At 72.1% G+C, this 56634-nt stretch carries 54 protein-coding genes and 1 pseudogene (1 of these 55 only partly in view); 24 read left to right on the forward strand and 31 right to left on the reverse strand.

The genetic code is table 11. The annotated features are described in order from the left end of the window. Positions 1 to 118: 118 nt before the first annotated feature. From dxs to ABZV06_RS22995, 3 genes are all read right to left on the reverse strand, one after another. Complete coding sequence (gene dxs / locus ABZV06_RS22985; RefSeq protein ID WP_355624061.1) at positions 119 to 2068, reverse strand: 1-deoxy-D-xylulose-5-phosphate synthase; 1950 nt, start codon at positions 2066 to 2068, stop codon at positions 119 to 121. 106 nt (positions 2069 to 2174) lie between these two features. Then, a complete protein-coding gene (locus ABZV06_RS22990) occupies positions 2175 to 3413 on the reverse strand; it encodes a class I SAM-dependent RNA methyltransferase (protein ID WP_355624141.1) in 1239 nt (412 codons plus the stop codon). A 52-nt stretch (positions 3414 to 3465) separates the two neighbouring features. Beyond that, positions 3466 to 5535 (reverse strand): APC family permease, encoded by a 2070-nt coding sequence (locus tag ABZV06_RS22995; protein ID WP_355624144.1) that lies wholly within the window; start codon positions 5533 to 5535, stop codon positions 3466 to 3468. A gap of 161 nt (positions 5536 to 5696) precedes the next feature. On the opposite strand from ABZV06_RS22995, the gene ABZV06_RS23000 reads away from it, so the two are divergent. Beyond that, a complete protein-coding gene (locus ABZV06_RS23000; protein WP_355234555.1) occupies positions 5697 to 6362 on the forward strand; it encodes a TrkA family potassium uptake protein in 666 nt (221 codons plus the stop codon). A gap of 3 nt (positions 6363 to 6365) precedes the next feature. Next, a complete protein-coding gene (locus ABZV06_RS23005) occupies positions 6366 to 7055 on the forward strand; it encodes a TrkA family potassium uptake protein (RefSeq protein WP_355234558.1) in 690 nt (229 codons plus the stop codon). Between the two features lie 27 nt (positions 7056 to 7082). Here ABZV06_RS23005 and ABZV06_RS23010 read toward each other — a convergent pair whose 3' ends face one another. From ABZV06_RS23010 to dut, 4 genes are all read right to left on the reverse strand, one after another. Continuing rightward, complete coding sequence (locus ABZV06_RS23010; RefSeq protein ID WP_355234561.1) at positions 7083 to 7766, reverse strand: DUF3159 domain-containing protein; 684 nt, start codon at positions 7764 to 7766, stop codon at positions 7083 to 7085. A 25-nt stretch (positions 7767 to 7791) separates the two neighbouring features. Beyond that, positions 7792 to 8172, reverse strand: coding sequence for an OB-fold nucleic acid binding domain-containing protein (locus ABZV06_RS23015; protein ID WP_355234564.1), 381 nt, complete (start codon positions 8170 to 8172; stop codon positions 7792 to 7794). 126 nt (positions 8173 to 8298) lie between these two features. Further along, on the reverse strand, positions 8299 to 8955 hold the full coding sequence (locus tag ABZV06_RS23020) for a DUF3710 domain-containing protein (protein ID WP_355234567.1): 657 nt from the start codon (positions 8953 to 8955) through the stop codon (positions 8299 to 8301). Positions 8956 to 8980: 25 nt separating this feature from the next. After that, positions 8981 to 9517 (reverse strand): dUTP diphosphatase, encoded by a 537-nt coding sequence (dut, locus tag ABZV06_RS23025; protein WP_355234570.1) that lies wholly within the window; start codon positions 9515 to 9517, stop codon positions 8981 to 8983. Between the two features lie 91 nt (positions 9518 to 9608). Here dut and ABZV06_RS23030 point away from each other — a divergent pair, with 91 nt between their 5' ends. Then, positions 9609 to 10136: a DUF3093 domain-containing protein gene (locus ABZV06_RS23030; RefSeq protein WP_355234573.1), complete on the forward strand. Its 528-nt coding sequence runs from the start codon at positions 9609 to 9611 to the stop codon at positions 10134 to 10136. Between the two features lie 19 nt (positions 10137 to 10155). Here ABZV06_RS23030 and ABZV06_RS23035 read toward each other — a convergent pair whose 3' ends face one another. Both ABZV06_RS23035 and ABZV06_RS23040 read right to left on the reverse strand, forming a co-directional pair. Then, the gene (locus ABZV06_RS23035; protein WP_355234576.1) at positions 10156 to 10953 is read right to left on the reverse strand and encodes a hypothetical protein; all 798 of its coding nucleotides are present in this window, start codon (positions 10951 to 10953) and stop codon (positions 10156 to 10158) included. 121 nt (positions 10954 to 11074) lie between these two features. After that, a complete protein-coding gene (locus tag ABZV06_RS23040; RefSeq protein WP_007075406.1) occupies positions 11075 to 11371 on the reverse strand; it encodes a DUF4193 domain-containing protein in 297 nt (98 codons plus the stop codon). A gap of 435 nt (positions 11372 to 11806) precedes the next feature. On the opposite strand from ABZV06_RS23040, the gene ABZV06_RS23045 reads away from it, so the two are divergent. After that, complete coding sequence (locus ABZV06_RS23045) at positions 11807 to 12325, forward strand: LytR C-terminal domain-containing protein (RefSeq protein ID WP_355234815.1); 519 nt, start codon at positions 11807 to 11809, stop codon at positions 12323 to 12325. Positions 12326 to 12356: 31 nt separating this feature from the next. On the opposite strand, the gene ABZV06_RS23050 is transcribed toward ABZV06_RS23045, so the two are convergent. After that, a complete protein-coding gene (locus ABZV06_RS23050) occupies positions 12357 to 13178 on the reverse strand; it encodes an inositol monophosphatase family protein (RefSeq protein WP_355624064.1) in 822 nt (273 codons plus the stop codon). A 290-nt stretch (positions 13179 to 13468) separates the two neighbouring features. On the opposite strand from ABZV06_RS23050, the gene ABZV06_RS23055 reads away from it, so the two are divergent. Both ABZV06_RS23055 and ABZV06_RS23060 read left to right on the forward strand, forming a co-directional pair. After that, the gene (locus ABZV06_RS23055; RefSeq protein WP_355234579.1) at positions 13469 to 15091 is read left to right on the forward strand and encodes an RNA polymerase sigma factor; all 1623 of its coding nucleotides are present in this window, start codon (positions 13469 to 13471) and stop codon (positions 15089 to 15091) included. Between the two features lie 245 nt (positions 15092 to 15336). After that, positions 15337 to 15570: a hypothetical protein gene (locus tag ABZV06_RS23060; RefSeq protein ID WP_355234582.1), complete on the forward strand. Its 234-nt coding sequence runs from the start codon at positions 15337 to 15339 to the stop codon at positions 15568 to 15570. Between the two features lie 231 nt (positions 15571 to 15801). On the opposite strand, the gene ABZV06_RS23065 is transcribed toward ABZV06_RS23060, so the two are convergent. From ABZV06_RS23065 to ABZV06_RS23075, 3 genes are all read right to left on the reverse strand, one after another. After that, complete coding sequence (locus ABZV06_RS23065; protein ID WP_355624067.1) at positions 15802 to 17535, reverse strand: DEAD/DEAH box helicase; 1734 nt, start codon at positions 17533 to 17535, stop codon at positions 15802 to 15804. A gap of 180 nt (positions 17536 to 17715) precedes the next feature. Beyond that, on the reverse strand, positions 17716 to 18357 hold the full coding sequence (locus ABZV06_RS23070; protein WP_355624070.1) for a trimeric intracellular cation channel family protein: 642 nt from the start codon (positions 18355 to 18357) through the stop codon (positions 17716 to 17718). Positions 18358 to 18397: 40 nt separating this feature from the next. Further along, positions 18398 to 18616, reverse strand: coding sequence for a DUF3039 domain-containing protein (locus ABZV06_RS23075; RefSeq protein WP_007456912.1), 219 nt, complete (start codon positions 18614 to 18616; stop codon positions 18398 to 18400). Between the two features lie 88 nt (positions 18617 to 18704). Between ABZV06_RS23075 and ABZV06_RS23080 the strand changes: the two genes are divergently transcribed. Together ABZV06_RS23080 and ABZV06_RS23085 are read left to right on the forward strand one after the other, a co-directional pair. After that, the gene (locus ABZV06_RS23080; RefSeq protein WP_355624073.1) at positions 18705 to 19640 is read left to right on the forward strand and encodes a pseudouridine-5'-phosphate glycosidase; all 936 of its coding nucleotides are present in this window, start codon (positions 18705 to 18707) and stop codon (positions 19638 to 19640) included. Then, a complete protein-coding gene (locus tag ABZV06_RS23085; protein WP_355234594.1) occupies positions 19637 to 20539 on the forward strand; it encodes a PfkB family carbohydrate kinase in 903 nt (300 codons plus the stop codon). Before ABZV06_RS23080 ends, ABZV06_RS23085 begins: the two co-directional genes overlap by 4 nt. A gap of 30 nt (positions 20540 to 20569) precedes the next feature. Here ABZV06_RS23085 and ABZV06_RS23090 read toward each other — a convergent pair whose 3' ends face one another. Continuing rightward, positions 20570 to 20929 carry a DUF3099 domain-containing protein gene (locus ABZV06_RS23090; RefSeq protein ID WP_355234597.1) on the reverse strand — a complete coding sequence of 120 codons (360 nt, stop codon included), beginning with the start codon at positions 20927 to 20929 and terminating at the stop codon, positions 20570 to 20572. Positions 20930 to 21033: 104 nt separating this feature from the next. Here ABZV06_RS23090 and ABZV06_RS23095 point away from each other — a divergent pair, with 104 nt between their 5' ends. After that, entirely contained in the window at positions 21034 to 21321 is a 288-nt protein-coding gene (locus tag ABZV06_RS23095) for a hypothetical protein (RefSeq protein WP_124771959.1), read from the forward strand. Continuing rightward, the gene (locus ABZV06_RS23100; protein ID WP_355053271.1) at positions 21318 to 21647 is read left to right on the forward strand and encodes a hypothetical protein; all 330 of its coding nucleotides are present in this window, start codon (positions 21318 to 21320) and stop codon (positions 21645 to 21647) included. Before ABZV06_RS23095 ends, ABZV06_RS23100 begins: the two co-directional genes overlap by 4 nt. A gap of 3 nt (positions 21648 to 21650) precedes the next feature. Here ABZV06_RS23100 and ABZV06_RS23105 read toward each other — a convergent pair whose 3' ends face one another. Continuing rightward, complete coding sequence (locus ABZV06_RS23105; RefSeq protein ID WP_355624147.1) at positions 21651 to 22235, reverse strand: HhH-GPD-type base excision DNA repair protein; 585 nt, start codon at positions 22233 to 22235, stop codon at positions 21651 to 21653. A gap of 96 nt (positions 22236 to 22331) precedes the next feature. Between ABZV06_RS23105 and ABZV06_RS23110 the strand changes: the two genes are divergently transcribed. The 4 genes from ABZV06_RS23110 to ABZV06_RS23125 all read left to right on the forward strand — a co-directional run bounded on the left by ABZV06_RS23110 (position 22332) and on the right by ABZV06_RS23125 (position 26198). After that, a complete protein-coding gene (locus ABZV06_RS23110; RefSeq protein WP_355624076.1) occupies positions 22332 to 23816 on the forward strand; it encodes a methyltransferase in 1485 nt (494 codons plus the stop codon). A 110-nt stretch (positions 23817 to 23926) separates the two neighbouring features. Further along, positions 23927 to 24349, forward strand: a complete 423-nt coding sequence (dtd, locus tag ABZV06_RS23115; RefSeq protein WP_355234604.1) for a D-aminoacyl-tRNA deacylase — start codon at positions 23927 to 23929, stop codon at positions 24347 to 24349. Positions 24350 to 24708: 359 nt separating this feature from the next. Next, positions 24709 to 25701, forward strand: coding sequence for an RNA polymerase sigma factor SigB (gene sigB / locus ABZV06_RS23120; protein WP_355234823.1), 993 nt, complete (start codon positions 24709 to 24711; stop codon positions 25699 to 25701). Between the two features lie 89 nt (positions 25702 to 25790). Further along, entirely contained in the window at positions 25791 to 26198 is a 408-nt protein-coding gene (locus ABZV06_RS23125; protein ID WP_355234607.1) for a VOC family protein, read from the forward strand. A gap of 12 nt (positions 26199 to 26210) precedes the next feature. On the opposite strand, the gene ABZV06_RS23130 is transcribed toward ABZV06_RS23125, so the two are convergent. Genes ABZV06_RS23130 through ABZV06_RS23140 form a run of 3 tightly spaced genes read right to left on the reverse strand, consistent with a single transcriptional unit; the run spans position 26211 to position 30873 of the window. After that, the gene (locus ABZV06_RS23130; protein WP_355624079.1) at positions 26211 to 28766 is read right to left on the reverse strand and encodes a GNAT family N-acetyltransferase; all 2556 of its coding nucleotides are present in this window, start codon (positions 28764 to 28766) and stop codon (positions 26211 to 26213) included. Positions 28767 to 28782: 16 nt separating this feature from the next. Further along, positions 28783 to 29964: an acetoin utilization protein AcuC gene (locus tag ABZV06_RS23135; RefSeq protein ID WP_355234613.1), complete on the reverse strand. Its 1182-nt coding sequence runs from the start codon at positions 29962 to 29964 to the stop codon at positions 28783 to 28785. A 54-nt stretch (positions 29965 to 30018) separates the two neighbouring features. Further along, positions 30019 to 30873 carry a sulfurtransferase gene (locus ABZV06_RS23140; RefSeq protein ID WP_355624082.1) on the reverse strand — a complete coding sequence of 285 codons (855 nt, stop codon included), beginning with the start codon at positions 30871 to 30873 and terminating at the stop codon, positions 30019 to 30021. Between the two features lie 100 nt (positions 30874 to 30973). Between ABZV06_RS23140 and ABZV06_RS23145 the strand changes: the two genes are divergently transcribed. Further along, positions 30974 to 31663: a metal-dependent transcriptional regulator gene (locus ABZV06_RS23145; RefSeq protein WP_355234619.1), complete on the forward strand. Its 690-nt coding sequence runs from the start codon at positions 30974 to 30976 to the stop codon at positions 31661 to 31663. A gap of 13 nt (positions 31664 to 31676) precedes the next feature. On the opposite strand, the gene ABZV06_RS23150 is transcribed toward ABZV06_RS23145, so the two are convergent. Next, positions 31677 to 32225, reverse strand: a complete 549-nt coding sequence (locus ABZV06_RS23150) for a hypothetical protein (protein ID WP_355234622.1) — start codon at positions 32223 to 32225, stop codon at positions 31677 to 31679. Positions 32226 to 32313: 88 nt separating this feature from the next. Beyond that, the gene (locus ABZV06_RS23155; RefSeq protein ID WP_355624085.1) at positions 32314 to 32568 is read right to left on the reverse strand and encodes a DUF5522 domain-containing protein; all 255 of its coding nucleotides are present in this window, start codon (positions 32566 to 32568) and stop codon (positions 32314 to 32316) included. Positions 32569 to 32689: 121 nt separating this feature from the next. Between ABZV06_RS23155 and ABZV06_RS23160 the strand changes: the two genes are divergently transcribed. Genes ABZV06_RS23160 through ABZV06_RS23170 form a run of 3 tightly spaced genes read left to right on the forward strand, consistent with a single transcriptional unit; the run spans position 32690 to position 35815 of the window. Beyond that, on the forward strand, positions 32690 to 33958 hold the full coding sequence (locus ABZV06_RS23160) for an MFS transporter (RefSeq protein WP_355624088.1): 1269 nt from the start codon (positions 32690 to 32692) through the stop codon (positions 33956 to 33958). A gap of 11 nt (positions 33959 to 33969) precedes the next feature. After that, a complete protein-coding gene (locus ABZV06_RS23165; RefSeq protein WP_355624091.1) occupies positions 33970 to 34809 on the forward strand; it encodes an alpha/beta hydrolase in 840 nt (279 codons plus the stop codon). 46 nt (positions 34810 to 34855) lie between these two features. Continuing rightward, positions 34856 to 35815 carry a MerR family transcriptional regulator gene (locus ABZV06_RS23170; RefSeq protein ID WP_355624094.1) on the forward strand — a complete coding sequence of 320 codons (960 nt, stop codon included), beginning with the start codon at positions 34856 to 34858 and terminating at the stop codon, positions 35813 to 35815. On the opposite strand, the gene ABZV06_RS23175 is transcribed toward ABZV06_RS23170, so the two are convergent. The 4 genes from ABZV06_RS23175 to ABZV06_RS23190 all read right to left on the reverse strand — a co-directional run bounded on the left by ABZV06_RS23175 (position 35791) and on the right by ABZV06_RS23190 (position 40176). Next, a complete protein-coding gene (locus ABZV06_RS23175; protein WP_355624150.1) occupies positions 35791 to 36726 on the reverse strand; it encodes a DUF2332 domain-containing protein in 936 nt (311 codons plus the stop codon). The two genes, ABZV06_RS23170 and ABZV06_RS23175, sit on opposite strands and share 25 nt — an antisense overlap. Before the next feature lie 1291 nt (positions 36727 to 38017). Then, the gene (gene pyrE, locus ABZV06_RS23180) at positions 38018 to 38542 is read right to left on the reverse strand and encodes an orotate phosphoribosyltransferase (protein WP_355624096.1); all 525 of its coding nucleotides are present in this window, start codon (positions 38540 to 38542) and stop codon (positions 38018 to 38020) included. An 80-nt stretch (positions 38543 to 38622) separates the two neighbouring features. Next, on the reverse strand, positions 38623 to 39588 hold the full coding sequence (locus ABZV06_RS23185; protein ID WP_355624098.1) for a CU044_5270 family protein: 966 nt from the start codon (positions 39586 to 39588) through the stop codon (positions 38623 to 38625). A gap of 18 nt (positions 39589 to 39606) precedes the next feature. Continuing rightward, positions 39607 to 40176, reverse strand: coding sequence for a sigma-70 family RNA polymerase sigma factor (locus ABZV06_RS23190; RefSeq protein ID WP_355624101.1), 570 nt, complete (start codon positions 40174 to 40176; stop codon positions 39607 to 39609). 53 nt (positions 40177 to 40229) lie between these two features. On the opposite strand from ABZV06_RS23190, the gene ABZV06_RS23195 reads away from it, so the two are divergent. Together ABZV06_RS23195 and ABZV06_RS23200 are read left to right on the forward strand one after the other, a co-directional pair. Then, positions 40230 to 40361 carry a hypothetical protein gene (locus tag ABZV06_RS23195; RefSeq protein WP_355624104.1) on the forward strand — a complete coding sequence of 44 codons (132 nt, stop codon included), beginning with the start codon at positions 40230 to 40232 and terminating at the stop codon, positions 40359 to 40361. A gap of 211 nt (positions 40362 to 40572) precedes the next feature. After that, entirely contained in the window at positions 40573 to 40929 is a 357-nt protein-coding gene (locus ABZV06_RS23200) for a nitroreductase family deazaflavin-dependent oxidoreductase (RefSeq protein WP_355624106.1), read from the forward strand. Positions 40930 to 41029: 100 nt separating this feature from the next. Here the strand turns inward: ABZV06_RS23200 and ABZV06_RS23205 are convergent, their stop codons facing one another. Both ABZV06_RS23205 and nrdR read right to left on the reverse strand, forming a co-directional pair. Further along, complete coding sequence (locus tag ABZV06_RS23205; protein ID WP_355624109.1) at positions 41030 to 43936, reverse strand: vitamin B12-dependent ribonucleotide reductase; 2907 nt, start codon at positions 43934 to 43936, stop codon at positions 41030 to 41032. A 34-nt stretch (positions 43937 to 43970) separates the two neighbouring features. Beyond that, positions 43971 to 44471 carry a transcriptional regulator NrdR gene (nrdR, locus tag ABZV06_RS23210; protein WP_355234649.1) on the reverse strand — a complete coding sequence of 167 codons (501 nt, stop codon included), beginning with the start codon at positions 44469 to 44471 and terminating at the stop codon, positions 43971 to 43973. A 519-nt stretch (positions 44472 to 44990) separates the two neighbouring features. On the opposite strand from nrdR, the gene lexA reads away from it, so the two are divergent. Continuing rightward, the gene (gene lexA, locus ABZV06_RS23215) at positions 44991 to 45776 is read left to right on the forward strand and encodes a transcriptional repressor LexA (RefSeq protein ID WP_355234652.1); all 786 of its coding nucleotides are present in this window, start codon (positions 44991 to 44993) and stop codon (positions 45774 to 45776) included. Positions 45777 to 45894: 118 nt separating this feature from the next. Here lexA and ABZV06_RS23220 read toward each other — a convergent pair whose 3' ends face one another. Then, positions 45895 to 47709, reverse strand: a complete 1815-nt coding sequence (locus ABZV06_RS23220; RefSeq protein ID WP_355624111.1) for a hypothetical protein — start codon at positions 47707 to 47709, stop codon at positions 45895 to 45897. 50 nt (positions 47710 to 47759) lie between these two features. After that, positions 47760 to 49214, reverse strand: coding sequence for a GTPase HflX (hflX, locus tag ABZV06_RS23225; protein ID WP_355624114.1), 1455 nt, complete (start codon positions 49212 to 49214; stop codon positions 47760 to 47762). 183 nt (positions 49215 to 49397) lie between these two features. Between hflX and ABZV06_RS23230 the strand changes: the two genes are divergently transcribed. Beyond that, complete coding sequence (locus ABZV06_RS23230) at positions 49398 to 50864, forward strand: NAD-dependent malic enzyme (protein ID WP_355624117.1); 1467 nt, start codon at positions 49398 to 49400, stop codon at positions 50862 to 50864. Between the two features lie 341 nt (positions 50865 to 51205). Here ABZV06_RS23230 and dapF read toward each other — a convergent pair whose 3' ends face one another. From dapF to ABZV06_RS23245, 3 genes and pseudogenes are all read right to left on the reverse strand, one after another. After that, positions 51206 to 52063, reverse strand: coding sequence for a diaminopimelate epimerase (gene dapF / locus ABZV06_RS23235; protein ID WP_355624120.1), 858 nt, complete (start codon positions 52061 to 52063; stop codon positions 51206 to 51208). A gap of 7 nt (positions 52064 to 52070) precedes the next feature. After that, positions 52071 to 52973 (reverse strand): annotated as a pseudogene (miaA, locus tag ABZV06_RS23240) (tRNA (adenosine(37)-N6)-dimethylallyltransferase MiaA); the annotation flags it as partial. Further along, a complete protein-coding gene (locus ABZV06_RS23245; protein WP_355234666.1) occupies positions 52973 to 53719 on the reverse strand; it encodes a hypothetical protein in 747 nt (248 codons plus the stop codon). The gene ABZV06_RS23245 and the pseudogene miaA, both read right to left, overlap by 1 nt. Positions 53720 to 53920: 201 nt before the next feature. Between ABZV06_RS23245 and ABZV06_RS23250 the strand changes: the two genes are divergently transcribed. Next, positions 53921 to 55129: a DUF349 domain-containing protein gene (locus ABZV06_RS23250; RefSeq protein WP_355234669.1), complete on the forward strand. Its 1209-nt coding sequence runs from the start codon at positions 53921 to 53923 to the stop codon at positions 55127 to 55129. Between the two features lie 476 nt (positions 55130 to 55605). Further along, positions 55606 to 56634 carry the 5' portion of a cellulase family glycosylhydrolase gene (locus tag ABZV06_RS23255; protein WP_355624123.1) on the forward strand. 579 nt of this gene lie beyond the right edge of the window, so 1029 of the gene's 1608 nt are visible here — the first part of the coding sequence; it begins with the start codon at positions 55606 to 55608; its stop codon lies beyond the right edge, outside the window.

Genomic DNA, 56634 nt, shown 5'->3' on the forward strand with positions numbered 1-56634 from the left:
CGGGCGGCGGTGTGGGGCGCGGCGGGTGGCGGGGAGGGGCGCGGTGTGGGGGGCCGGGTCGGCGCTGGACGGCGGGCTGCCCTCGGGGGGCTGCCCGCCGTCGTGACGTTCCGGGGGGCTAGTTCTGGGCTGCCGTCTTGCTGGCGGGGGTCAGGTGGTCCGGGGTGGCGTCCAGGCGGGAGATCCAGCCGGTGACGTCGCGGGCCACGTCCTGCGCGGTGAGGCCGAGGTCGGCGAGGATCTGCGCGCGGGTGCCGTGCGGGTGCCAGTCGGGCGGTACGCCCAGGTCCTTGAGTGGCACGCGGACGTCGGCGTCGCGCATCGCCTGGCCGAGAGCGTCACCGACACCCCCGACGCGGACCCCGTCCTCGATGCTGACCACGAGCCGGTGGCGGGCGGCCATGTCGACCAGCTCGGCCGGCACGGGGCGCACCCAGCGGGGGTCGACGACGGTGACGCCGTAGCCGTGCTCGGCGACCCGGGCGGCGACCTCCATGCCCATCTGGCCGAAGGCACCGACGGCGACGAGCAGCACGTCGGTACGTGCCGACTCGGCCAGTACGTCGACGGTGCCGACCCGGCGCAGCGCGGGCAGGTCGGTGGCGACCGAGCCGGTCGGGAAGCGCAGGACGGTCGGGCCGTCGTCGGTGGCCACCGCCTCCCGCAGCTCCTCCCGGAGCGTGGCGGCGTCACGGGGTGCCGCGATCCGCAGGCCGGGCACCACCCCGAAGACCGACATGTCCCAGATGCCGTAGTGGCTGGGGCCGTCGGGGCCGGTGATGCCCGCCCGGTCCAGCACGAAGGTCACCGGCAGCTTGTGCATCGCCACGTCCAGCAGGACCTGGTCGAAGGCGCGGTTGAGGAAGGTCGCGTAGACGGCGACGACCGGGTGCAGGCCACCGAGTGCCAGGCCGGCCGCCGAGGTGGCGGCGTGCTGCTCGGCGATGCCCACGTCGTACACCCGCTCGGGGTACTTGCGGGCCAACTTGGCGATGCCGGTCGGCTCGGCCATGGCGGCGGTGATGCCCACCACGTCGGGGCGTTCGTCGGCAACGGCCAGCAGTTCGTCCGAGAAGACGTGGGTCCACTTCACCGACGGGGCGGCCAGCAGCGTGCCGGTCTCCACGTCGAAGGCGCTGCTCGGGCCGTGCAGGCAGTCCGCCTCGTCCTCCTCGGCCGGGCGGTAGCCGTACCCCTTGCGGGTGACGGCGTGCACGATCACCGGGCCGCCGAAGTTCTTCGCCGCGCGCAGGGCCGACTCGACGGCCGCCACGTCGTGCCCGTCGACCGGGCCGACGTACTTGATGCCCAGGTCCTCGAACATGGCCTGCGGGGCGACGGCGTCCTTGATGCCCTTCTTGACCGCGTGCAGCACCTCGTACATCGGCTTGCCGACGAGCGGGGTGGAGCCGAGGGCGTCCTTGACGGTGTCGAGGACCTTCTCGTAGCCCGGGTTGAGCCGCAGCGAGGAGAGGTGGTCGGCCAGGCCGCCGATGGTCGGCGAGTAGGAGCGGCCGTTGTCGTTGACCACGATCACCAGCGAGTTGCCGGCGGTGGCGATGTTGTTCAGCGCCTCCCAGCACATGCCGCCGGTGAGCGCGCCGTCGCCGACCACGGCCACGACGCTGCGCTGCTCACCACGCAGGGCGTACGCCTTGGCGAGGCCGTCGGCGTAGGAGAGGGCGGTGGAGGCGTGCGAGTTCTCGATGAGGTCGTGCTCGCTCTCGGCCTGGCTGGGGTAGCCGGAGAGGCCGCCGCGCTGCCGGAGCTTGTCGAAGCCGGCCTGACGCCCGGTGAGGATCTTGTGCACGTACGCCTGGTGGCCGGTGTCGAACAGGAGCCGGTCCCGGGGGGAGTCGAAGACGCGGTGCATGGCCAGCGTCAGCTCGACCACACCGAGGTTGGGCCCGACGTGCCCGCCGGTGCGGGAGACCTTGGCGATCAGGAAGTCCCGGATCTCGGCGGCGAGCACTTCCAGCTCCTCGCCCGACATCCGCTTGACGTCCTGTGGACCGCGTACCGTCCCCAGCAGCCGACCGTGGTTGGCCGTGTCCTCTTCAACGCTCATGACCGGAGAGTCTATCGGCCGCCCGGTACTCCGCAGCCTGGCCCGAGCCGCTCGCGTCGAGCCGGCCGGCTGAGCGCCTGGTCAGGGGCGAATCCGCCGCCGGTCGCTACGCGGCGGCCGGCGGAAGCAGCAGTCCGACGCACTCGACGTGCTGCGTCATCGGGAACAGGTCGAAACCGCGCAGCGCAGCCAGGCGCCAGCCCAGCTCGGCGAAGGTGCGCACGTCCCGGGCGAACGCCGCCGGGTCACACGCCACGTACGCGACCGCCCGCGGGCCGGCGGCGGCCAGCGCGCGCACCACCGGGGCGCCGGCGCCGGAGCGCGGTGGATCGAGCACCACCACGTCGACCGGGCCGGTGATCCGTCGACGGGCCAGCGCGATCTCCACCCGGGCCGACAACACCTCGACGCGGGGCAGGTCGACCAGGTTCTCCCGGGCGGCGGCGACGCCCTGCGCGGAGGACTCCACCAGCGTCACCCGACCGGTTGCGCCGACGCGGGTGGCCAGCCCGGCGGCGAACAGTCCGGCACCGCCGTAGAGGTCCCAGGCGACCTCGCCCGGTCGGGGGTCGAGCAGCTCCAACACGGCCGTGTTCAGTGTGTCGGCCGCGGCCGGGTGCACCTGCCAGAAGGCGGACGCGGGCAGCGCCCAGTCCCGCCCGACGGCCACCTCACGCACCTCGGTCGGCCCGCTCACCGGGGTGGCGACCCCGTCGCGGACCTCGGCGACGCTCACGTCCGCGCCGCTGCTGGCGACGGTCTCCACCGCCTCGGCCGCCGGCCAGCGCGCGCCGCTCGGGCTGAGCACCGCAAGCTGCTGGATGGCCGGGTGCGCGATCCGGCACCTGTCGATCGGCACGACCTCGTGCGAACGGTGCTTGAGCAGGCCGGCACGGTCGGCGGCGTCGACCGCGTAGCGGACCCGCGTACGCCAGCCGAGCAGCCCACCCGGCAGCGCCTCGACCCGGACGCCGAGCCGGTCCAGTTCGGCGTCGGTGAGGCCGCCGAGGCGGGTCAGCTGCTCGCGCACCACGGTGGTCTTCCAGGCCAGCTGCGCGTCCGGGGCGACGTGTTGCAGGTCGCAGCCACCGCAGGCGCCCGGCTTCGCGTACGGACAGGGTGGCTCCACCCGGTCCGGCGAGGGGTCCAGCACGGTCACGGCGTCGGCGCGGACGAACCCCCGGTGCACCTCGGTGACCTCGGCGATCACCCGTTCTCCGGGCAGCGCGTGGCGGACGAACACCACCTGCCCGTCCACCCGGGCGACGCAGTGCCCGCCGGGTGCCACCGCGTCGACGGTCAGCTCGACCCGCTCCGCCTCGCCGAGGCCACGTTCGGCGGCCAACGCCAACGCCGATGCCGAGGCCGTCGACGCAGCAGCCGCAGCAGCCGCACGCTCAGTCACGGCCGTTCCCCCCCGTCTCGCTGTCCACCGGGCCGGCCTCGCCGGGCGCTGGCGCGGCCGCCGCCGCCGGCACGGTGCCCCGGGGCCCGCGCGCCGGTGTGTTGGAGAGCGTGGCGTCCAGCCGGTCCAGGTTCTTGCTCGCGGTCGAGGCGAGCTGCCACGGCACGCTGACCACCATCACCCCCGGCTCGAAGAGCAGCCGGCCCTTGAGGCGCAGCGCGCTCTGGTTGTGCAGCAGGTTCTCCCACCAGCGCCCCACCACGTACTCGGGGATGAAGACGGTGACCACGTCGCGCGGCGACGTACGGCGGGTGGAGGCGACGAAGTCCAGGATCGGCCGGGTGATCTCCCGGTACGGCGAGTCGACAACCGTGAGCGGGATCGCCATCTCCCGCCGCTCCCAGTCGGCCTGTAGGTCGCGGGTGTCCTTCTCGTCCACGTTGACGGTCACCGCGGTCAGCGTGTCCGGGCGGGTTGCCCGGGCGTACGCGACGGCCCGCAGCGTCGGCTGGTGCAGCTTGCTGACCAGCACGATCGCGTGGTTGCGCGCGGGCAGCACGGCCCGGCTCTCGGCCGGCGGGGTCAGCTCGGCGGCGACCTGGTCGTAGTGCCGGCGGATGGCCAGCATCAGCACGTAGATCACCGCCATCGCGGCGATGGCGATCCACGCGCCGAGCAGGAACTTGGTGATCAGGACGATCACCAGCACCGTGCCGGTCAGCGCCATGCCGAACGTGTTGATGGCCCGGGAGCGGTGCATCCGCTTGCGGGCCTCCGGATCGCGCTCGGTGCGCAGCCGCCGGTTCCAGTGCCGGATCATGCCAGCCTGGGAGACGGTGAACGAGACGAACACCCCGACGATGTAGAGCTGGATGAGCCGGGTCACCTCGGCCTGGAACCCGACGATCAACACGATCGCGAAGAGGGCGAGGAAGGTGATGCCGTTGGAGAAGGCCAGCCGGTCGCCCCGGGTGTGGAACTGGCGGGGCAGGTAGCGGTCCTGGGCGAGGATCGAGCCCAGCACCGGGAAGCCGTTGAACGCGGTGTTCGCCGCCAGGAAGAGGATGAGCGCGGTCATCCCGGCCACCACGTAGAGCAGGAACGAGCCGGCGCCGAAGACCGTCTCGCCGAGCTGGGTGGTGACCGTCTTCTGCACGTACCCGTCGGGGCCGGAGACGATCTGCAGGGCCGGGTCCTCGACGAACTGCAGGTGCGTCAGCCGGGCCAGCCAGATGATCCCGACGAGCAGGCTCACCGCGATCGCGCCCAGCAGCAGCAGCGTGGTGGCGGCGTTGCGGCTCTTCGGCGCCTTGAACGCGGGTACACCGTTGGAGATCGCCTCCACGCCGGTGAGCGCGGCGGCGCCTGAGCTGAACGTGCGCAGCAGCAGGAAGACCAGCGCGAAGCCGGTCACGCTGTGCTCGGCCTGGATGACCAGGTCGGCGCTGGGCGCACGGAGGTCGTCACCCAGGACGAAGACGCGGAACAGACCGGTGAGCAGCATTCCGCCCATGACGATCACGAAGCCGTAGGTGGGGATGGCGAACGCGGTGCCCGACTCGCGCAGCCCGCGCAGGTTGACCGCCGTCAGCAGGACCACTGCGACGACCGCGATCATGACCTTGTGGGTGGCCACGAACGGGACCACCGAGCCGAGGTTGGCCACGCCGGAGGAGACCGACACGGCCACCGTGAGCACGTAGTCGACCAGCAGGGCGCTGGCCACCCCGACGCCGAACTTCGGGCCGAGGTTGACCGTGGCCACCTCGTAGTCGCCGCCGCCGGAGGGGTAGGCGTGCACGTTCTGCCGGTAGCTGGCGACCACCGTGAGCATCACCACGACGACCGCGAAGGCGATCCACGGGGAGAACAGGAACGCCGACGCCCCGGCGATGGACAGGGTCAGCAGGATCTCGTCAGGCGCGTACGCGACGCTGGACAGCGCGTCGGAGGCGAAAACGGGCAGCGCGATGCGCTTCGGCAGGAGGGTGTGCTGCAGGCGGTCGGACCGGAACGGTCGACCGAGGAGCAGGCGCTTCAGCAGCGAGGTGGGACTGGCCACGAACGCCAAGAGTACGACCACCACGGTGAGAACGCGGGGGTGGGCGATCACGGCCTCTCGCGGCGGCGGGGTACGGTCGGTCCCCGCTCGCGATCGGGACGTGGCAGGCTCGCACTCGAAGCCACCGGCAGCGGGATGGTACGCACCTTGGGAGGGACAGCGTGCACGTCGTGATCATGGGTTGTGGGCGGGTCGGATCGACCCTCGCCCACAGCCTGGAGTCCCGGGGGCACTCGGTGGCGGTGATCGACCAGGACGCCGACGCCTTCCGCCGGCTCGGCCCCGACTTCGCCGGGATCACGGTGACCGGGGCGGGCTTCGACGGCGAGGTGCTGCGCCAGGCCGGCATCGAGCGGGCGGACGCCTTCGCGGCCGTCTCCAGCGGCGACAACTCCAACATCATCTCGGCGCGACTGGCCCGGGAGACCTTCGGCGTGTCCCGGGTGGCCGCCCGGATCTACGACCAGCGCCGGGCGCAGGTCTACGAGCGTCTCGGCATCCCCACCGTGGCGACGGTGCGGTGGACGGCCGACCGCATGCTGCGGCACCTCGTGCCCGAGGGCAACGTGGAGATCTTCCGCGACCCGACCAGCACCGTGTCGATCGTCGAGGTCCCCGTGCACAAGGAGTGGATCGGCCGTCCGGTGCGTGTGCTGGAGGAGGCGTCGGGTGCGCGGGTGGCCTATCTGATCCGCTTCGGCATCGGCACGCTGCCCACCGCGTCCACCCTCGTGCAGGAGGGTGACCAGGTGTTCATGCTGGTCAGCGACGACATCGTGGCGACGGTCACGGCGGTGGCGGCGACGCCGCCGGAAGGAGGGCACTGAGCCATGCGGATCGCCATCGCGGGCGCCGGCAACGTGGGTCGCTCGATCGCCCAGGAGCTGATCGAGAACGGCCACCAGGTGATGCTGATCGAGCGTCAACCGAAGATGCTCCGACCGGACCGGGTGCCCGCCGCCGAGTGGGTGCTGGCCGACGCGTGCGAGGTCGCCAGCCTGGAGGAGGCCAACGTCGCCGGCTGCGACGTGGTGGTCGCGGCCACCGGCGACGACAAGACCAACCTGGTGCTGTCGCTGCTGGCCAAGACCGAGTTCGCGGTGCCCCGCGTGGTCGCCCGGGTCAACCGGGCGGAGAACGAGTGGCTCTTCACCGAGCAGTGGGGCGTCGACGTCGCGGTGAGCAAGCCCCGGGTGATGGCCGCCCTGGTCGAGGAGGCGGTCACCGTCGGCGACCTGGTCCGGCTGATGACCTTCCGGCAGGGCGAGGCCAACCTCGTCGAGATCACCCTCCCGCCGACCGCCCCGTACGTCGGTCAGCCACTGCACGCCGTGCCGCTGCCCCGCGACTCCGCCCTGGTGGCGATCCTGCGCGGCAAGCGTGTCCTGGTGCCCAGCCCGGACGACCCGATCGAGGCCGGCGACGAGTTGATCTTCGTGTGCACCGCCGAGGTGGAGGACCAGGTCCGGGCTGTCATCCTCGGCCCGGACAGCGTCGAGCGGACCCGCGGCTCGCGCTGAGAGGGCCGGTGCGCCCGGCGCGGACTCTCAGGCGCCGGGCAGCGGGGTGGGTTGCGGCTCCCGGGTGACCCGGCGCACCGTCCAGACGGTGATGAGCAGCAGCAGCGCGTATGGCGGATAGCCCAGGGCCAGCCGGGCCACGCCCAGCGCCGTGTCCTGGTGGGCCAGGTAGAGCCCGGCCTGTACGCCCACCTTGGCGAGCCACACCACGCCCCAGAGCACGGTCAGCCGGGTGAAGACGCGTACCAGCTTCGGGTCGGCCCGCCACTCGGAGCGACCCTTGGCGACCAGCACCGACCAGATCCACCCGACGAGGGGCTGCCGGACGACCGCCGAGATCAGCAGCGCGATGCCGTAGCCGATGCCGTAGAGGATGCCGGGCAGGTAGAAGTCCCGCTCGTCACCGGTGCGCCACGCGATGGCGGCGCCGATGCCGACGCCGAACAGCCCGTTGACCGCGTGCCGGACCGGCCGGCGCTGGGCCAGCCGCAACCCGGCGATCACCAGCGCGACGGCCACCGAGGCGATCACGGCGGGCCGCAGGTCACCGATGATGTTGGCGAGTACGAAGACGACCACCGGGATGCTGGACTCCACCAACCCGCGCCAACCGCCGAGCTGGTCGGCCATCTGCTCGGCGATCGTCGGCAGCGCCTCGTCGTCCTCCGGGCCCGTCTCCGGCTGTGCCGCCCGGTGCTGTCCCGTCGTCATGGCCGGCCTTCCGTCTGCGGCGCCGTCACTTCGGCGAGTCCAGCTCGTAGTACGGGTTGTAGATGACCTTGCGGTCGTCGCGCACCGCCACCCGGCCACGCGCGGTCAGGTGCCGCCCCGGCTCGATACCGGAGATGTGCCGCCGACCCAGCCAGACCAGGGTGACGACATCGCTGCCGTCGTAGAGGTCGGCCTCCAGCGTGGGCAGGTTGGTGCGGGGCGTGTAGACGACGGTGCGCAGCCGACCGGCGACCGAGACCAGCTGGCCCCGGGAGCACTGCTGGGCCAGGACTCCGCCGCACTCGGCGCTCTCCTGGCGCAGCTCCTGCGCGTCGATCTCGGCCTCGCTGGCGGTGAACCGTTGCAGGATGCGCCGCAGCGACACCTTGCTCTCGTCGGTCGTCATGACCTCCGCGTCACCCTCTCCACGCTCGCCGGCTCGCGCCGGGACCGGCCCAGCTCCGGCGACGCCGGAACCGTCCCGCCAGCGTACGCCGACAGGGCCGGTTCCGGCGCTCCGGTGCGCGGTCGGTCAGACCTGGCGGGTCTCGGAGTCGGCGGACGCGTCCCCGGCCTGGTCGGCGATCTCCCGGGGCAGGCGCAGCGGCAGCGGCTCACGGACCGGCTTCGCCTCCTGGCCACGGTCGACCACCAGGCCTTCCAGGCACTCGGTGAGCGGGACCGAGCTGGCCGGATCGATGGCCACCGGGCCCTGGAAGACGCCACGGACCATCCAGCGCGGCCCGTCGACGCCGACGAACCGCAGGTTGGTCGGGCCGTCCGGGGTCCGCACCTGGGCGTGCAGCTCCGGGCCGTACTCGCCGTCGACCTCCTGGGCGGAGGCGCCGTCGTTCACCAGCGACTGCCGGATCTCCTCGCGCACCTCGTCCCAGATGCCCTCGGAGCGGGGGGCCGCGAAGACGCCGAGCTGCAACGCGTTGTCCCCGTGCACCAGCACGACCTGCTGGACCACGCCCTGCGGGTCGGCCTGCACCCGCACCTCCACCTCGGCGACCGCCGGGATGTGCAGGCTGCCCAGGTCGAGGCGCTGCACCTCGTCGTCGACCTCGGAGATGTCGTACGGCCCACGCACCAGCGCCGGCGCCGCCGCGCCCTCGCCGAGGACATCGGTGGCCCGCTCGTCGCGGGTGTGCCGTCCGGCATCGGCCCGCTTTCGGGAGAAGATCACTGCGCCCACCCTCCGCTGTTCACAATCACCCTGCCATCTCTTCCGTCTGCCCGCGGCCCGGCTCGTCCGGTCGCTGGTCGGCCCACTCCTGGCCGACCGGCGACGGCACCAGCTGAGCGTGCCCGCCGGTCGAGCCGTGCCCGCCGGTCCCGCGCGCGGACCCGGGCAGTTCGGCCACCGGCTCGAACCGCGCCCGCGCCACCCGCTGGACCACGAGCTGGGCGATCCGGTCGCCGCGGGAGATCTTCGCGGGCGTTTCCCGATCATGGTTGATCAGGTTGACCATGATCTCACCCCGATAGCCGGCGTCGACCGTACCGGGCGCGTTGAGCACCGTCACGCCGAGCCTGGCCGCCAGGCCGGACCGGGGGTGGACCAGGCCCACGTACCCGTCCGGCAGGGCGACGGCGACGCCGGTGGGCACCAGGGCCCGGCCGCCGGGTGGCAGCTCCACGTCCGCGGCGGCCACCAGGTCGGCCCCGGCATCGCCAGGATGGGCGTACGTGGGCAGCGGCAGCTCGGTGTCGAGCAGCCGTACGGGCACGGGTACGACGTCGGTCACGGGTCCCCTCTTCGGTCCGGTTGTCTCCGGTGACCCTGCCATCCTGCCGGTTGGCCGGCCCGCCGTGCGCCGTACCCTCGCAGGAGTGAGCATGTCGCCCTCCCCGTCTGCCGATCGGCCGCCGGTCCCGGCCCGTCCGGCGTACGCCGAACGGCTGGACCTGCCCTGGTGGCTGTGGCTGACCGGGCTGGTCGCCGCCGCGCTGCTGGCCGTCGAGATCTGGATGGGCGGCCCCGGCGCCCGCGCCTGGCTGCCCTTCGTGGTGCTGCTCCCGGTCACCGCCGTCGGGCTGTGGTGGCTGGGTCGGATCCGGGTGGCGGTCGTCGACGGCGAGCTGCGGGTGGACGACGCCCGGCTGCCGGCGCGCTTCGTGGCCGACGTGGTCCCGTTGGACTCGTCCGGCCGCCGCGAGGTGCTCGGGGTCGGCGCGGACCCGCTCGCCTTCGTGGTGCAGCGACCCTGGGTCGGCGGCGCCGTGCAGGTCGTGCTCGACGACCCGGCCGACCCCACGCCGTTCTGGGTGGTGAGCAGCAGGCATCCGGTCGAGCTGGCCGAGGCGGTGCTGACCGCGCGGGACGCCGCCCGACCCACCGACCGTACGGCCGGCGAGCCGGGCTGACCGACGCCGGAGGTCCGCCTCAGGTGCCCGTCGGCGGGCCGGGCAGGGCTGTCGGTGGCGCCGGGCGGGCGATGCCGCGACGGCGCAGGTCCGTCTGGAGCTGGTCGGCCATCTGCCGGGTGGCCCGACGGTTGAGGAAGCTGGCCACCGCCGCGCCGGTGAGGAACGGTCCGAGGGTGGTGAGGTTGCGCCCGAGACGGCGCAGCAGCATGTCCCGCATCTCCTTGCGGGCGGCGGTGCCGAGCACCGCGCCGACGCCCACGCCGGGCACCATCGGGTTGACGCCGCGCTGAGTGGCCCAGGCATGCACCAGGGCCGCCGCCCGCTGGCCACCGGTGTCGGGCAGCGCCACGCCGTGGATCTCGTGCAGCTCGCCGATCAGCTTCAGCTCCACCGCCACGACGGCGACGGTCTCGGCGGCGAGCAGCACGGGCGCGGTGAGCAGGGTGGGCGTGACCGCCCACTCGACGGCGGCGACTCCCCCGCCGGCCGCGCCGATCCCGGCCGTGGTGCGGGAGGCGTTGCGGATCAGTCGCTCGGCCAGGGCGGCGTCGTCCAGGCCGGGAAAGTGTCGGCGCAGCGTGGCCAGGTCCCGCACCGGCACGTGCGGAGCTATCTCGGCCACCGTGTCGACCATCCAGCGCACGGCGGCACGGGGCTTGAACAGGTCGGAGATGCCCCGGCTGCGGGCCTGGGACACCATCCGGGTGAGCAGTTGGCGTCGCCGGGCCGGCGCGATGTCGTCCTCGGTCAACGCCGCGACGGTAGCGCCGAGGTCGTCCGCGCCGCCGTCGGTGGTGTCGCCTCGATCGCTCATGGGTGGAACCTCCCGGTGCTGTGGTTTACCCGCTACGAGTCAAGCAGGTACCCACCGGCGTCGCACGCCTACACCGGTAGCGGCGGCCCCGATCAGGAGGCCGCCGCCGGTGTCGCGAGTGTCAGACGCACTCTCGGCAGATCAGCTCGCCGTTGCGCTCGACCGCCAGCTGGCTGCGATGGTGGACCAGGAAGCAGCGGGCGCACCGGAACTCGTCCTGCTGCATCGGTAGCACCTTGACAGTGAGCTCCTCGTCGGCCAGGTCGGCACCGGGCAGCTCGAAGCTCTCGGCGACCTCGGCCTCGTCGACGTCCACCGCGCCCGACTGTGAGTCGACGCGTCGGGCCTTGAGCTCTTCCAGGCTGTCCTCGCCGAGGTCGACCTCGTCGCGACGCGGGGCGTCGTAGTCGGTGGCCATCGGATGTCACTCTCCCATATCGATGTTGTCGCTTCCGGTTGTAACGCCGGACGACGCTGTTTCGGTTCCGCTGGCCGGCAACCACTTGTGTCGGGCACCCGACCCGCGGGACCGTACGGGTCGGGACCGCTGGGGCCACTCCCCTGCGAGCGCGGAACCTTACCCCCCCTTGGGCGAGGCATGTATACCGCCCTTGCGGCTGAGATGTACGCCCCCGCACGCGAAGTTGTTCCCAATGTGATTCAGGCGACACGAAGATAGGGGTAGTAGTACCCGGTTCCCGGTCGGCGCGCCGGCATGTCGGACTGTTTCCACGCGACGGCCGGACAACCGTTAACCTCAGCGGCGTATTCGACGGCCGGCGGTCAGTGCGATCGTTGGCGGCCGCCACCACCCACCTGAAGTCCCGGGAGCGCCCAGATGAGTTTTGCGCGAGTGCGAGCACTCGTCGTCGTCGGCCTGCTGGGGGTCCTGGCGCTGGCGTTCGTGATCACCGCGATCGTCCGTGACACCCAGGGCGAGGCCGGCGCCGCGGGCGGCTGCCCGGACGGTTGGCCGCTGGCCGACGTCACCCTGCACGAACCCAAGGACGTCAAGATCAACGTGTTGAACGCGACCGACGAGCCGGGCCGGGCGGGCGCTGTCGCCGACGACTTCCGCAACCGCAAGTTCCAGGTCAAGAAGGTCGGCAACGCACCCAAGGGCATCGACGACGTCGCCGTGCTGAAGTTCGGCCCGAAGGGCGTCAGCTCCGCCCACCTGCTGAAGGCGTACTTCCTCAACAACGCCGAGCCGGTCTACGACGAGAAGCGGACCGACGACACCGTGGACGTCGTGCTGGGCAACGGCTTCCAGCAGCTCGCCACCACCACCGAGGTCAACCAGTCCCTCGGTGACCTGGGCCCGCCGGTCGCGCCGGCCGGCTCCTGCCCGTCCCCCGCCGCCAAGAAGTGACGGCCTGACCGGCGGCTCCTGCCCTGCGGGGTCAGGGGCCGCCGGAGGCGTCCAGGGCGGCCAGCCGGTCGTGCAGCCCGGCGAAGAGGGCCGGTGGGGCCGCGATGACCAGGTCCGGACCGGCCGGGCGACCGGCCAGGCCGGCGACCCGCGCGCCCGCCTCGGCGGCGACCAGCCCGCCGGCGGCCTGGTCCCAGGCCGACAGCCCCTTCTCGAAGTACGCGTCCAGTCGCCCCTCCGCCACCATGCAGAGGTCCAGGGCGGCGGCCCCGAGGCGGCGGATGTCGCGTACCGACGCGATCAGCCCGGCCACCACCGACGCCTGGTGGGCTCGCCGGCCGGCGTCATAGCCGAAGCCGGTGCCGACCAGCGCCTGCCCCAGGTCGGTCTCCCCGGAACAGCGCAGCCGGACGCCGTCGCGCCACGCCCCGCCACCGGCCGTGGCGGTCCACTCCTCACCGGTGTGCACGTTGCGCACCACGCCGGCGACCACCACCCCGTCCACCTCGGCGGCCAGCGACACCGCGCTGTACGGCAACCCGTAGAGGTAGTTCACGGTGCCGTCGATCGGGTCGACGATCCATCGCACGCCGCCCGGCGCCACCGGACCGGTGTCGCTGGTGCCGTACTCCTCGCCCAGGACGGTGTCCCCTGGTCGGAGCCGGCGCAGCGCGTCGAGGACCTGCCGCTCGACGGCCCGGTCCGCGGCCGTGACCACGTCGGTGACCGTGCTCTTGGTCGCCGCCACCGAGACGCCCTCGACCCGCATCCGGTACGCGGTCGCCGCGGCGTCCCGCGCCACCTCGATCGCGATCGACAACAATTCCCGCGAAGGCGGTGCCGAACGGTCCATTCCAGGGTCCCCTTCCCGCACGACCGAGGCGTTGCGGGCCATGCGCGAGTATCATCCTTACAAAGTCCACATCTACGTCGAATCGGCGGTCCCGCCGCCGTTACGCCGTGCGGCGCAGGATGATCGCCGCAGACGGCGTTACAATTCACCCCTGCCCACGCGCCACGGGCCGCCGAGACACCGGCCGGCCCGGGACACGGGGGTTCCTCAACCACATCGCCCGGCCCGGCTGCCCCACGCCATGCCGGACGACCCGGCCGTGCCCGCTCTTCGCCTCCGGAAGGTCATTCGTGACAGAACCCCGCCAGCCCGGCGCCGACGTTCGCTCGCTCACCGACACCCTGATCGCCCACGCGCAGAGCGCTGGCGGTCAGCTCACGTCGGCTCAGCTCGCGCGCACCGTCGAGACCGCCGAGGTGACTCCGGCCCAGGCCAAGAAGATCCTGCGGGCGCTCTCCGAGGCGGGAGTGACCGTGGTGGTGGACGGCTCGGCGAGCACCCGCCGCCGGGTCGCCGCGGCTCGCTCGACGACCCCCGCGTCCCGAGCCACCACCGCCAAGACGACCAAGAAGGCCGCCGCTCCCGCCCCGAAGCAGGCGCCCGCCTCCGACGACGCGCCGTCGACGCCGGCTCCCCGCAAGGTGGCCGCCCGCAAGGCCGCCGGCAGCACCGCCGAGGTCGCCGCCGCCGCGGCCACCCCGGCCAAGGCGACGAAGTCCACCCGCGCGACCAAGGCGACGGTCGCCGCGGCGGCCGGCGCCAAGTCGGTCAAGGCCGGCGGCAAGGCCAAGGGTGAGGGCGAGGCCGCCGACGGCGAGATCGACCCGGAGGAACTCGCCGCCACCATCGAGGACGTGGTGGTGGAGGAGCCGGCCGAGCTGGCCCAGGCCGCCGAGACGGACGCCGCCGCGTCGGCCACCGACAACGACTTCGAGTGGGACGACGAGGAGTCCGAGGCCCTCAAGCAGGCCCGGCGCGACGCCGAGCTGACGGCCTCCGCCGACTCCGTCCGGGCGTACCTGAAGCAGATCGGCAAGGTCCCGCTGCTCAACGCCGAGCAGGAGGTGGAGCTGGCCAAGCGGATCGAGGCCGGGCTCTACGCCGCCGAGCAGCTGCGCGCGGCCGACGAGAGCGAGGACAAGCTCGCCCGGGAGATGGTCCGCGACCTGGGCTGGATCTCCCGCGACGGCGAGCGCGCCAAGAACCACCTGCTCGAGGCGAACCTCCGTCTCGTCGTGTCCCTGGCCAAGCGGTACACCGGGCGCGGCATGGCCTTCCTCGACCTGATCCAGGAGGGCAACCTCGGCCTCATCCGGGCGGTCGAGAAGTTCGACTACACCAAGGGCTACAAGTTCTCCACGTACGCCACCTGGTGGATCCGGCAGGCCATCACCCGCGCCATGGCCGACCAGGCCCGCACCATCCGCATCCCGGTGCACATGGTGGAGGTCATCAACAAGCTCGGCCGCATACAGCGTGAGCTGCTCCAGGACCTGGGCCGCGAGCCCACTCCCGAGGAGCTGGCCAAGGAGATGGACATCACACCCGAGAAGGTGCTGGAGATCCAGCAGTACGCTCGGGAGCCCATCTCGCTGGACCAGACCATCGGTGACGAGGGTGACAGCCAGCTCGGTGACTTCATCGAGGACTCCGAGGCTGTTGTCGCCGTCGACGCCGTCTCGTTCTCGCTCCTGCAGGACCAGCTCCAGCAGGTGCTGCAGACGCTCTCCGAGCGGGAGGCGGGCGTCGTACGCCTGCGCTTCGGCCTGACCGACGGTCAGCCGCGGACGCTGGACGAGATCGGTCAGGTCTACGGGGTGACCCGGGAGCGGATCCGCCAGATCGAGTCCAAGACGATGTCGAAGCTGCGGCACCCGTCGCGGTCACAGGTTCTCCGGGATTACCTGGACTGAGCCTGTTTCGTCAACCGAGCGTGTCGTTTTGACCACCTGGTGTGCAACGCCAGATGGTGATCGTCCGGATGCACGAATGTGATCGTTGACGTGGCACCCTGGGTTCACGGCACACTGTCCCTGCCAGGTGTGACCTCGGTCCCCCGCGGGCACACAGGGAAGGCAAGGCCCAGCACGGGTGTTGCACGATAGGTGAGCAACGACCGAAGAGATTGTTCATCGGTGACGACCAGAGGAGGAAGGCGATGACCCCGACCCTCACGCCGCCGCCCGAGACGGTGGCTCCCCCAGCCGCCGATGAACGGTGCGACCGCTGCAATGCTGCCGGCAAGCTCCGGATCACTCTCTCGGGTGGGAGCGAGTTGGTGTTCTGTGGGCACCACGCGAACAAGTACGCGGAGGATCTCGTGAAGATCACCGTTCGGTTCGCGACGGACCCCGAGTTCAGCTGGCGTGGCGCCGATCTGATGGCGAACTAAGTCCGCAAACCGACATAGCCGACCGGAGGTACCCCACGGGGTGCCTCCGGTCGGCTTTTTCCTGCCCGGCCTGCGCCGCGCCCACCTGCCCTCGGAGGGGCCGGCAAGATCCGCGCATCTTCGGGGATGTCGCTGCCTCCCCGTGCTCCGGAAGCAGCAACATCCCCGAAGTTGTGCGGATCTCCAACCCGCCGCCCCCAAGATCTCCCGGGGGTCCTGGGGCGCGCGGAGCTAGAGGGTCTGGATGGTGGCGATGCGTTCCTCGAGCTGCTCGATGGTGGCCTGGGCGCTCGGCGGTCCGCCACAGAGCCGGCGCAGCTCGGCGTGGATCTTGCCGTGCGGTTGGCCGGAGCGGTGGTGCCGGGCGGCCACCAGAGCGTTGAGTTGGCGCCGGAGCGCCACACGGCGCTGGGCGGCGCTCATGGGTACCGGCGGCGCTGCCGAGGGCGCAGCGGCCGGCTGAGCGGCCCGCTCGGCGGTACGGCGCCGCTGGGCGGCGAGTTGGTCGGCCTGCCGCTTGGTGAGCAGTAGGGAAACCTGGTCGGTGGTGAGCAGACCGGGCAGTCCGAGGTATTCCTCCTCCTCGGGGGTGCCGGCCTGGGCGGCGGTCCCGAAGGATGCGCCGTCGAAGATCACCTGATCCAGTTCGGCGGTGGCGGAGAGGGCGGCGAAGCGCTTCTCCAACTCCCCGCTGGCCTGCTCGTCGCGCTGCGCGCGTTCCAGCAGGTCGTCGTCGAGGCCGTCGGAGTCCTTGGGTTTGCCCAGGACGTGGTCCCGCTCGTTCTCCATCTCGCTGGCCAGCCCGAGCAGGTGGGGCACGCTGGGCAGGAAGACCGAGGCGGTCTCGCCGGGGCGGCGGGCCCGCACGAACCGGCCGATCGCCTGGGCGAAGTAGAGCGGCGTGCTGGCGCTGGTGGCGTAGACACCCACCGCCAGTCGGGGGATGTCGACGCCCTCGGACACCATCCGCACCGCGACCAGCCACCGCTGGTCGGACGCCCCGAACGTCGCAATCCGCGCGGACGCGCCCTGGTCGTCGGAGAGGACCACGGCGGCCTTCTCACCGGTTACCTGCTCGATCAGCTTGGCGTACGAGCGGGCGGTCTGCTGGTCGGTGGCGATGATCAGACCACCGGCGTCGGGCATCCCGGCGTTGCGCAGCACGGTGAGACGGGCGTCGGCGGCGCGCAGCACCTGCGGCATCCAGTCCCCCGCCGGGTCCAGGGCGGTACGCCACGCCTGCGCCACCAGATCCTGGGTCATCGGCTCGCCGAGGCGTGCCGCCAACTCGTCCCCCGCGTTGGTGCGCCACCGGGTCTCCCCCGAGTACGCCAGGAAGAGCACCGGCCGGACGACCCCGTCGCGGAGCGCGTCGGCGTAGCCGTACACCGAGTCGGCGTGGGAGCGCAGCAGCCCGTCACCGCCCCGCTCGTAGCTGACGAACGGGATCGGGTTGTCGTCGGAGCGGAACGGCGTCCCGGTGAGCATCAGCCGCCGTACGGCCGGCTCGAAGGCCGCCTTGACCCCGTCACCCCAGGTACGGGAGTCGCCGGCATGGTGGATCTCGTCGAGGATGACCAGGGTGCGACGGGTCATGGTGCGTCGACGGTGCACCTGCGGCGCCATGCCCACCTGGGCGTACGTGATCACCGCACCGTGGAAGTCGGCGGCCGAGTGCACGTCGGCGTTGCGGAACGCGGCGTCGAGCTGGATGCCCACCCGGGCCGCGGCCTCGGCCCACTGGGTCTTCAGGTGCTCGGTCGGCGCGACAACGGTGACCGCCTCGATGGTCCCGTCGGCGAGCAGTTCGGCCGCGATGCGCAGGGCGAAGGTGGTCTTGCCGGCGCCCGGCGTGGCGACCGCGGTGAAGTCGTCGGTACGTCGGCGCAGGTACTCCACCAGGGCTTTGCGCTGCCACGCACGCAGTGCCGGGAACGTCTCGAGCACCGGCGTCCGGGCTGCCACGCGAAAGCTCCTCTCCGACCGCACGACGGCGGACACCGGGCGAGGGCCACGAGTACCGCCGCCCATGAAAACGCCCTCGCGCAGAAGCTGCCGCGAAGGCCGACTCAGCATAACCAGCGCGCGCCCGTGGGCCCAGGCGACGCCACGCCTGTCACATCCGCCACCTCGGCACGGCGGGTCTCACCACGGTTCGCCGGTGTGTGGCGGCCGCAGCGTCGCCACCGGCGCGGACCAGCGTCGCCGCAGCGCGATCAGGCGCAGCCCGAAGACCAGGACGGCGGCGGCGGTGAGCGGCACCGGGCCGGTCTGGCCGGTGACGTACAGCAGCACCACCAGGACCGAGCCGGCCAGCGCCGCCACCGCGTAGATCTCCCGGCGCAGCACCACCGGGATCTCCGCGGTCAGCAGGTCCCGGCCGAGACCGCCCCCGATCGCGGTCAGCATGCCGATCAGGCAGGCGCCGACGGCCGGCACCCGGGCGTCGAGCGCCTTGAGCGTGCCGGTGACGGTGAACAGCGCGAGACCCGCCGCGTCGAGCACCAGCACTGTGGTGCGCAGCCGGGCGAGTTGGGGGTGCAGCCAGAAGACGGCGAGCGCGGTGACCGCGGCGGTCGTGGCGTACCGCCAGTCGGCGAAGGCCAGCGGCGGCACCTCGTCGATGACCAGGTCGCGCAAGATGCCGCCGCCGAGCGCGGCCACGAAGCCGACGAACGCGACGCCGAAGAGGTCGAGCCGTTTGGCCACCGCGGCCGAGGCCCCGGAGGCGGCGAACACCGCGACCCCGGTCAGGTCGGCGAGGAGCAGGGCGGTGGAGGTGGTCACCGCCGCAGGCTACGTCGCCGGCCGGAGGGCCGAACCGCGTTCACTCGCGGTACGAGTCGTAGATCTCCTTGCACTTGGGGCAGACCGGGGAGCCCGGCTTGGCCGCCTTGGTGACCGGGAAGGTCTCGCCGCAGAGGGCGACGACGAAGGTGCCCATGACGGCACTCTCGGCGATCTTCTCCTTGCGGACGTAGTGGAACATTTCCGGACCGGTGTCGGCGTCCTTCAGCTCCGGACGCTCGAGAACCTCTGTGCTCACGTCTGCACCTCCAACGGACAAGTTTGGCAGGTCATCACGGCCGGGTCCACTTGAGGCCGGCCGGGGCCGGACCCCGTACGGTGCCCGTGTGACTGACTTTCGCATCAGCTACGGCACCGAGGTCGCCGAAGCCCTGCGCGACGGCCGACCGGTCGTCGCCCTGGAGAGCACCATCGTCTCGCACGGCCTGCCTCGCCCGCAGAACCTGCGGGTGGCGCGGGAGATCGAGCAGGCGGTCCGGGACGGCGGGGCGGTGCCGGCGACGATCGGCATGATCGGCGGCGAGCTGGTGGTCGGTCTGGACGCCGCGCAGCTGACCCGACTCGCCACCGTCGATGGTGTGACGAAACTCTCCGTGCGCGACCTGGCCGTGGCGGCGGCGACCGGCGCGGACGGCGCGACCACCGTGGCCGCGACCAGCGCGGTCGCCGCCGCGGCCGGGATCGGCGTGTTCGCGACCGGCGGGCTCGGCGGTGTGCACCGGGAGGCGGCGCACACCTTCGACGAGTCGGCGGACCTGGTCACCCTGGCCCAGACGCCGATCACCGTGGTCTGCGCCGGGGTCAAGTCGATCCTCGACGTGGGCGCGACGCTGGAGCGTCTGGAGACCCTCGGGGTCGCCGTGCTCGGTTACCGCACCCGTCGGTTCCCCGGCTTCTATCTCACCGACGCCGGCTTCGACCTGGACTGGTCGGTGGACTCGCCGGAAGAGGTCGCGGCCGTGCTCGCCGCCCGGGACGAGCACGCCGTGCACACCGGCGGCCTGCTCGTCGCCAACCCGCTACCGGTCGACGAGCAGCTCGACCCCGAGCTGCACGACCGGACCCTGGCCGAGGGCCTGGCGCTGCTGGAGCGGGACGGGGTGACCGGCAAGGCGGTGACGCCGTACCTGCTGGCGCACTTCCACTCGGCCACCGAGGGCGCGAGCCTCACGGTGAACGTCCGGATCATCCTGCGCAACGCCGACCTGGCCGCCCGCATCGCGGTAGCCGCGGTAGCCCGCGCCTCCGCCGTCCCGGCATGACCCGTCCGACCCGTGTGGTCGTCGTCGGAGACGTGATCACCGACGTGGTCGCGGTGCTCTCCGGTCCACTCGCGGCCGGCACGGACACCGCTGCCGAGATCACCCTGGGCGGCGGCGGTCAGGCGGCCAACACCGCCGCCTGGGTGGCCGCGCAGGGGGTCGCCGTCACGCTCGTCGGCGCGGTCGGCGACGACGACGCGGGGCGCGACCGGGTGGCCGAGCTGACCCGGGCGGGCGTGGACTGCGCCGTCGAGCGGGTGCCGGGCGCGCCCACCGGAACGGTGATCGTGCTGGCCGCCGACGGCGAGCGGACCATGGTCACGTCGCGGGGAGCGAACCTGCGGTTGAGCGCCGAGCACGTCGAGAAGGCCGTCGCGGCCGCGCCCGACGCGGGGCATCTGCACCTGTCCGCGTACACCCTGTTGGACGCCTCGTCGCGCGACGCGGGGTTGCGGGCGTTGGCCGCCGCCCGCGAGCGCGGGCTCACCACCAGCGTCGACGCGGCCTCCGCGGCGCCGCTGCGGCGGGAGGGCGCGCGGACCTTCCTGGGTTGGGTACGCGATGTCGACCTGCTCCTGGTCAACGCGGACGAGGCCACGGTGCTGGCCGGCGGTCTGGACCCGGCGGCGCAGGGGCGGGTGTTGTCGGCGACGGCCCGGCGGGTGGTGGTCAAACGTGGCGCGGCCGGCGCGGTCTGGGTCGAGGGACGCACGGCAACGGTCAGCGTGGCGGCGGCCCGGCGGGTGGCGGTGGTGGACGTCACCGGAGCTGGTGACGCGTTCGCGGCCGGCCTGCTGACCGCCTGGCTCGGCGGGGCCACCCCGACCGCGGCCCTGGACCGCGCGACCGAGTTGGGGGCGCTGGCCGTCTCCAACGTCGGCGCCCGACCACCGGCCTGACCGATCGAGCCCTGACCCGCACGGCGCGGGTCAGGGCTCGACGTCGATGACCTTGTGCGGGCGCTCGTCGGCGGTGAGGCTCATCGGCGGGGTGTCGTCCCGCTGCCGAGGGTGGAACCGGTTGGCCAGCCGGTGCTCCTCCTTGGGTGGCCGGTCGTTGGCCAGCAGCACGGCCAGCCACGGGATGAGCACCATGCCGAGGGCGCACAGCGGCAGCCAGAGCCCGAGCAGTGGAGCCTGCACGCCGACCAGGATCGCTCCGACGACGATGCAGGCCACCCGGATGCCCATCATGAGGACGTAGCGGCGCTGGCGGCTGGTGAGCTGATCGTTCTGGCTGCGCGAGGCATCGGTGATCAGAATCGGCTGGTACGCCTGACGCTTCACCATGGACCTCCTCGAGGGGATTACGCCCCATCCTGTCACCACGAAGCCGTGATCAGCGAAAATCGACTCATCCCGGTACGTGTTACGCACGTGGTACGCTGCGCGTCGTGGGCAGCAGGTTCAGCTTCACCGACGAGGCGTTGGCCAACCTGAGGGTCTACGACGTCACGCCCGGGGAAGTCTGGGAGGCGTTGCACAGCGCACGACGGGTCATCCGCCACCTGGGCGACGACGTGATGGTGGTCTACGCCGCCGCCCGCCGGGGTCGCCGCCTGGCGGTGCTGCTCGCCGAGGCCGATGGCACCGACAACGACTGGGACATCCTCTCCGCCCGCGAGCTGAGCGACGTCGAGTCCAAGCGCTACGACGAGGCCGTGCGGAGGGATCGCCGATGAGGGGAGCCGTGACGATGCACCGCAACGACGCGACGAAGCAGTTCCACAGCGGCGACGACCGGCTCGCCGAGCTGATCGACGAGAGCCCGGCGGTGGACCTGCCGACACCCGACACCGACGTGCCCATGGTGAGCCGGTCGGTCCGGCTGCCGCTGGAGACCTACGAGCGGGTCCGCGCCGCCGCCGACGCCCGGGGCATCGGCGTCACCACGCTCATGCGGCAGTGGATCGAGGCCGGCCTCGCCGACCTGGACGACTCGGCCACCGTCTCGCTGGCCGACGTCCGGCGCGCGCTGGCCTCCCTGGCGCACCCCACCGCCGCCTGAGCGTCAGCCCTTCTCGGCCTTCGCCGCCGCCTTCATCTGCTGCTTGTAATCCCGCACCCGGCGCAGCGAGTCGGCGTCGGTGACGTCGGCCACCGACCGGTACGCGCCGGGATCGCCGTACCCGCCGGCCGCCGTCCGCCAGTCCTGCGGGGTCACCCCGAAACGCTTGCCCAGCAGCGCCACGAAGATCTGGGCCTTCTGCTTGCCGAAGCCGGGCAGCGCGGCGACCCGGCGCAGCAGCTCCGGCCCGTCGGTGACGTCCGACCACAGCAGCGCCGCGTCGCCGTCGTAGCGCTCCACCAGCGCCCGGCAGACCTCCTGCACCCGGGCCGCCATCGCCTTCGGGAACCGGTGCAGCGCCGGCGGCTGGGCGAAGAGCGCGACCAGCGCCTCGGTGTCGTAGCCGGCCAACTCGGCCGCGTCCAGGTCGTGGCCCAGCCGCTGCGCCAGCACGTACGGCGAGGAGAACGCCTTCTCCATCGGCACCTGTTGGTCCAGGGTCATGCCGATGAGCAGGGCCAGCGGGCTGCGCTCCAGCAGCCGGTTGGCCTCGGGGTCGATGGGGAGCACGAGCGTCATGGCCACCATCCTGCCCCGCGCACCGACCCGGCCGGACACCGACGCTCCGACGTCTACCGGCGGGTGCCGCCGACCCGGGGACGCGACGCGGGGCAGGATGTCGGGGTGGACGAACACGACATGCTGCTCTCCCCCGCCGGCGTCGACGCGCTGCGGACCGCGCTGACCCGGGCCGGGTTCACCAGCAACGGCATCGCCGAACGGCTCGGCCCACAGGCCACCGCCTCGGTCGGGCGCAACGACTATCGGGCCGCGCTACGCGCCACCGAGGACCGCGATCCCCTCGCCACGCTGATCCGGGTGTTCATCTGCGACCAGACCGAGTCGGAGGTGAACGTCGCCGCTGCGCTGGCCCCGCTGGGCGTGGCGGACGCACTGGCCGGCGGGCTCGTCGAGCGGCACGGCGACGGTCTGCGCGCCGGAGTCGACCTGGAACCGTACGGCGACGACTGGTGGGTACTCGCCGACGTGCCGGCCTCCGCCCGACCGGGCCGACCCCTGCACGCCGAGCACGTGCTCGGCATCGGCGGCGCCACCCACACCCTGATCGGGGCGACCGTACGCCGGCCGGTCGGTGCCGCACTGGACCTGGGCACCGGCTCCGGCGTCCAGGCCCTGCACCTGGCCACCCATGCCGACACGGTGACCGCCACGGACCTCTCCGAGCGGGCCCTACGCTTCGCCGCCACCAACGCCGCCCTCAACGGCCAGGACTGGGACCTGCTGCGCGGCGACATGGTCGCGCCGGTGGCCGGCCGGCGGTTCGACCTGGTGGTGAGCAACCCGCCGTTCGTGGTGGGCCCGGGCACCACCACGCACGTCTACCGCGACTCGGGTCGCGTGGGTGACGCCATCGCCGCCGAACTGGCCGCCGCCGCCCCCGGCCTGCTCACCGAGGGCGGCACCATGCAGTACCTGGCGAACTGGGTGCACGTCGCCGGCGAGGAGTGGGACGAGCGGGTGGCCGGCTGGTTCGCCGGCACCGGCCTGGACGCCTGGGTAATCCAACGCGAGGTGGCCGACCCGATGGCGTACGTCGACCTCTGGCTCACCGACGTCGGTGAGGGCGCCGACCCGCGGCGGGCGGCTGTCTGGCTGGACTGGTTCGACCAACACAAGATCGAGGCGGTCGGCTTCGGGATCGTGTCGCTACGCCGCGGCGGCAACGCCGATCCGGTGGTCCGCGTGGAAGACCTGCGCCAGCAGGTCCAGCCGCCGCTGGGCGACCGGATCGGTGCCTGGTTCGACCGCCAGGACTTCCTGCGGGTACGCGACACCGAAGCGTTGCTCGCGGAGCGCTACCGGGCCGCCGCCGGCCTCCAGCTCCGCCAGGAGGCCACCATGGGCGACGAGGGTTGGGCGGTGGACCGGCAGGCTCTGGCGATGCCGGACGGCCTGCGCTGGACCGAGGAGATCGACCCGCTCGTGCTGGCACTGGTCGGCGGCGCGGACGGCCGCCTGCCACTGCGCGACCAGCTCGCCCTGCTCGCGGCGGCCCACGACGTCGAGCCCGACGAGATGGCCGAGGCTGCCGGCCCGATCGTCGCGCACCTGGTGGAACGCGGCTTCATCGAGCCGGTGACCGCGTGATGCCGCCGGTCCGCGCGGTGCTCACGTCCACTTGCGCGGTGCTGACGCCGGCCGTGGCGGTGGAGCGCTGATGCGGGCGGTGGTGCGCTGATGCGGGCGGTGGTGCGCTGATGCGGGCGGTGGTGCAGACCGTCGGGCAGGCCAGCGTGACGGTGGACGACGAGGTGGTCGGCGCGATCGAGAACGGCCTGCTGGTGCTGCTCGGGGTGACGCACACGGACACGGCCGAGACCGCTCGGACGATGGCCCGCAAGGTGCACGAGCTGCGGATCCTGGACGACGAGCGGTCCGCCGCCGACGTCGGGGCGCCGATCCTGGTGGTCAGCCAGTTCACCCTCTACGGCGACGCCCGCAAGGGACGCCGTCCAAGCTGGACGGCAGCCGCCCCCGCCGAGGTCGCCGAACCTCTGGTAACGGCGGTGGTGGAAGCACTGCGCGACCGCGGCGCAAAGGTCGAGACCGGCCGCTTCCGCACCCACATGCTGGTGACCAGCACCAACATAGGTCCCAAAACAATCCTCCTAGACCTCTAAACCCCACCCCCACCCCCACCCCACCTAGACCCCGTTGATCATGAAGTTATTGCCTGCCCGGCCGGCGTGTCGGGGCAATAACTTCATGATCAACGCATTCCGGCCGGCACGGGGCGGGCCGGGGGCGCGGGGCGGGGCAGGGTGGGGGCGGGGCGGGGCGGGGTGGGGTGGGGTGGGGTGGGGTGGGGCAAGCGCTCTGGTGACACTTTTTTGTGACGATCCTGCGGGATTGCTGTCGGGTCCGCGATCAGCTCACTCCCGTTTCACGTCTCGCCCGCCAAGCTGTGTCTCACACCGGCACTACTGGGCCGGAGACACGGCACAGACGTGGATACGGGGAGACAGAGATGGTCCTGCAGATGACGGAACACCGGACGCGCCCGGCCAGCAGCACCGAGACCGACGCCCTCACCGACCTGGACGCCACCGACGAGCGCGGCATCTCCACCGACCTGGTCCGGGCGTACCTCAACGGCATCGGCCGGACGAAGCTGCTGACGGCCGCGCAGGAGGTCGAGCTGGCCCGGCGGGTCGAGGCCGGACTGTTCGCCGAGGAGAAGCTCGCCACCTGCACTCCTGTCTCCGAGGAGCTGCGGGCCGACCTGGAGCTGATCGTCGTCGAGGGTCGCGCCGCCAAGGACCACCTGCTGGAGGCGAATCTGCGGCTGGTGGTCAGCATCGCCAAGCGCTACACCGGACGCGGGATGGCCTTCCTCGACCTGATCCAGGAGGGCAACCTCGGCCTCATCCGGGCGGTCGAGAAGTTCGACTACGCCAAGGGCTACAAGTTCTCCACGTACGCCACCTGGTGGATCCGGCAGGCCATCACCCGCGCCATGGCCGACCAGGCCCGCACCATCCGTATCCCGGTGCACATGGTCGAGCAGGTCAACCGGATGGTCCGGGCCCGTCGCGAGCTGGCGGTGACGCTGGGCCGCGAGCCTACCGTCGCCGAGGTCGCCCGGGCTCTGGAGATCCCCGAGTTCCAGGTCATCGAACTCATCTCGTACGACCGGGAGCCGGTCAGCCTGGACCAGGCCGTCGGCGACGACGGGGAGAGCGCCCTCGGCGACTTCGTGGCCGCGGTGGACCCGCGCACCGACCTGGGCGAGGGGGCCGCGCAGGGCGAGCTGCGCAACGAGGTGAGCATCGTGCTCTCCACGCTGTCGCAGCGGGAGCAGGCGGTCATCCGGCTCCGGTTCGGGCTGGACGACGGCCGGCAGCGCACGCTGGACGAGGTCGGCCGGGAGTTCGGCCTGTCCCGCGAGCGCATCCGGCAGATCGAGAAGGTGACGCTGCTGAAGCTGCGGGCGCCGGAGCGGGCGCAGCGCCTGGAGGCGTACGCCTGCTGACGCGCCCCACGTTGTGGAAGGCCCTGGCGGTTCGCCGGGGCCTTCCCCCTTGCCGCAGTGGTTGACTGGACCCCCGACGAGAGGCACCCGTGAACTGGACATTGGAAGTCGTGATCGTGCCCGTGTCGGACGTGGACCGGGCGAAATCGTTCTACGCCGACCAGCTCGGCTTCACCGTCGACCACGACACCGTGATCAGCGACGACGCGCGGATCGTGCAGCTGACCCCACCCGGCTCCGGCTGCTCGATCGTGATCGGCAAGGGCGTCGTCCCGCAGATGCCACCGGGGTCGCTCAGGGGACTGCAACTTGTGGTGCCCGACCTCAAGCGGGCCCACGCCGAGTTGGTCGAGCGGGGCGTGCAGGTCGGCGAGATCCAGGTGGTGGGTGTCAACCCCCGACCGGTGCCCGACCCGCTGGACAATGTCGGCTTCGTCTTCTTCGCCGACCCGGACGGCAACACCTGGGGCGTGCAGCAGATCTCCAGCCGCGCCTGACCGGCGCACCCGTCAGAGACGTCGGGGGCCGGTGTCCGGGCGGGCGGCCACGCCACCGATGCGCACCTGGGCGTGCAGGACCGAGATGCCGTCCGGGCGGGCGAGCACCGGGTTCAGGGTCAACGAGCGCACCCGGGGCTGTTCGTCGGCGAGCTGACCGACCCGCAACAGCAGGTCGGCCAGGGCCGCCCGGTCCACCGGAGCCGCGCCCCGGTGCCCCCGCAACAGGGGGGCCGCGCGGGGCTCGTCGACCAGTTCGGCGGCGTCGGTGTCGGTGAGCGGCACCGACCGCCAGGCCCGATCCCCCAGCAGCTCGGTGGCGACTCCGCCGAGTCCGAAGCCGACCACCGGCCCGAACGCCGGATCTTCCACCAGCTCCACCACACAGGCGACCCCGGGCGGGACCATCGGCTGCACCAGCACGTCCGCGCCGAAGCCGGCGGCCATCTCGGTGTACGCGCGACGGACGCTCGCCTCGTCGCGGAGGTCGAGGCGGACCGCGCCCAGGTCCAGCCGGTGCCGCAGCCCGGGATCGGCGGCCTTGAGCGCCACCGGGAAACCCACCCGAGCCGCTGCTTCGACCGCCGCGCCGACCGTGTCCGCGGGCATCGACGGCACGGTCTCGATGCCGTACGCGGCCAGCAGCGCGTCCGTGTCGACGGGGTCGGCGCGCAGCGCGGCCTGCGCGGCGTCCCGGTCGATCCGGGGCAGCTCGGGTGTTCCGCCGGGCGGTCGACCCAACCACTGCGCGTACCTGTGCACCCGGGCGAGGGCGCGGACAGCCTCCTCCACCCCGCCGTACGCGGGCACACCGGCGGGCAGCCGGCCGACCAGGAACGTCGCCACTGTCGGCTTGCCCAGGGCGAGGGCTGCGGGCAGCGCCGCGGTGACGTCGGCGTCCACATCGGTGCGTTGACCGGGCAGCGGCGGGGCGAAGACCACGACGAGGGCGTCCACCCGCTCGTCGCCGGCCGTCTCGGCGAGGGCGGCCGCGAACTCGGCGGCGCCGGCGCTCGGCCCGACGTCGCGTGGATAGCCGTCGGCCACGGTCAGCCCCTGCCCGACGCAGGCCGTCGCCGCCAGCCCGGTCAACGCCGACGAGTTGCCGACGACGCCGACGCGACCACCGGTGGGCAGCGGCTGGTTGGCCAGCAGTACCCCCACGTCGAGCAGTTCCGCCACGGTGTCCACCCGGATCACTCCGGACTGGGCGAAGAGCGCCGCCACCGCCACCGCGTCCGGGCCGGCGGTGTCGCCGACCCCGGGCGGGCGGGCCGGCGAGGCGAGCGCCACCACCGGCTTGGCACGACCGATGCGCCGGGCCAGCCGGGCGAACTTGCGCGGGTTACCGAACGTCTCCAGATACAGCATGATCACGTCGGTGCCGGGGTCGTCCTGCCAGTACTGGAGCAGGTCGTTGCCGGAGACGTCGGCCCGGTTGCCGGCCGAGACGAAGCTGGACAGGCCGAGGCCACGCCGGTCCGCCTCGGCGAGCAGCGCCACCCCGAACGCGCCGGACTGGCTGAAGATGCCGACCCGACCGGCCGGCGGCAGCGCGGGCGCGAGCGTGGCGTTGAGGCGTACCGTCGGATCGGTGTTGGCCACGCCCAGACAGTTCGGGCCGACCACGCGCATGCCGGCGGCGTGCGCCGCGCGGACCAGCGACCGCTGCGTGGCCGCGCCCTCGCCGCCGGCTTCGGCGAAGCCGGCCGAGATCACGACGAGGCCGTGTACCCCGGCGGCGGCCGCGTCGGCGACCACCGCGGTCGCCGCCTCCGGCGGGACCGCCACCACCGCCAGGTCCACCGGCACCTGGGCGTCGACAGCCGAGGGGTACGCGGGCAGCCCGGCCACCGTCGACGCGCTCGGGTGCACCGGCACCACCGCGCCGGTGAAACCGCCGTCGCGCAGATGGCCGAGCACCGCCGCGCCGACGCCCTGGCCGGTGGCGCTGGCGCCGTAGACGGCGATGCCACGCGGGGCGAGCAGCCGGGCGATCGAGCGCGCCTCGGTGCGGTGTTCCCGGCCGCGCTGCACCTCGAGGGTGGCCTCGGTCGGGGCGATCGGGAAGCTCAGGTGCACCACACCGTCGGCGTACGCGCGCTGGACCTGGTAGCCGAAGTCGGCGAAGACCCGCAGCATCGTCCCGTTGGCCGGCAGCACCTCGGCGACGAAGCTCATGATGCCGTTGCGCCGGGCCGCGTCGGCCAGGTGCTCCATCAGCACCGAACCGATGCCCCGCCCCTGGAAGGCGTCCTCCACCACGAAGGCCACCTCCGCCTCCGGCGCCTGCGGGCCGAGCCGCTCGTACCGGCCGACCGCGACGATCTGGTCGGCGGCCAGCACCACGAACGCCTCCCGGTCGTGGTGGTCGACAGTGACGAAACGGATCAGGTCCCGTTCCGGGATGCGCGGGTACGGCGAGAAGTACCGCAGGTAGCGGGTGCGCTCGGAGAAGCGGCTGTGCATCGCCACGATGCCCGGCGCGTCCGCCGGGTCGATCTGCCGTAACTGGACGGTGCTGCCGTCGCTGAGCAGCACGTCGGCGGGCTGGTCCACGCTCGTCACCCTAGAACGGCCCGGCTCAGTCCCGCGGGTCGTACGGGTCGAGCCCGAGCAGCGGGAAGACGGTCTTGCGGGTCGCCGCGATGGCGCGGTCCACCGCGTTCGGCTCGCCCGTCGGCTGCCACGGCTCGTACGACGGGTCGCCGTCGTCGGTCATCCGCAGCGGGATCTCCCGGCCCGGTCGACGGGCCGCCGCCAACTCCCGCCACGCGAGGGGGGTGAGCGTCGCCGGGTCGATCGGGTCGCCGGTCGCCACGGCCAGCAGATGCGTCCACGCCCGGGGCACCGCCTCGACCAGCGCGTACCCGCCGCCGCCGGTGGCGACCCAGCGGCCCTCGCACAACTCGTCGGCGAGCGCTCGCAGCGCCAGGTAGGTGGCGCGCTGCCCGTCCACAGTCAGGTTCAGGTCGGCAAGCGGATCGAGCCGGTGCCCGTCCGCGCCGCACTGGGTGACGAGCACCTGCGGCCGGAACGCGCGCAGCACCGACGGCACGATCGCGTGGAACGCCCGCAGCCAGCCGGAGTCGTCCACGCCCGGTGGCAGCGGCATGTTCACCGCGCTGCCCTGGGCCTCCGGCCCGCCGGTCTCGTCGGGGAACCCGGTGCCGGGAAAGAGCGCGAGAGGCGTCTCGTGCAGGCTGACCGTGAGCACCCGCGGGTCGTCCCAGAAGATGTCCTGCACACCGTCGCCGTGGTGCACGTCCACGTCGACGTACGCGATCCGCTCCGCCCCCAGGTCGAGCAGCCGGGCGATGGCCACCGCGGGGTCGTTGTAGACGCAGAAGCCGGACGCCCGGGCGGGCAGCGCGTGATGCAGGCCACCCGCCACGTTCACCGCCCGGCGGGCGTCCCCCCGCCAGACCGCCTCGGCCGCGGCCACCGTCGCGCCCGCGATCAACGCGCTGGACTCGTGCATCCCCTCGAAGACCGGGTTGTCGGAGGTGCCCAGCCCGTACCCGGCGAACAGCGGGTCACGCGGCGCGGCCCGCACGGCGGCCAGGTAGGCGGGGTCGTGCACGCGGGTCAGCAGCGCGTCGTCGGCGGGCTCCGGCTTGACCACGCGCACGCCGGGACGGGCCAGGACGCCCAACTCCTGGGCGAGCGCGATGGTCAGCTCCACCCGCACCGGGTCGAGCGGATGGTCACCGAGGTTGTAGGCGAGCAGCGAGGAGTCCCACACCACCACCGTGTCGTCGGACATGAGCCCATCGTCGCACGAGGACCGTCGTCGGCCCATTGCACGCGCTGGTCAGCGCTAGGGTGTCGATCCGGTGGCGACCGGCCGGGACTCGTCGGCGACCCAGTTGCTCCACGAACCCACGTAGAGCGCGGCGTCTCCTCGGCCAGCCAGGTGCAGCGCGAGGACCGCCTGCGCGGCGGTCACGCCGGAGCCGCAGTACGCCCCGACCTGCCGAGCCCCGCCCACGCCGACCGCGGCGAACCGCTCCCGCAGCACCTCGGCCGCCGGGAAGCGCCCGTCGGCGTCCACGTACTCGCCGGCGGGCAGGTTCGCCGCACCGGGCACGTGACCGGCGACCGGGTCGATCGGCTCGACCTCGCCCCGGTACCGGGGCGCGGCCCGCACGTCGAGCAGCACCGCGTCGTCGGCGGAGGCCAGGGCGGCTGCCTGCCCGGCGTCGAGCACCGGAAGATCACCGGGGTGCACCTCGACGTCGCCGGGGCTCGGGGTCGGCGCCTCGGCGGAGACCTGTCGCCCGGCCGCGACCCAGGCCGGGAACCCTCCGTGCAGCACGCGCACCGGCCGGTGCCCGGCCCACCGCAGCGTCCACCAGGCGCGCGCGGCGGCCAGGCCGTCACCGCCGTCGTACACCACCACGGGGTGACCGACGCGGACGCCGGCGGCCCGCAGCGCCCCCCGCAGCGCGCCCGGGTCGGGCAGCGGGTGCCGACCGCCGACGCCGGGCGGCCCGCACAGCGCGGTGTCCAGGTCGACGAAGACCGCGCCGGGCAGGTGGCCGGCCAGGTAGTCGTCGCGGCCGGGCGGACCGGTGAGCCGCCAGCGGACGTCGAGCAGGGTGGGCGGGTCGGCATGGTCGAGTTCGGCGGCGAGCCGGTCGACCTCGACGAGCAGCTCCTCAGTACCGGACATGGCGACCATCCAACACCATCCGGGTCTTCGCGGTGCGGTTCGTCGAAGGTCGCTCGCCGTGTGGCGGGGTAGCATCGTGCATCGGAGGGCCGCTTACCTTATGAAGTCTCACGATCTGGTCGACACGACCGAGATGTACCTGCGCACGATCCTCGAGCTGGAGGAGGAGGGCGTGCCGCCGCTGCGCGCCCGCATCGCCGAGCGCCTCAAGCAGAGCGGCCCCACCGTCAGCCAGACCGTGGCCCGGATGGAGCGCGACGGCCTGCTCACCGTGGAGGGCGACCGGCACCTGACGCTCACCGCGCTGGGCCGCGGCACCGCCGTCTCCGTGATGCGCAAGCACCGCCTCGCCGAACTGCTGCTGGTCAACGTCATCGGGATGCCCTACGAGGAGGCCCACGAGGAGGCCTGCCGCTGGGAGCACGTGATGAGCGACGCCGTCGAGAAGCGGGTGTACGACCTGCTCAACAGGCCGACCCGCTCGCCGTACGGCAACCCGATCCCCGGCCTTGAGGAACTGGGCTCCCCCGGGCCCGAGACCAGCGAGCCCGGCGAGGGTGAGCGCAACCTGGCCTTTCCCGGGCTCTCCGGGCCGGTCGTGGTCCGCCGGATCTGCGAGAGCGTGCAGACCGACTCCGACGTGCTGCGCCAGCTGCACGCCGCTGGCGTCGACCCGGGCGCCACGGTGACCGTGGCCCAGGAGCGCGACGGCGTGTCGATCGACCGCTCCGGCGACCGGGTACGGCTGCCGCGCGAGGTCGCGTCCCGGGTCTTCGTCGCCGCCAACTGACCACCCGCGGGCGTCACAACGCCCGCGTGTCCACCTTCTTCGCCAACGCGATCAGGTCTCCGGCCACCTTGTCCGCGGCTGTCCGCTCGGCATTCCGCGCACCGGTCCAGGTCAGGATGGCGAGGCGTCCGTCGGTGGCCAGCCAGCCGACCTCGGCCACCGGCCCGTGGCCGCCGGACGCGGCGGTCGTACGCCGGTACGCCTGCTGGCCCAGCCCGGTGACCTTCGTCGCTTTGGCGGGCACCACGTCCGCGCCGAAGGTGGTCTTGTCGATCGTGGTCTCCGACACACTGAGCGTCAGCTCCGGCAGCGCCGCGCGCTCGGCCCGGACCACGCAGGTGTGCGTGTCATCCCGCTCGCTGGCCGCCGCCACGTCGAAGCGCGCCTTGACGACCTGCTCGATCACCGCGAAGTCCAGCAGCCGGCACGCGCCGCCCGACGAGGCCGCCGACACGTCCAGGGCGACCGGCGCCGGTGGTGGCAGCGCCACCGGCTCGGCCTCGGCGGCACAGCCGCTCACCAGCAGGCCCGCCAGCCCGGCGACCACGATCCGCCCGCGCACGCTCCACCCTCTCGCCGACCGACGGCGGAAGGGCCCCGCCGGATGTCCGTCGGAAACCGTACGGGGTGTCCGGGTCGGGCGGAAGTCCTCATTCCGAGGGTGGATCGTCCACGTACGGGCAGTGCCGGCAACCACGCCCGCAGCACGTGCCCCGACGGGCCAGGAAGGCGGCGCTGAGCACGAACAGACCCGTCGCCGGGTCGAGGTAGCCGGCCTCTCCGGCGGCCAACGCGGCGCCGTGCGCGGCGATGATCCGGGCCCGGTCGGGATGCTCGGGCGGCAGGCGGGACGGGTGCGGCTCGGTGAGCGGCCGGCCGGCCAGGGGGCGTCGTTCTCCGCTCACCGCAGCATTCTAGGAGGGGCTCGTGCGGCCGCCGCAAATGCGATGCCGGACCGGACGTCGCCCCGATAGATTCCGCGGGCCGCCACCCGGCGGCGCTTATCCACGCGGACAGGCGGCGACGGTGAGTCAGCAGCTGGAGCGGTCTCCGAGAGCCGGAACGGCCACGGTCGCGTCGCTGTGGCGCAGCCGGAACTTCCTGCTGCTCTGGGGCGGTCAGACAGTCAGCGAGCTGGGCACCCGCATCACCGGCGTGGCGGTGCCGCTGCTCGCCGCCGACACCCTGCACGCCAGCGTGTTCCAGGTCTCCCTGCTGACCGTCCTGGCCTGGCTGCCGTACCTGCTGTTCTCGCTTCCGGCGGGCATCGTCGCCGACCGGCTCGACCGGCGACGGCTGATGATCGGGTGTGACCTGGGTCGGGCCGCGCTCCTGCTGTCCCTGCCGGTGGCCGCTCTGGTCGGCCACCTCACCCTGCCCTTCCTGTACGCGGTGGTGGGGCTCGGTGGCGTGCTCACCGTGCTGTTCACGGTGGCGTACAAGACCCTGCTGCCCCGGCTGGTGCCGACGGATCTCCTTGTGGACGGCAACGCGAAGCTGATCATCAGTCAGGACGCCGCCGAACTGGTGGGCCCAACGGTCAGTGGCGCGTTGATCGGGCTGGTGGGCGCAGCCCGCACGTTCCTGGCCAACGGGTTCGCCTTCCTGGTCAGTGCGCTGACGCTGATCCTGATCCGGGGAGCGCCGGAACGCCGCGAGTCGGCTGCCCGCGTACCCCTGCGGGTGGAGTTGACCGACGGGCTCGGCTTCGTCCGGCGGCAGCCCCTCCTGCTCAGCATCCTGGCCTGCACGACGTGGTCGAACTTCTGGGTGATGGCGTCCGCTTCGATCGAGGTGACCTTTCTGGTTCGCGAGCTGCACGCCGTCCCGGTGCAGGTCGGGCTGGTCTTCTCGGTCAGCGCTGTCGGCGGGCTGGTGGTGGGGGTGCTGGCCGCCCGGCTGTCGGCCTGGCTCGGCTCGGCCCGGGTTATCTGGGTGGCCATGACCGTGCCAGGCCCGTTCTATCTGCTGATGCCGCTGGCCCGGCCCGGGTGGGGGCTGCTGCTCTACGGGGTCGGGTTGGCCGCGTTCTCGGCCAACGCCGTGCTGTTCAACGTGGCGGCGATGTCGTACCGGCAGCGGATCACCCCGCCGTCGATCCTCGGCCGGGTCAACGCGGCGTTCCTCTGGATCTGCTTCGGGGTGATCCCACTCGGGGCGCTGACCGGCGGCGCTCTCGGCACCGCGCTGGGGCTGCGCGGCGCGCTCTGGGTGTGCGTGCTGGGCACCTGGGCTGCGTGCCTGTTCGTGGTCTGCTCGCCGCTGCGCCGGATGCGGGACACACCGCCGGTCTGAGATGGTGGGTCATGCCCACCTTCGCCGCGCCCGACGGCACCACGCTGGCGTACCGGAGTCTCGGCGGCGGCGACCCGCTGATCTGCCTGCCGGGCGGGCCGATGCGCGACTCGGCGTACCTCGGTGACCTGGGCGGGCTGCCGTCGCACCGGACGCTGATACGGCTGGACCTGCGCGGCACCGGCCGGTCGGCGGCACCGTCGGACACCTCCTCGTACCGGTGCGACCGCCTGGTCGCGGACGTCGAGGCGCTACGCGCGCACCTCGGGCTCGACCGGCTGGACCTGCTCGGGCACTCCGCAGGCGCCAACCTGGTGTTGCGCTACGCGACCCGGCATCCCGACCGGATCGGCCGGCTCGCGCTGATCACGCCGAGTACCCGTGCCGTCGGCCTGGAGGCGACAGCCACGCTCCGCCGGGAAGTCACCCGGACCCGCGCCGGTGAGCGGTGGTACCCCGAGGCCGCCGCCGCGCTGGAGTCCATGGTGACCGGACGGGCCACCGACGACGCCTGGCAGGCGATCGCGCCGTTCTTCTACGGCCGGTGGGACACGGCAGCTCGTGCGCACCAGGCGGTCGAGACCGCCCAGCGCAACCAGGAGGCCGCCCGGATCTTCGGCGCCGACGGCGCCTTCGACCCGCCGGCCACCCGCGCAGCGCTCGCCGCCCACCCGGGCCCGGTGCTGCTCCTCGCCGGTGAGCTGGATCTCGGCGCCCCGCCAGGCCTGGTCGCCCAGCTCGCGGAGCTGATGCCCGGCGGCGAGCTGGTCGTGCAGCCGGGCGCGGGGCACTACCCGTGGCTGGACGACGCCGCCGGGTTCACCGCCACCGTCTCGGCTTTTCTGCGCTGAGCCGGTTGCTTGAGTCTCCAGCGGGGGGAGGCGTGAGGGTGGGGGCATGAGCGGGGACGAGCGGTACACGATCGGCGACCTGGCACGACGCACCGGCCTGAGCGTCAAGACCATCCGGTACTACGCCGACAGCGGGATCGTCCCGCCGACCGACCGGAGCCCGGCCGGGTATCGCCTGTTCGACGCCGAGGCGGTCGCCCGACTGGAACTGGTCCGGACGCTGCGCGACCTGGGCGTGGACCTGACGTCCATCCGTCGGGTGGTGGACCGCGAGGTGCCCCTGCGCGACGTGGCCGCCACGCACGCACAGGCGCTGGCGGCGCAGATCCGCGTGCTGCGGTTGCGCCAGGCCGTGCTGACCGTCGCGGCGAGGCGCGGGGCCGGCCCGGCCGAGGTGGACGACCTGCACCGGTTGGCCCGGCTCACCGCCCGCGAACGGTCGCAACTGGTGGACGACTTCCTGGCCAGCGTCTTCACCGGCGACCCACCGACGTACCCGGGTGTGCTCGTCTCGATGACGCCGGAGCTGCCCGAGGATCCCACCGCCGAGCAGGTGCAGGCGTGGGTGGAGCTGGCCGAGCTGTGCCGGGACCCCGCCTTCCGGGCAAGCATGCGGCGGCTCGCTCGCCAGCACGCCGCCGACAACGACGTGCCCGGCCTACCCCGCCCGGACGCCGTCGCCGTCGTGCGCGACGGGGTGGCGGGCGCGCTGGCCGCCGGTCTCGATCCGGCCGGCCCCGAGGCCGAGCCGGTGGTCGCGGCGGTCACCAGCCGGTACGCCCGCCTGCGCGGCCTCCCCGACGACGCCGACCTGCGCCGGCGGCTGCTGGACCGGCTCGTCCTGGCCAACGACCCCCGTCGGGACCGCTACCTCGACCTGCTGTCGGTGATCAACGGCTGGTCGGGCGGAGGCGCGGTCGCGCCGGCCGTCGACTGGTTCATCCGAGCGCTGCACGCCCGGATGCCGGTCGGGGCTGGCACTCAGCCGAACCAGGTCATCGCCTGACCATGGCCCCGGGTCCAGGCCAGCGGCCGCCCGTCGAGCGCGAGGACGTTGTGCAGCGCCGCGTCCGGCGAATCGGGCAATCCCTCGTGGTGCAGCACTTCCGGAGCCTCGTTCGCGATCCAGTGGCCGGGCAGCTCACCGACCAGCCGCACGAACGCATCCCGGCGCGCGGCGGGCACCTGGTAGAGCACGGACGTGTGGAAGATGACGAGCGTCGCGTCGGCCGGCGCTCGGGCCGCCAGCGCCGGCAGGTCGTCCACCAGGTCACCCCGGACCAGCAGCGGCGGGTCGGCGGCGGCGACCGCCGCCGCCGCGCGCAGCCGGGCCCGCCGGTGCGCGTGCTCGGGCCAGATCAGGGCGTCCAACCAGGACACGTCGTCGGGGTCGGTCACGTCGAGCGGGTTCAGGTCGAGGCCAGCCCGCCACACCACCTGGGGTACGCGCTCAGGCGGCACCAATCCGCTGGCCGCGCACTCCAGGACGGGCGCTCCGTCGCCAACCTGGTGCTCGCCGTACCGGTAGGCGTACCGGTCGGGATACAGGCATAGCCCGGCGGACGCGCCGACTTCCAGCAGGGCGAGGGGCTGCGGCAGCGCGGCGAGCACCGGCAGCAGCACCGCGCACCGGCCGGCCTCGTTCGTCTGGGTCGCCCTGCGGTTCAGCTCGGTTTCGATGACCGGCCAGTGGGACAGCACGTACTCGTGGAAGGTGGCCGGATCGCCGACCGGGCCGCCCAGCCAGCGCACCACACCAAACAGCAGGTTGGGTTGCCGCTTGCCGGGCGGGAGGGTGTCGAGCAGGGCGAGCAGGTCGTGGTCGTCCGCGACGGCGTGCGACAGCCGCTCGTACGTCGGTGAGACCCCGTGTGCCTCCCGGCGCGCGAACTCGACGTACGCCTCGGTGGTTGTCATGCCTTGATCGTCGCAACGATCTCCCGGCTTTTCAGCCCCGCGGCTCTCCGCCCGTCCAGCCTTGTCGGCGGCCATCGTCGTGACGACCTGCCTCCGGTCCAGCGCGGCGGACAGGACGAGGGCCAGCATGGCGGCACCCACGACGAGGCTCAGCGTGTGCTGGACGACGGCCACGGCGGGATACTCGACGGCCACGTAACCCGCCGGCCGGATGATGGCCATCGGGAGCTTCCAGCACCCCCAGGCGAACAGCGACCCCGACGCGGCGAACGCGAGCGACATCGGAACCCAGCGCGGCAGCCGCGCCGGGCGATGGTGGTCGAACGCCCAGACGCTCCACCCGCCCACCAGCGCCCACAGCCCCGCGCTGCCGTTGAGGAGACGGTCGTTGAGATCCCCACTACCGGCACGATGCGCGGGCGTGATGCCCAGGGTGCCGCCCCCCGCCCAGGACAACCAGAGCAGACCCAGCGCGACAGTCACCGCCACCGCCAGCAGCGCGAACCATGACGGGCGGCCCGGACGATCTCCCAGCCGTCCCTGAAAGGCGACCGGCCACCGCTGCCGCAGATAGATCGGTAGTGCCACGGCCAGTCCCGCCGCCATCCCCAGGAAGCCGAACCCGATGAGGAAACCCTCCCAGTCCGGTGCCGGACCGCCACGCGTCGGGGCCGTAAGAATGCCACTGATCACCAGGTACGGAAGCATCGGCACCAGGAAGCCGCCGCCCACCCAGGCGAAGAAGATCAGCGGTCGCGCCGGGAGACGCCTGCCCCAGTTCTGGGTCAGCGCCAGCGCGACGGTGACCCCGATCGCGGCCATCCCCACGGTGACCGCGTTGAGCACCACCCAGGCGGCGGTTCCCATGTCGTCAGGCCCGTTCCCGAGCAGCCCGACAACGATCCAGATGACCTTGACCAGCAGGTACAGGGACATGGCCAGCGCCACCGAGTAGCCCGCCACCTTGCCGACGACGATCCACCGCCGGCCGACTTCCCACTCGGTCTGCTCCCCCGCTGCGCCGACTGGCCCCCTCATCACTGGCCCGCCCTCCGCTGCGACCGATCCGGCTCCGGAGATCCTCTCCCGGTTGCCGGCCGTCAGCATCCCGCCACAGAGGGAACGTCGAGCCGTCTCGTCCCCCGGCCGAGTGAACCGCTCACAGCACCCTGCCCTCACCTTGGCCTCTGCCGTGATCACTTGATGCTGGCCAGTTGCCCACGAGCTCCCGTGACTGGTCAGCATCAAGTGATCTTGCGGGCGTCTTGTTTCCGAAGCACTTGCGAGACGCTCAGCCCGGCAGGGAGGATTCCAGGTCACGACGGGTGAGGGCGGCGTGTAACCGGAGCCCTTCGGCCGCCAGATTCGCCCGTCCGCCCTGCTCCCGGTCGATGGCACACACCACCGAGTCGACCTTCGCGCCGCCGGCCCGTAGCTGCCTGCACGACGCCAGCAACGCGCCGCCAGTGGTGACCACGTCCTCGATCACCACGACCCGCAGGCCACCGACGGGGCTGCCCTCGGCCGCCTTGCCGGTGCCGTACTCCTTCGCCTGCTTCCGCACGAAGGCTGTCGGGAGCCCGGTCAGCTGCGACATCACGGTCGCGATCGGAATGCCGCCCATCTCCATCCCCGCCAGAACGTCGCACTCGGGCAGCAGGGCGACCATCGCCACCGCCACCTCACGCAACAGGCCCGGGTCGGCCTCGAACAGGTACTTGTCGAAGTACTCGTCGCTCGTCTGACCGGAGCGCAGGCGGAACGATCCGGTCAGGTGGCACGTTTCGTAGACGCGGTGCGCAAGGGGAGAAGCCATGCCGCCAGCGTGGCAAACGGCGCTGTCCCGGCATCACCCAGTCGTGACACGCGGCCGGGTCGTCGACCGGGCCGCACGGCTCAGGGCAGCTGACCCGGTCGGTCGACGACGGCGATACGCAGTACCGCGACAGCGCCGTACATCGACTCCTTGCCGTTGCGCACCACCGATGCTCGGGTGCCGAGGAAGACATGGGTGTCCCGGTCGAAGAGGAAATCATCGTTGCCACCGATCACGCCGGGCATCCGGATCGCCACCCCATGCCGGCCTGCGGCGTCGACCATGTCCCCCGATATGACGACCGCTCCCGGTTGCCGTGCCAGCAGTTCGAACAGCGCCGCGAGCGCTCGGGGCGGCACGTAGCCGCCGTGGAGCATCGACCGCGCGGTCGTGTACGGCATGCTCTCGCTCCCGTAGACGGCCTTCTCGTCGGCCCCTTCGGGTAGGTGCAGGTCGACCGGGTGTTCCCGAAGGTAGCGAAGCAGCTCGTCCGGATCGGCGGGCAGGTCGCCGTGGTACGCCGGCGGCGGAAACGCGTCGAGTTTCTTCTCGGGGTCGGCCGGATCTTCCTCGCGGAGGACCATGAGCTCGCCCCACCCGTTCGGGTCGCTCTCCGGTCGATAGCGTGCCTGCGTATACGCGACTCCACCGGCCGACTGCCACAGTTGATTCCGTGTCGTCCGGTACGGACCGCTGTCCGGCCGGTCGCGGAACGTCGCCAGGGACTCCATGAAGACGTACTGGTCGGGGCGGGCGGTGAGCTCCGGCTGTTGCCGGGCGGCGTCGGCGGCCAGGTGGAAGATCTCCGACGCGCTGGCCCTGGGCGGCGACTGGTCGCCGAACCTCATGGTCTGGACCGCCAGCGCACCGGCGGTCAGCGTCACCGCCATCCCGAGCGCCCCGGCGAGACGCCAACCACGCAGGAACCGGGTACGGCGTAGGGCCGGACGGTTCGACGCCAGCTCGGCCCGTTGGGCGACGTGTGCGCTCAGGTCCCGGAGAAGCTGCTCCTCGAAACCCCGCGGCGACCGTTCAGTCGTGTTCATCGTCAGCTCCGTCTCATCTCAAGCGAGGGTGGTGACCGGGCGGGCGAGCACCGCGCGGACGAGGCGGCGGGCCCGGTGCAGGCGGACCCGAGCGGCGACCGGCGACATCCCGAGCGCTGTCGCCGCCTCGGCGACGGTGAGGCCGTCCACGGCGACGAGTTCGACGAGCGACCGGGTGCCCTCGGGTAATTCGCTGAGCGCCCGGTGGGTACGGCGGGCCGCCGACTCGGCGTCGATCCGCTCCTCGATGCGCGCGATGTCGTCGGGGCCGAGATCCCGCCGTCCAGCCAGTCGGCCGGTCACCCGCAGTCGTTGGGCCGCCCGTCGCCGCTCGTCGCCGATGACGTGACGGGCCACCCCGTACAGCCAGCCGATCTGGCTACCCCGGTCCGGCCGGTAGCCGGCCGCCGACTCGATCACCGCCAGGAAGACGTCGGCGGTCAGGTCGGCGGCGAGATGTGGGTCGTCGACCCGCCGCGCCACGAACCGGCCCACCGCCTCCAGGTGTCGCCGGTAGAAGACCTCGAAGGCCACTGGATCCACCCCGATGTCGGAGATGTCGTCATCGGCTCGGCTCGGCTCATTCACAGGCCGTCCTCCCTCGTCGCCCTCACACTCCTTCTTCGCACGGCGGCGCACGGGTGTTACCGAACTATTCGGACGGCTGGTGGCCGCGCAGCCCCGACCCGCACATCTGGGACCAGAACGGCGCGATCGACGTCTACTGGATCCGTGGCGGCGAGTGGGTGAAGCGCCTCCTCATGATCACTTGATGCTGACCAGTCGTGGCCGACCTGCTGCGACTGGTCAGCATCAGATGATCGTGCCGGAGTTCTAAGCAGGAATTGACTCACGTAACCCCGCCAGCACGTCACACTCGGGCAGCAGCGCGTCACGCGGCGAGCCTCGCATCTCCCGGCCGGCAACCAACCTCCGTGCCCACTGCCTTGACCTGAAGTTCGCTCAAGGTCGGAGCATGGGTGCATGACGGTGCTGAGCGAGACGCGACAGGCGCTGGAGCGGCAGCGCACTGTGGACATCACGACGACCGGGCGGCGGAGCGGTCAGCCGAGAAGGACGGAGATATGGCGCTATCAAGCCGGCGGCCGCTACTGGCTCACGGGGAGCCCGGGGGCGCGTGACTGGTACGCCAACGTACTCGCGCATCCCGAGTTCACGCTGCATCTGGCCGGCCTGGTTGTGCAGGTGCGGGGGCGTCCCGTGACCGACCCGGACGAGCGGGCAGTCGTGCTCGGCGAGATCGTCCCGACCCTGGACTGGGCCGGAAGTTTGGAAAGCTGGATCGCCGGAAGCCCTCTGGTGGAGATCGAATTCGGCTGACAACGCCCAACTTCGCGGACATCCCCGAATCGGAACCGAGCCTCGCAAACAGCGCTGCCCCGACCTCGGGTGGGAGGCCGGGGCAGCGTCGAGGTGTACGTCAGCTGCAGCCGCTGGTGGAGCCGCAGCCCTCGCAGACGTAGCAGCTACCGGCCGGGCGCATCTTCGTACCGCAGGTGAAGCAGAGCGGCGCGTCGGCGGCCTTGCCGATCACGGCCTCCAGCAGCTCGGTGCTGGAACCCACGCTCGGTGCCGGCTTGGCGGCGGCCACGTCGGCCATCTCCTGGGCCGGCTGGGCGACGGCCTCGGTCTTGGCCGGGGCCTCGACCGGTGCGGAGGACGCCATCGCGGTGAGGTCCGCACCGGTGACGGCGGCAGCCTCCGCGTCGGCCTCGGCCCGCAGCTGGGCGGCCCGCTCGCCGGCGGTGAAGATGCCCAGCTCGGCGCGGCGCTCGTACGGCAGGAAGTCCAGCGCCAGGCGACGGAAGATGTAGTCCATCACCGAGGCCGCCATCCGCACGTCCGGGTCGTCGGTCATGCCGGCCGGCTCGAAGCGCATGTTGGTGAACTTGCTGACGAACGTCTCCAGCGGCACGCCGTACTGCAGGCCGATGCTGATGGCGACCGAGAAGGCGTCCATCACGCCGGCCAGGGTCGAGCCCTGCTTGGACATCTTGAGGAAGACCTCGCCAAGGCCGTCGTCCGGGTAGGACGACGCGGTGAGGTAGCCCTCGGCGCCACCGACGGAGAAGCTGACCGTCTCGGAGGTGCGCTTCTTCGGCAGGCGCTTGCGCACCGGCCGGTACTCGATGACCTTCTCGACCGCAGCCGGCGCGGCGGCGGGGGTCTCGACGGCGGCCGGCCCGGTGGCCTTGTTGGACTTGGCGACCGAGAGCGGCTGGCCGACCTTGCAGTTGTCCCGGTAGATCGCCAGGGCCTTGAGGCCGAGCTTCCAGCCCTCGAAGTAGATCTTCTCGACGTCCTCGACGGTGGCCGCCTCCGGCATGTTGACCGTCTTGGAGATGGCGCCGGAGACGAACGGCTGGATGGCCGCCATCATCCGCACGTGGCCCATCGGGGCGATCGTCCGCTCGCCCATGGCGCAGTCGAAGACCGGGTAGTGCTCCGGCTTGAGGCCGGGGGCGTCCACCACGTGGCCGTGGTCGGCGATGTGCTCGATGATCGCCTCGACCTGCTCCTCGGGGTAGCCGAGGCTGCGCAGCGCGCGCGGCACCGTCTGGTTGACGATCTGCATCGAACCGCCGCCGACCAGCTTCTTGAACTTGACCAGCGCCAGGTCCGGCTCCACGCCGGTCGTGTCGCAGTCCATCATGAAGCCGATCGTGCCGGTCGGGGCGAGGACGCTGGCCTGCGCGTTGCGCCAACCGAACTTGTCACCGATCTTGTTGCCCTGGGTCCACTGCCTGGTCGCCTCGCGGACGATCGCGGTGGCCACCGGGCTGGTCGGCTTGATCTCGTCGTTGGCGGCGGCGTGCTTGCGCATGACCCGCTTGTGCGGCTCGGCGTTGCGGGCGTAACCGTCGTACGGGCCGACGACACCGGCCAGCTCGGCGGAACGGCGGTACGCGGTGCCGGTCATCAGGGACGTGATCGACGCGGCGACCGACCGGCCCTGCTCCGAGTCGTACGGCAGGCCGGTGGCCATCAGCAGGGCGCCCAGGTTGGCGTAGCCGATGCCGAGCTGCCGGTAGGCGCGGGTGGTCTCACCGATCTTCTCGGTCGGGAAGTCGGCGAAGCAGATCGAGATGTCCATCGCGGTGATGACGAACTCGACGGACTTGACGAACTTCTCCACCTCGAAGCCGCCGTCGGCGCGGAGGAACTTCAGGAGGTTCAGCGAGGCCAGGTTGCACGAGGAGTTGTCCAGGTGCAGGTACTCCGAGCACGGGTTCGACGCGGTGATCCGGCCGGTCTCCGGGCAGGTGTGCCAGTCGTTGATCGTGTCGTCGTACTGCAGGCCGGGGTCGGCGCACTCCCAGGCGGCCTGCGAGATCGTCCGGAACAGGTTCTTGGCGTCGACGGTGTCGATCACCGAGCCGTCCAGCCGGCCGCGCAGGTCGAAGTCCTTGCCGTTCTCCACCGCCGACATGAACTCGTCCGAGACGCGGACCGAGTTGTTGGCGTTCTGGTACTGCACGCTGACGATGTCGGAGCCGCCGAGGTCCATGTCGAATCCGGCGTCCCGCAGCGCGCGGATCTTGTCCTCCTCGCGCGCCTTGGTCGCCACGAACTCCTCGATGTCGGGGTGGTCGACGTCGAGGATGACCATCTTGGCCGCACGCCGGGTGGCGCCACCGGACTTGATGGTGCCGGCCGAGGCGTCCGCGCCGCGCATGAAGCTGACCGGGCCGGAGGCGGTGCCGCCGGAGGAGAGCAGCTCCTTCGAGGAACGGATCCGGGAGAGGTTGACGCCGGCCCCCGAGCCGCCCTGGAAGATCCGCCCCTCCTCCTTGTACCAGTCGAGGATGGAGTCCATGGAGTCGTCGACGGAGAGGATGAAGCAGGCGCTGACCTGCTGCGGCGACGGCGTACCGACGTTGAACCACACCGGCGAGTTGAAGCTGAACACCTGGTGCAGCAGCATCCAGGTCAGCTCGTGCGCGAAGACCTCGGCGTCGGCCGGGCTGGCGAAGTAGCCGTACTCCTCACCGGCGGTGCGGTAGGTCGTGACGACCCGGTCGATGAGCTGCTTGAGCGACCACTCCCGCTCCGGGGTCCCCACCGCGCCCCGGAAGTACTTGGTGGTGACGATGTTCGCCGCGTTGACGCTCCACGACTCCGGGAACTCCACGCCCCGCTGCTCGAAGTTGATCGAGCCGTCCCGCCAGTTCGTCATCACGACGTCCCGGCGCTCCCACGAGACCTCGTCGTACGGGTGGACCCCCTCCGTCGTCCATACGCGCTCGGTCTTCAGCCCCGCGCCTGCCTTGTTCCGTGAACGGCTGGTTGTCACGCCGTCGCCCCCCTCGTCTGCGCGGTCACCCACCGCGCGTCCTGATCTCTCGGAAAACAGTGAAGTCTCAGCTGGTACGGCCGGCGGCCTCGACCGCATCGGCCCGGTCCTGCTCCCGGGCTCGCGCCGCGGCCCGCAATGTCTCGATCTCGCGCTCGAAGTCGGCGAGCGAGTCGAAGGAGCGGTAGACGCTGGCGAACCGCAGGTAGGCGATCTCGTCCAGGTCGCGTAGCGGACCCAGGATCGCCAGGCCCACCTCGTGACTGGGGATCTCGGCGGCCCCCTTGGCCCGGACGGTCTCCTCCACCCGCTGCGCGAGCAGCGCCAGGGAGTCGTCGTCCACCGGCCGGCCCTGGCACGCCTTGCGCACCCCGCCGATGATCTTCGTACGGCTGAACGGCTCGGTCACCCCGCTGCGCTTGACGACCGCGAGGACCGCCTCCTCGACGGTGGTGAACCGTTTGCCGCACTCCGGGCACGAGCGCCGCCGTCGGATGAGCTGGCCATCGTCGGCCTCTCGCGAGTCGACCACGCGGGAGTCGGCGTGTCGGCAGTACGGACACCGCATTTGCTAACCCCCAATTCATGATCAATCGCGTCACACCGGATGCTCCCGAGCACGGAGAACCACGACGGTGCCCTGCACTCATGGCGTCCGCCGTGATCGACCTTACGGGAGTGCGGTCGGTAGTCGGACCCAACCTGTGGGCAACTTACGCCCGTGTCACTACTACATGTAGGGGTCGACCGTATGTCGCCAACGAACCCGGGTCAAGTTGACCGGCGTGTCCGGCGCGTCACGGACCATCGGCTTCATCCGCCCCCCGCGGAACCAACGCGGACACCCCGCGCGAGTTACCGGCCGCACAGCCCGAGGAAGACGGGAAACGTCCGACAATCGAACACGCGTGCTACCCGACGTACCATTTATCAGAACATCTGTACGGGCGGAGCGGTTTTTCACCCCGACACGCCGGTGAGAGGTCGTACAGATGTTTGAAAATGACCGATCTCACCTATACGGTCAGGAACAACCGCACGCACCACGAGCCGACGAGGCACCCAGCGCCGACCAGGGAGGACGGACGTGACCGAGGACCGGGCCAGCCGGCCGAAGAGCCCGCAGCAGATCACCGAGGCGGGCCCGCCGGCCACCCGACGCCGCACCACCGCGCGCAGCCGGACGGGTCAGCCCGCCGTGCGTCCGGTCACGCCGGTGGTCAGCGCCTTCCCCGACCCGGCGACGGTCGACCTGACCGCCCGCCAGCGTCGCATCCTGGAGTTCATCCGCACCTGGGTCGAGCGCCACGGCTACCCGCCGAGCGTCCGGGAGATCGGCGAGGCGGTCGGCCTGGTGTCACCGTCGAGCGTCGCCTACCAGCTCAAGGAGCTGGAGAAGAAGGGCTTCCTGCGCCGCGACCCCAACCGTCCCCGCGCCGTGGACGTCCGCGCCCCGAGCGAGGCCATCGACGACGAGCTGTCCCGCGCCCAGCGACCCACACCGGCGTACGTGCCGATGCTCGGCCGGATCGCCGCCGGTGGGCCGATCCTCGCCGAGCAGGCGGTGGAGGACATCTTCCCCCTCCCCCGCGAGCTGGTGGGCGAGGGCGAGGTGTTCATGCTCCAGGTCAAGGGCGACTCGATGCTCGACGCGGCGATCTGCGACGGCGACTGGGTCGTCGTCCGGCAGCAGCCGACCGCCGACTCGGGCGAGATCGTGGCCGCCATGCTCGACGGCGAGGCGACAGTCAAGACCTACCGTCGGCGCGACGGGCACGTGTGGCTGATGCCGCAGAACCCGGCCTTCGACCCGATCCCCGGCGACGACGCCACCATCATGGGCCGGGTCGTGGCAGTGCTCCGACGGATCTGAGCGGCTGACCGCGCGGGTGGGCGCCGACGGCGCTCACCCGCATCGCCCGACCGTTCGGCCCGCTGACCGGACAGGCTCGGCGGGACCGTCGCGATCAGGCCGGATGGCGCTGAGCGCGTCAGTAGCGGTCGCCCCGATGGCCACGACCGCCACCGGGATACTTGCCGTACGGGTCGACGGGCGCGTCGTCCTCATGCCGGCGGCTGGGCCGCTGGCCCCGGTAGTCCGGCTCCGGCCCACCACGCCGCGGCGGCTCCGCCCGACCCCCGCTGGGCTGGCCACCACCGCCGTACACACCGCCGCCCGGCCGACCACCGGTGCCCCCGGCGCGGCCACCGCCACCACCGGCACCACCGGCACCGCCGGCGCGGCCACCGCCACCACCCGCACGGCCACCGCCACTACCACTACCACCGGCACGGCCACCACCACCGCTACCGCCACCGGCACGGCCACCACCGCTACCGCCGGCGCCGTACACGCCGCCTCCGGCCGGAGCGCCACCGCCACCGCCCCCGCCGGGCCGAGCCGCACCGTAACCGCCGCCTCCCGCGCCAGCCGGACGTGCACCTCCACCGCCGGCAGGACGGCCACTCCCGCCACCCGCGCCGGCTGGACGCGCGCCACCGCCGCCGTAGACGGCGCCGCCGGCAGGGGCGGGACCGCCCCGACCGGACCCACCCCCGTAGACCCCGCCACCCGCCGCCGCGCCGCCGTACACCCCCGCGTTCGAACGGCCACCGCCCGGCGGAACACCGTCGACACCGGGAGTGCCGCTGCGGTCGTCCGGGTCGTCCGCCGCATCGTCGGCCGTGGGCGGGCGACGGCGGGCCCGAACGATGCCGACGATGCCAGCGCCGACGAGCAGCAGACCGAGTACGCCGACCGCGCCCACCAGATAGGTGATGTCGTCGAAGCTGAGCCCGTCCATCCAGGACTTCCCGGCCGCCGGCTTCGTGCCCGCCGCCGCGGCGAGCGGTGCCGCCGCGCTCGTGGACGGCGTGTAACTCAGGACGTCGATCGTCTCGTCGGCGGTGAGTTGACCGCCGTCGGAGACCGTGACGAAGGTCTTGCCGTCCGGCGTGTAGGAGATGGCCTCGCCGAACGGGTCGGCCAGGGGCGTCACCCGCGGCTTGCCGGTGGTGAGCGCTCCGGCGATGTCGTCGCCGGTGACGTCGTACTCGAAGGCGTCCGCGTACGTCCGGATCACGACGCGGGTGCCGTCCGGCGATCGGGCGGCACCGGTGATCGCGGCCCGCCCGTAGACGCTCAACGGATTCTCGGTGCTGGTCTTCGGCAGCTTGATCTCGCCGACCTTCTTCATCGGCACCGGCGGAGTGTCGCCGCTCTTCAGCTTCGCTGCCGCGGTGAAGATCTCCGAGTTACCGCTCGCCACCTTCGTGATGATCAGTGGCAGGCCGTCGGCCCCCACCAGCAGCGCCTCCGCGTCGCGCGGCTTGTTATCCGGGTACGAGAGCCGGTGCAGCACCGGCTGCTTGCTGCCGTTGATCGGCATCGTCCAGACCGCGATCCGGGTACGCCGCTGCTTGCTGGTGGTGTTGTCGCCGATGTCACCGATCCAGAGGGTGTCGCCCTTCGGAGACACGGCGAGATCCTCGGTGTCGAACGGTCCCTGACCCGAGTAGCGGACCGGCTCCTTGACGACCTTGCACTTGCTGTCGAGGAAGAAGATCCGCTTACGTCCCTCGACGTCGGTGCCGTCGTTGATGACGATGTAACCGGTCTTGGTCGCCACCAGGCCGGACAGCTCCCGTAGACGGTCGTCGGTGACCGAGCAGCGCTTCTTGCCGGGGGTGGCTGCGGGCGGCTGTGATGATCCGGGAGCGGGAGCGGCTACGGCGACTCCGGCCAGCGCCACGGTTGCCCCGAGCAGGCCGAGGGCAACCGTGACCGAGGAAACAACGCGGCGCATTCGGCCAGTGTCGCATGCCGCGCGTTTCCGATGGATGACGCCGGGGCCGCTCAGGAGCGGCTGCCGACCGCCTGGCCTTCCCGGGCAACGTCGTACGGCGCCAGCTCGGCAGCGAGTGCCGCGCTGACCCGCACGTGCAGCAGGGTGCCCTCCGGCAGGTGCGACGTGCTGAGCACCTCGCCCGACCGGTGCACCCGGGACACGAGATCACCACGGTCGTACGGCAGGACGGCCCGGACCTCCACCGCGGGCTGCGGCAGCCGCTCCTCGATCGCCGCGCGCAACCCGTCGACGCCCCGACCGGAGTACGCCGAAACGAAGATCGCGTCCGGCCAGAGGCGCTTGAGCCGCAGCAGCGTGTCCTCGTCGGCGGCGTCGGTCTTGTTGACCACCAGCAGCTCGGGGAGCCGGTCGGCACCGACCTCGGCGAGCACCTCGTGCACCGCCCGCACCTGCTCCTCGGGATCCGGGTGGGTGCCGTCGACGACGTGCACCACCAGATCGGCCTCCGCGACCTCCTCCAGCGTCGAGCGGAACGCCTCGACGATCTGGTGGGGCAGGTGCCGCACGAAGCCGACCGTGTCGGAGAGGGTGTAGAGCCGCCCGTCCGAGGCGGTGGCCTTGCGGGTGGTCGGGTCCAGCGTGGCGAAGAGCGCGTTCTCCACCAGCACGCCCGCACCGGTCAGACGGTTGAGCAGGCTGGACTTGCCGGCGTTGGTGTAGCCGGCGATGGCCACGGCGGGCACGGAGTTGCGGGTACGACGAGCACGCTTGGTGACGCGCACCGTGCGCATGCTCTTGATCTCACGGCGGAGCCGGGAGATGCGGTGGCGGATGCGCCGCCGGTCGGTCTCCAGCTTGGTCTCACCGGGACCACGGACACCCACACCGCCGCCGGCGCCGCCGCCACGACCGGAACCACCGGTCTGGCGGGACAACGTCTCACCCCAACCGCGAAGCCGCGGCAGCAGGTATTCGAGCTGCGCCAGCTCGACCTGCGCCTTGCCTTCCTTGCTCTTGGCGTGCTGGGCGAAGATGTCGAGGATCAGCGCCGTACGGTCGACGACCTTGACCTTGGTGCGCTGCTCGAGGTTGCGCAGCTGCGACGGGGACAACTCGCCGTCGCAGATGACCGTGTCGGCACCGGTGGCGAGCACCACCGCGCCGAGGTCGTCGACCTTGCCGCGACCGATGTACGTGGCCGGGTCGGGTCGCGTACGACGCTGGATCAATCCTTCGAGCACCTGAGAGCCGGCGGTCTCGGCGAGCGCGGCCAGCTCGGTCAGGGAATTTTCCGCGTCCGTCACCGTGCCCTCGGTCCAGACGCCCACCAGGACGACCCGCTCCAGCCGCAGCTGGCGGTATTCGACCTCGGTGACGTCGGTGAGCTCGGTGGAGAGGCCTGGGACGCGCCGGAGAGACTGCCGCTCCGACAGGTCCAGATCGCCGGTGGTGACATCGTCGAACTCGTCCTCGACGGGGACGAAGTTCTCCTGGTCTCGCAAGCGGTTCTCCTGTCCGTTTTGATAAGTAGAACGTAATCCTGACATGACACAACGCCGAACGCACCTGCTATATGCCCACGGCGGGGGTCGCCAAAAGTGGGGGCGAATGCTGGTCGGCTGCGACAACCCGGTAGAAATGCGGGCGGCGGCCGACCGGTCGCACAGCCGTGACGGAGGGATCCCGTGGCCATCACCCGACTGCCGAGCGCCGGATTTTCGATCACCATCCGGATCGCCGTGACCGCGGACGCCTCCTCGATCGGCCGGCTCACCACGTCCGTCGGTGAGGCCGGGGCGATCGTCACGGCGCTGGACGTCGTGGACTCGGACCCGACCCACGTGATCGTCGATCTCACCTGTGACACCGCCGACGCGAACCACGCCGACCAGGTGGTCGAGGCGCTGACCGCGCTCGACGGCGTGGACGTGCGCAAGGTGTCGGACCGGACGTTCCTCCTGCACCTCGGCGGCAAGATCGAGGTGACCTCGAAGGTCGCGCTCCGCAACCGCGACGAGCTGTCCCGCGCGTACACCCCGGGGGTCGCCCGGGTCTGCATGGCGATTGCCGAGAACCCGGCGGACGCCCGGCGGCTGACCATCAAGCGCAACACCGTCGCGGTGGTCAGCGACGGCTCGGCGGTCCTCGGCCTGGGCAACCTGGGCCCGGCCGCGTCGCTGCCGGTGATGGAGGGCAAGGCGGCGCTGTTCAAGCGCTTCGGCGGGGTGGACGCCTGGCCGGTGGTGCTGGACACCCAGGACACCGACGAGATCGTGCAGATCGTCAAGGCGATCGCGCCCGCGTACGGCGGGATCAACCTGGAGGACATCGCCGCGCCGCGCTGCTTCGAGATCGAGGCCCGGCTGCGCGAGGCGCTGGACATCCCGGTCTTCCACGACGACCAGCACGGCACCGCGATCTGCGTGCTGGCCGCGCTGACCAACGCGCTGCGCGTCGTGGGCAAGCAGCTCACGGACGTGCGGGTGGTCGTCTCCGGCGCCGGCGCGGCGGGCACCGCGATCATGAAGCTGCTGCTGCGTCAGGGCGTCGGCGACATCATCGCGTACGACCGCCAGGGCGCCCTGCACCGCGGCCTGGCCGACCTCAACCCGGCGTGGCAGTGGCTGGCGGAGAACACCAACAAGGAGAACTACTCGGGTGACCTGCCCGGGGCGATCCGGGGCGCCGACGTGTTCATCGGGGTCAGCGCGCCGAACCTGCTCAGCGGTGACGACATCGCCGGCATGGCGAAGGACTCGATCGTGTTCGCGCTCGCCAACCCGGACCCGGAGGTCGACCCGCGGGAGGCGCGCAAGCACGCCGCGGTGGTCGCCACCGGCCGCTCCGACCAGCCGAACCAGATCAACAACGTGCTCGCCTTCCCGGGCGTGTTCCGTGGAATGTTGGACGCGCACGCCGAGGAGTTCACCGAGGAGATGGCGCTCGCCGCCGCCCGGGCCATCGCCGACGTCGTCGGTGAAGACAAGATCAACCCGACGGTGATCGTGCCGAGTGTCTTCGACTCGCGGGTGGCCCCGGCGGTCGCCGCCGCCGTCCGAGCGGCCGCGCACAACCCCAGCCCCCTCCCGGCCGCCGACCCCGGCCCGGCCGACCTCCCGGAAATCGCAGCGAGCGCCAGCGCCACCCCCTGACCGGTGGCCGGCGCCTCGCCGGCTGCCCACCGCGGTGCCGGGCGCCCGCCGCGTTGCCGGGTTGCTGAGCGCCTTGCCGGTTGCTGGGCACCTGCCGGCGACGAGAGGGTGGGGAAGTCGGGAGGCGACCCCGAGCGGGGGGTCGGTTCGCTTCCTTTGCTCTGCTTCAACCTACGCAACACCTCGGCGTCCGATAACCGGACACCGAGGTGTTGCGTGGAGTGAAGCAGAGCAAAGGACCCACGACGACCGGCGTCAGCCAATGAGCGGGCGCCCTCGGCAGACAGCCTCAGCCGAAGGGGGGCAGCCTCAGCAGCGGGCCGTGACCGGGGCGAGCAGCCTCAGCGCTGAGCCGCAGCGGACAGGGCGAGGAGGTCGACCTCGCCGGTGGCCACCAGGACGGCGGGGCCGGAGAGCCAGCACGAGTCCTCGGTGACCGTCACTGTCAGGCGGCCGCCGGGGAGGTCCACCGCCACCACACCGGCGTCCCGGCCGGCGTCGCGCAGGGCCACGGCGGCCACCGCGCAGGCGCCGGTGCCGCAGGACAGGGTTTCGGCGCTACCGCGCTCGTACACCCGCATGAGGCTGTGCCCGTCGGTGTCGTCGACCGGGTCGCCCGCGGCGATGAACTCGACGTTCACGCCGGCCGGGAAGACCGTCGGATCGAACCCAGGCGCGACGGTCAGATCCAGCGCGGGCAACTCCACGCCGCTCGGCAGGACGCACACCAGGTGTGGGTTGCCCACGTCCACGACCGTGCCGGACAGGGTCAGACCGCCCAGGGTGGCGCTCGACTCGTCGTACAGCCGGGGTCTGCGCATCTCGACGGACACCGCGCCGCCCTCGACCAGCGCGCGCACGACGCCGGCGCGGGTGGCCACCGGCAACGCCGCGCCGGCGGGCGTGGCGAGCCCGGTGTCGAGCAGGTAGCGCACGAAGACGCGCGCGCCGTTGCCGCACATCTCGGCGAACGAGCCGTCCGCGTTCCAGTAGTCCATGAACCACTCGGCCTCGCCGGCCTGGCCGGCGCCGTCGGGGTGCTTGGCCGCGCGGACCACCCGCAGGACGCCGTCCGCGCCGATGCCGCGACGCCGGTCGCAGAGCGCCGCGACCAGCTCGGGGGTCAGGTCGAGCTGACCGTCCGGATCGGGCAGGAGGACGAAGTCGTTGCCGGTGCCGTGCCCCTTGGTGAACTCCACGACCCCATCATCGCGCAGCAGCCGGCACCAGGTGCAGGGCGGCCTCGATCAGGTCCGGCGCGGCCGAGTCGAGCCACTGGATGCGCGAGTCGCGCCGGAACCAGGACCGCTGCCGTCGGACGAAACGCCGGGTGGCCCGGATTGTCTCGTCGTGTGCCTGTTCTTCGGGCAGCTCGCCGTCGAGCATGCGCAGCACCTGCTGGTAGCCGAGCGCGCGACTCGCCGTCCGCCCCTCGGCCAGACCCCGACCCACCAGCTCACGGGTCTCGTCGACCAGGCCGTCGGCCCACATCCGGTCCACCCGCAGCGCGATCCGCTCATCCAGCAGCCCCGTGTCGAGGTCGACGCCGAGCTGCACCGACGGGTAGTACGGGGTCGGCTGCGGCAACGACGCGGTGAACGGCGCACCCGTCAGCTCGATCACCTCCAGCGCACGGACGATCCGCCTCCCGTTGCCCGGCAGGATGCCCTCGGCGGCCACCGGATCGACGGCGCGCAGCCGCGCGTACAGCGGCGCGGGCCCGGTCTCGGCCAACTCGCGTTCCAGCCGCTCGCGCAGCGCCGCGTCGGTGCCGGGAAACTCGAACCGTTCCAGCACCGCCCGCACGTACAGCCCGGAGCCACCCACCAGCAGCGGCACCCGCCCCCGGGACAGGATGTCGTCCACCGCCGCGCGGGCCAGCCGCTGGTACTCGGCCACGCTCGCCGGCTCGCTGACCTCCCAGATGTCGAGCAGGTGGTGCGGCACCCCGTCCCGCTCGGCGACGGTCAGCTTGGCGGTGCCGACGTCCATGCCCCGGTAGAGCTGCATCGAGTCGGCGTTGACCACCTCCCCGTCGAGGGCGTGCGCCAGCGCGATGCTCAACGCCGACTTGCCCGCCGCTGTCGGCCCCACCACCGCGACAACCGTCACATCCGCTCCCAGGACGCCACGAAGTAGGCCACCCCGTAGGGCGCCGACTCGTGCAGCAACTCGCCGCGCCACCCGCCGGCGCCGGCGCGGGCCGCGTCGGCCAGCACCTGCCACGCCGCCCGGCCGGCGACCTTCAACTGCGCCGACACACCCGGGTCCAGGTCGCGCAGGGCGTCCACGTCCGCCTCGGCGAGGGCCGCGGCAACCCCCATGTCGTACGGGAGAGCGCGCTGGTCGTCGTACCCGGGCGCCTGCTGGCCCCGGCAGGCCGACCCGTCGCCGAGCACCAGCAGCGCCACCCGGTCACCGGCGGTGGCGACCTCCGCGGCGAGCGCGGCCACCTCGGCCGGCCCGGCGTCGGCGGTCACCTGCATGGCGGTCACCGCTGCGGGCGTGGCCCGATCGTCGGTCAGGGGTGCGAGCGGGGCGTGCCGGGACAGCAGCCACGCGCCGATGGTCAGACTCAGCGGCAGCACGGCGCCCCGGTCCGGTTGACCGGGAACCAGGGGCACGTCCAGGTCCACACCCCAGGGCTGGAGAGAGCCGGTCGCCGGGGACTGGATCGGACCGGTCACCGGGCCGACGCCGAGCAGCACCACCGCGTCCGGAGCCGTGGCCAACAGCCGGCGAACGGCGAGGTCACAGGCGGCCCGCAGGTCGTCCAGTTCCCTGGCGGCGGCACCGGCCACTTCGGGCACGAGCAGGGGCGGATGTGGGCAGACGGCGGCGGCGACCAGTGGCACCCGTTCACCGTAGCGGGAATCCCCGGTGCGTCTCCGCGGCGATCCGGTCAATCAGGCCCTAGGACACCGTATGGTCACGGTCGGCGATAGGCGCTCGACGCGGACCGGGTCGGACCTGTGACAATGCCGGAAGTAACTTGGCTGCGCCGTGGCGGCGACGGGGGACTGCTCCCTCGACGCCGGGAGAACGAGGATGGGCACATGAGCGACTGGACTGCCTTCGGACGGGTGGACGCGGACGGCACCGTTTACGTCAAGACCGCCGAAGGCGAGCGGGTGGTCGGATCTTGGCAGGCAGGAGCGCCGGAGGAGGGCCTCGCGCACTTCGCGCGCCGCTTCGCCGACCTGGTCACCGAGGTGGACCTGACCGAAGCGCGGCTCAACTCGGGCGCGGCGGACGCCGGGCACTCGTTGAGCACGATCCGGCGGATCCGCGCCACGCTGCCGGAGGCCCACGTCGTCGGCGACATCGACGCCCTGGCCGCCCGACTGGACAAGCTGGCGACCCTCGCCGAGGAGAAGGCGACCGAGGCGCGCGCCGCCCGGGACGTCGCCCGGGGTGAGGCCCTGGCCCGAAAGACCGCCCTGGTCGAGGAGGCCGAGAAGCTCGCCGCGGAGTCCACCGGCTGGAAGACCGCCGGCGACCGGCTCAAGGAGATCCTCGACGAGTGGAAGACCATTCGCGGGGTCGACAAGAAGGCCGACGGTGAGCTGTGGAAGCGGTTCGCCGCCGCGCGGGACGGCTTCACCCGGCGTCGAGGCGCCCACTTCGCGTCCCTGGACTCGCAGCGCAAGCAGGCGCAGACGGTCAAGGAAGAGCTGGTCGCCGAGGCCGAGAAGATCAAGGACTCCACCGAGTGGGCGGCCACGGCCAACCAGCTCAAGGAGTTGATGACGCAGTGGAAGGCCGCACCCCGCGCCTCCAAGGAGGCCGAGCAGAAGCTCTGGGAACGGTTCCGGGCCGCGCAGGACGCCTTCTTCAGCCGGCGCAGCGAGGTCTTCTCCGCCCGGGACAACGAGCAGCGCGGCAACCTGGAGCGTAAGCAGGCCCTGTTGGCCGAGGCCGAGGCCCTGGACATCGACGCCGACCCGAAGGGTGCCCAGGCCAAGCTGCGGGACATCCAGGCCCAGTGGCACGAGGCCGGCCGGGTGCCCCGCGAGGCCGCCGCCGGGCTGGAGCGCCGGCTGCGCGTCATCGACGACAAGGTCCGCGAGGTGATGGACTCGGCGTGGCGTCGTACCACCAAGGAGGACAACCCGCTGCTCGCCCAGATGCGGGCCCAGGTGGCGGAGGCCGAGGAGCGACTGACCCGGGCGCAGAGCGCCGGGGACGCCCGCCGGATCAAGGAGGCCGAGCAGGCCCTCGCCTCCAAGCGGCAGTTCCTCCAGCTCGCCGAGCAGGCCGGCTGACCTGACGCAGTCGCAGGAGCCCCCGGCCCCCGAGAGGGACCGGGGGCTCTCGCGTGTCCGGGAGTCCCCGCCCCGCGCCGCGCCGCCCCGCGGCAAGATCCGCGCAACTTCGGGGAAGTTGCTGCTTCAGGCGCGCCGGAGCCAGCAACATCCCTGATGTTGTGCGGATCTTGCCGCCCCGCAGGCGGCGAGAGGACCGCAGGGTGGCGCGCGGGAGCCAACGGGGGCGGCGGGCAGTTGACGCATTGATGTGGGCTGATGAGAATGAGCGACGGAGTCAGGTAGGGCCACCGGGCCGAGGGCGACGACGGCGAGCATCGCTGTCGAGGATCGGCCGGTGAGCTGCCGCGAGTTTCCCGTCCGCGTGACATGGGCCGTCGCGCACTGTCCGCGTACCCCGAGGGGACCGTGACGTGCGGACGGCCGCCCGCCGGCGTCGTCGCTCGACGGCGTCGTGCCTCCGAAGTGGAGCTCGAATGTTCCGTGGTAAAGCTCTTGGCGGCGCGCTGACCGCGCTCGCCACCGCAGCGGCAGGTGTGTTCCTCGCCGCCGCCGTCAGCACCACCCCGGCTTCCGCCGCGGGTACCGGCACCGGCTATCTGCACACGAACGGTAGCCAGATCGTGGACAGCACCGGCGCGACGGTCCGGTTGACCGGCATCAACTGGTTCGGCATGGAGACCGACAACAAGACCTTCCACGGTCTGTGGTCGAGCAATCCGTGGCGGGGGCAGCTCGACACGATGGCCCGGTTGGGCTACAACACGTTGCGGGTGCCGTACTCGAACGACGCGCTGAAGCCGGGCGCGACGGCCACCGGGATCAACGACTTCGTCAACCCGGACCTGATCGGGCTGTCGCCGTTGCAGATCCTGGACAAGGTGATCGACTACGCCGGCAGCAAGGGGATGCGGATCATCCTGGACCGGCACCGGCCGACGTCGGCCGGGCAGTCGCCGCTGTGGTACACGTCGACGGTCTCCGAGGCGACCTGGATCAACGACTGGAAGATGCTCGCCCAGCGGTACGCGGGCAATCCGACGGTGATCGGCGCGGACCTGCACAACGAGCCGCACGCGGAGGGCACCAACCCGGCGGCCACCGGCGCGTGCTGGGGCTGTGGCGACACCACCCGGGACTGGCGGCTCGCCGCCGAGCGGGCCGGAAACGCCATCCTCGGTGTCCAGCCCAACTGGCTGATCTTCGTGGAGGGGGTGAGCTGCCCGAGTGGTGGCCTCTCCAACGTCTGGGACAACGACCCGAGCAACGACGAGGACTGCGGTTGGTGGGGCGGCAACCTGTCGAAGGCGGGTCAGTTCCCGGTACGCCTGAACGTGGCGAACCGGCTGGTCTACTCGCCGCACGAGTACGCCACGTCGGTGTACCGGCAGACCTGGTTCGACGCGCCGGACTACCCGGCGAACATGCCGGCCATCTGGGACAAGTACTTCGGTTACCTCTACAAGCAGAACATCGCCCCGATCATGATGGGCGAGTTCGGCAGC

Source organism: Micromonospora sp. NPDC005172 (genome assembly GCF_040608555.1).
Classification (GTDB): domain Bacteria; phylum Actinomycetota; class Actinomycetes; order Mycobacteriales; family Micromonosporaceae; genus Micromonospora.

Excerpts from the sequence above, each read along its gene's own strand:
- dxs (WP_355624061.1), bottom strand. The coding sequence starts at position 2,068 with ATGAGCGTTGAAGAGGACACGGCCAACCACGGTCGGCTGCTGGGGACG.
- ABZV06_RS23005 (WP_355234558.1), top strand. The coding sequence starts at position 6,366 with ATGCGGATCGCCATCGCGGGCGCCGGCAACGTGGGTCGCTCGATCGCC.
- ABZV06_RS23010 (WP_355234561.1), bottom strand. The coding sequence starts at position 7,766 with ATGACGACGGGACAGCACCGGGCGGCACAGCCGGAGACGGGCCCGGAG.
- ABZV06_RS23015 (WP_355234564.1), bottom strand. The coding sequence starts at position 8,172 with ATGACGACCGACGAGAGCAAGGTGTCGCTGCGGCGCATCCTGCAACGG.
- ABZV06_RS23030 (WP_355234573.1), top strand. The coding sequence starts at position 9,609 with ATGTCGCCCTCCCCGTCTGCCGATCGGCCGCCGGTCCCGGCCCGTCCG.
- ABZV06_RS23035 (WP_355234576.1), bottom strand. The coding sequence starts at position 10,953 with ATGAGCGATCGAGGCGACACCACCGACGGCGGCGCGGACGACCTCGGC.
- ABZV06_RS23040 (WP_007075406.1), bottom strand. The coding sequence starts at position 11,371 with ATGGCCACCGACTACGACGCCCCGCGTCGCGACGAGGTCGACCTCGGC.
- ABZV06_RS23050 (WP_355624064.1), bottom strand. The coding sequence starts at position 13,178 with ATGGACCGTTCGGCACCGCCTTCGCGGGAATTGTTGTCGATCGCGATC.
- ABZV06_RS23060 (WP_355234582.1), top strand. The coding sequence starts at position 15,337 with ATGACCCCGACCCTCACGCCGCCGCCCGAGACGGTGGCTCCCCCAGCC.
- ABZV06_RS23085 (WP_355234594.1), top strand. The coding sequence starts at position 19,637 with ATGACCCGTCCGACCCGTGTGGTCGTCGTCGGAGACGTGATCACCGAC.
- ABZV06_RS23090 (WP_355234597.1), bottom strand. The coding sequence starts at position 20,929 with ATGGTGAAGCGTCAGGCGTACCAGCCGATTCTGATCACCGATGCCTCG.
- ABZV06_RS23100 (WP_355053271.1), top strand. The coding sequence starts at position 21,318 with ATGAGGGGAGCCGTGACGATGCACCGCAACGACGCGACGAAGCAGTTC.
- ABZV06_RS23105 (WP_355624147.1), bottom strand. The coding sequence starts at position 22,235 with ATGGTGGCCATGACGCTCGTGCTCCCCATCGACCCCGAGGCCAACCGG.
- dtd (WP_355234604.1), top strand. The coding sequence starts at position 23,927 with ATGCGGGCGGTGGTGCAGACCGTCGGGCAGGCCAGCGTGACGGTGGAC.
- sigB (WP_355234823.1), top strand. The coding sequence starts at position 24,709 with ATGACGGAACACCGGACGCGCCCGGCCAGCAGCACCGAGACCGACGCC.
- ABZV06_RS23135 (WP_355234613.1), bottom strand. The coding sequence starts at position 29,964 with ATGTCCGACGACACGGTGGTGGTGTGGGACTCCTCGCTGCTCGCCTAC.
- ABZV06_RS23140 (WP_355624082.1), bottom strand. The coding sequence starts at position 30,873 with ATGTCCGGTACTGAGGAGCTGCTCGTCGAGGTCGACCGGCTCGCCGCC.
- ABZV06_RS23145 (WP_355234619.1), top strand. The coding sequence starts at position 30,974 with ATGAAGTCTCACGATCTGGTCGACACGACCGAGATGTACCTGCGCACG.
- ABZV06_RS23165 (WP_355624091.1), top strand. The coding sequence starts at position 33,970 with ATGCCCACCTTCGCCGCGCCCGACGGCACCACGCTGGCGTACCGGAGT.
- ABZV06_RS23170 (WP_355624094.1), top strand. The coding sequence starts at position 34,856 with ATGAGCGGGGACGAGCGGTACACGATCGGCGACCTGGCACGACGCACC.
- ABZV06_RS23175 (WP_355624150.1), bottom strand. The coding sequence starts at position 36,726 with ATGACAACCACCGAGGCGTACGTCGAGTTCGCGCGCCGGGAGGCACAC.
- pyrE (WP_355624096.1), bottom strand. The coding sequence starts at position 38,542 with ATGGCTTCTCCCCTTGCGCACCGCGTCTACGAAACGTGCCACCTGACC.
- ABZV06_RS23185 (WP_355624098.1), bottom strand. The coding sequence starts at position 39,588 with ATGAACACGACTGAACGGTCGCCGCGGGGTTTCGAGGAGCAGCTTCTC.
- ABZV06_RS23200 (WP_355624106.1), top strand. The coding sequence starts at position 40,573 with ATGACGGTGCTGAGCGAGACGCGACAGGCGCTGGAGCGGCAGCGCACT.
- nrdR (WP_355234649.1), bottom strand. The coding sequence starts at position 44,471 with ATGCGGTGTCCGTACTGCCGACACGCCGACTCCCGCGTGGTCGACTCG.
- ABZV06_RS23220 (WP_355624111.1), bottom strand. The coding sequence starts at position 47,709 with ATGCGCCGCGTTGTTTCCTCGGTCACGGTTGCCCTCGGCCTGCTCGGG.
- ABZV06_RS23250 (WP_355234669.1), top strand. The coding sequence starts at position 53,921 with ATGAGCGACTGGACTGCCTTCGGACGGGTGGACGCGGACGGCACCGTT.